We start from the raw sequence: 56,523 nt of genomic DNA on the forward strand, positions 1-56,523 counted from the left end.
GCGCCGGCAGACGAGCCAAATCCTGTCCCCCACACCACGCAAACGGCCCGCCAACGCAGGCCGTTTGCGTTTGCGGCCCTGCCCTCAAGCTCGACTCGACTTTTTGCTGCGATGGTCGCCCGGGCGTGCGTCGTCGGAACGATGCTCGAGGAGGAGAGCTTCGCCGTGCGCGTGGAAAGCACCACCGGGGCCTTCGTGGAGCCGGCGGTGCCGAAGTCGGCCTGATGGTGCAAAGCTTGCAAAGCTGAAGAGGCCAACCTCACCAAAGCGGTCGAAACGGCGCTGGCCTCGGCGGCTATAACGCGGCATTGCCCGACGCGTTTCGCGCATCGACGCTACCAGTTCATGTCCTGGCGGTGGGCCGCGTGTCCCAATGGGGCCCGCTCGCGGCGCCGACCGGTCATGAACCGGCGGTGACGTCCATGCGTTGTGTCTCAGCCGGGTGAGTTTGGAACAGCGAAGGAAACGGACATGACCACGCATCCCAGCACCAATCGCTTGTCCGCACAGGAGCTGCACGACATCGATGCCTACTGGCGTGCCGCCAACTACCTGACTGTCGGGCAGATCTATCTACTCGACAATCCGCTGCTTCGCGAGCCGCTTCGGCTGGCGCACGTCAAGCCCAGGCTGCTTGGGCATTGGGGAACCTCGCCGGGCCTTAGCTTCATATACGCGCATCTCAACCGCGCGATCAGACTTCGCGATGTCAACGTTATTTACATCTGCGGCCCCGGCCATGGCGGACCGGCCATGGTTGCAAACAGCTATCTCGAAGGCACCTATAGCGAGATCAATCCGGATATTTCCCTCGAAGAGGCCGGAATGAGGACGCTCTTCCGGCAGTTTTCCTTTCCGGGAGGCATCCCGAGCCATGCCGCTCCCGATGTGCCCGGGTCGATCCATGAAGGCGGCGAGCTCGGCTACGCGCTTTCGCATGCCTTTGGCGCGGCCTTCGACAACCCGGATCTTATCGTCGCCTGCGTCGTCGGCGACGGCGAGGCGGAAACCGGCCCGCTCGCCACATCCTGGCACTGCAACAAGTTCCTCAACCCGGCGCAGGACGGCGCGGTGCTGCCGATCCTCCATCTCAACGGCTATAAGATCGCCAGTCCCACCATTCTCGCCCGCATCTCTGACGAAGAATTGCGGGCGCTATTCGTCGGCTATGGCTACGAACCGCTGTTCGTCGAGGGTGACGATCCGCCCCTGATGCATGAGCGGATGGCCGTCGTACTCGACGATGCGCTGGACCGCATCCATGCAATTCAGCAGGCGGCGCGCAGCGGCGGAGAGACTGCCGACGGCCGGCCGAAATGGCCGATGATCATACTTAGAAGCCCGAAGGGCTGGACAGGCCCCAAGGAGGTCGACGGGCTGAAGACCGAAGGATTCTGGCGCGCGCATCAGGTTCCGCTCTCCGGTCTCGCCGAAAACCCTGCGCATCTGAAGATGCTCGAGGAGTGGCTGAGAAGTTATCGGCCCGAAGAGCTTTTCGATGCCGAGGGCGCGCCAGTGGCCATGATCCGCGCCACTGCCCCGCAAGGCGGCAGACGTATGAGCGCCAATCCGCATGCCAATGGCGGCCTGCTGCGCCGCTCCCTCCAACTGCCAAGCCTGCAAGAGCATGCCGTCTCTGTCCAGCAGCCCGGCGGCGTGAAAGCAGAGTCGACCCGTGTGATGGGCGGTTTCCTGCGCGACGTCATGGCATTGAACCAAAGCGCCAAAAACTTCCGCATTGTCGGTCCCGACGAGACGGCTTCGAACCGGCTGCAGGACGTCTTCGAGGTGACCGAGCGCGCCTGGATGGAAAAGATTCTGCCCGAAGATGTGCATCTCGGCCGCGAAGGCAGGGTTCTGGAAATCCTGTCCGAGCATACCTGTCAGGGCTGGCTGGAAGGCTATCTGCTTACCGGCCGGCACGGCCTGTTCTCCTGCTACGAGGCCTTCACGCACATTGTCGATTCCATGTTCAACCAGCATGCGAAATGGCTGGATGCCTGCGGCAAGCTGCCGTGGCGGCGGCCGATTGCGTCCTTGAACTATTTGTTGTCGAGCCATGTCTGGCAGCAGGAGCACAATGGCTTCAGCCATCAGGATCCGGGCTTCATCGATGTCGCCTTGAACAAGAAGGCTGACATCGTGCGCGTCTATCTGCCGGCGGATGCCAACAGCCTGCTTTGCGTGACGGATCATGTGCTTCGGACATGGAACCGCATCAACGTGATCGTCGCCGGCAAAGCCAATTCCTGGCAGTGGCTGTCGATCACCGAGGCGAAAGTCCACTGCAAGGCCGGTATCGGCATATGGGAGTGGGCGTCGACCGACGGCGGGGCAGAGCCGGATGTGGTGATGGCCTGCGCCGGCGACGTGCCGACGCTTGAGACGCTGGCCGCGGTCCAAATTCTGAAACGCCACGTTCCCGGCCTCAAGGTGCGGGTGGTCAACATAGTCGACCTGATGACTTTGCAGCCCAAGGAACACCACCCGCACGGCCTGTCGGATCGTGAATTCGACGCATTTTTCACGGCCGATAAGCCAGTCATCTTCGCGTATCACGGCTATCCATGGACCATCCATCGCCTGACTTACCGGCGGACCAACCACGACAACATCCACGTGCGCGGCTACAATGAGGAAGGGACGACGACGACGCCCTTCGACATGACCGTCCTCAATGGCCTCGATCGCTATCATCTCGTCTTGGGCGTGCTCGACCGCATTCCCGACCCGGCCGGCGCGCATATCCGGCTGAAGCAGGCGATGGAAGGCAAGCTGATCGAGCACCGGGCCTATATCCGCGAGCATGGGCAGGACATGCCCGAGGTCCTCGGCTGGAAATGGGAGCAGTAGTCGATGCCGAATCGCCAGGCCAAATGGACGAGCGCACGATTGGCCGGGACCGGCCGACCATGACCGATGCCATTCTCGTCCTCAACGGCGGCTCCTCAAGTCTGAAGTTCGCCGTGTTTCGGCAGCGAGACGAGCTTCACCTGCTGGTGCGCGGCAGCGTGTCGTCGATCGGACATCATCCACGATTGCATGTCGCGCCCTCAGAATTGTCACGCGAAATCGACAGGAGCCTGGGGGACGAACCGATCGGGATAGCAAAAGCGTTCGAGGCCATAGCTTCCTATCTCGAGGATCACGCTCTTTTGCGCCGGATCGGCACGGTCGGGCACCGCATCGTCCATGGCGGGCAAGAACTTACCCAAGCGACCTTGCTCGACGAGCGCACGCTCGACGCGCTGCATAGGCTTGAGCCGCTCGCGCCGATCCATCAGGCGATCAACCTGGAGATCGTCCAACTGGCCGGTCGGCTTTTGCCCGAAGCCAAGCAGGTCGGCTGCTTCGATACGGCCTTTCACACGGCGCGGCCGGAGCTTGCCAGGCTCTATGGCTTGCCGCGAGAGATGTCGGAACAGGGCATCGTTTCCTACGGCTTCCACGGGCTCTCCTACAGGCACATCGCAGCGAAGCTCCGCGAGCGCTACGGCGACGCTGCCGGTGGCCGAACGATTGCCGCCCATCTCGGCAGCGGCGCGAGCCTGTGTGCGATGAAGGCAGGAGTAAGCCTCGCCACGACCATGGGTTTTTCGACGCTTGACGGCCTCGTCATGAGCACCCGTTGCGGCGCCATCGATCCTGGCGTGATCCTGCACCTTCTGCAGGAGCGCAAGCTGTCGGCCGACCGAGTGACCGAATTGCTCTACGAGCAGTCCGGCCTGCTGGGCGTATCCGGCATTTCCGGAGACATGCAGGCGCTGCTTGGGTCGAAAGACCCGGCGGCGGCGCGCGCCGTCGCGCTCTTCGTCTATCGCGCCGGACGTGAGATCGGATCGCTCGCGGCCGCGCTTGGAGGCCTCGACACGCTCGTGTTCACCGCCGGCATCGGCGAAAATGCATGGCAGATCCGGCAAGAGATCTGCGAGGCTGCTGCCTGGCTTGGTGTCGTGGTCGACCACGGTTTAAATCGCAGCGGCGAAGCGCTGGTCAGCGCGCGAGAGTCCAGCGTCGATGTTCTTGTCATTCCGGCCGACGAGGAACGTGCCGTGGCCACGCAGCTCCTCGACCTCGACACGGTCTGATCTGCCCGCGGCAGGATCGCAGGGATTAGCTCGGTAACTTGGCGCAGAGCTTCCGCTGAACCAGGACGAGCGTCGGGCGATCGGGCGTCGCGCGGGCCGTTTTCGTTCGCCTCACTTTCCCTTCAAGCTCGACTCGGCGATGGTCAGCCCGGCGCCTCGCGCCCTATATCCGGCCGCGCGGCCAAATGCATAAGGAGCGGAAGATGCGGCAGGCACTGATCGTATGGGGCGGCTGGGAAGGGCATGAACCCGAAGCCGGGGCGCGAGTCGTCAAAGCGATGCTTGAGGAGGAAGGCTTTGCCGTGCGCTTGGAAAATACGACCGCGGTGTTCGCCGACCCGGCGATCGCCGACCTCAGCCTGATCGTGCCGATCTACACCATGTCCAAGCTCGCCAAGGCCGAAGAGGCGAACCTCACCAAAGCGGTCGAAAACGGCGTCGGCCTCGGCGGCTATCACGGCGGCATGGGCGACGCGTTTCGCGAATCGACGGACTACCAGTTCATGTGCGGCGGCCAGTGGGTCGCCCATCCCGGCAACATCATCGACTATCGTGTAAATATCGTGCGGCGCGACGACCCGATCGTGGCAGGCATCGACGATTTCCAATACCGCTCCGAGCAATATTACATGCATGTCGATCCATCGAACGACGTGCTGGCGACCACCACCTTCTCGGGCGAGCACGCGCCGTGGATCGCCGGCGTTGTCATGCCCGTGATTTGGAAGCGCCGGCACGGCAAAGGGCGGGTGTTCTATTCGTCGCTCGGCCACGCGGCCAAGGAATTCGAGGTGCCGCAGATGCGCACCATCCTGCGCCGCGGACTTGTGTGGGCGGCGCGCTGAACGCGCCCGTCGGTGCGGGCTGACGCCGGTGGCGGCCGGATTTCCCGAACCGAAAGCATCACCGACCCGCTCCTATGATCATAACAGATCATATGAATGAGTGATTTACATAAGACGTAAGCTTTCATACAACTGCCGGCAGCAACTTGCTCTATCGGGAGAGGATTGCGTGGAAAATATCGTTCCTTCGGACGCAACCGGGTGGATGCCTTCGGTCGACCAGGGCGGCGCAAGCGTGCACAACGCCGTCGTCAGCGTGCTGGGCAGCCGCATCCTGGGCGGCGACTATGCTCCCGGTGCAGCCTTGCCGCGCGAGGAGGAGCTCTGCGCCATGCTGGGCGTCAGCCGCACCTCGGTTCGGGAAGCGGTCAAGGTGCTGTCGGCCAAAGGTCTTGTCGAGGCCAGGCGGCGGGCGGGCGTGCGCGTGCTGCCGCGCGACAGCTGGCGCCTGCTCGACCCGGTGGTGCTCGGCTGGCACCCTTCCATCCAGGATGACGAGGAGCTGGTTTCCGGCCTGCTCGAGGCGCGCCGCATCTTCGAGCCGGCGGCGGCCGAGCTTGCGGCAAGGCGCGCCAGCGCCGCCGATCTCGCCGAAATCGAACGCGCGGTCGTCGGCATGCGCGACAATATCCCGGGCGACCTCAACGCGGTCTGCCAGGCGGACCTTGCCTTCCACAAGGGCGTCATCGCCGCCAGCCATAATGTCGTGCTCAAGGGGCTGGTCGGCATGCTGGAAGCTGCCCTGCGCGCCACCTTCCTGGTCACCAATCCGTTGATGGAGGCGCAATCGCGCGCGCTGTCGGCGCATGTCGCGGTGCTGGAGGCGATCCGCGTCCGCGATACCGCCGGCGCCCGCGGCGCCATGAACAGGCTGCTTGACATCGCCGCCGACGATCTTCACGCCAGAGGGTGACGTTTCCGGCTTGACGCCATTTTTTATCATATGATATTTCAATTTCATATGATCTAATTGGCGTCATGGGAGGAGTTGCGCTTGAGGATCGTGGCCATCACCACGCGCGTCGTGAACGCGGATATGCGCAACTGGGTGTTCGTGCGTGTCGAGACCGACCAGCCGGGCCTCTACGGTTGGGGCGAGGCGACGCTGGAATGGAAAACCCAGGCCGTCGTCGGCGCCGTCAATGACCTCGCGCCGCTTCTGGTCGGCCGCGACCCGCGCGACATCGAGCAGGCGGTGCGCATCCTCAAAAAGCACTCGTTCTGGCGGCTCGGCGTCATCGGCATGTCGGCGGTTTCCGGCATCGAGCTGGCGCTCTGGGACATTTTTGGCAAATGGCTCGATCAGCCGGTCTGGCGCTTGCTCGGCGGCAAGGTGCGCGACCGGGTCAAGGTCTACACGCATCTCGGCCTCGGCGACATGCGCGCCGTCTACGAAACGTTGGAGACCGAGCCGTTGGTGCGGCGCGCCTCCGAAGTGGTTGCCACGGGCTATCGCGCGCTGAAGGCCGTCTTCATCCCCTACAGCCACTATCATGCGCCGCTCGTCGAGGTCGACAAGGTCGGCCGCCTAATGGAGGCGCTGCGCAAGACAGTCGGTCCCGAAGTCGAGATCATGGTCGATTTCCACGGCCGTCCCGCCTCGGCCTCCACCGCGCTCGCCTATATCGACGCGCTTGCGCCCTACCGACCGATGTTCGTCGAAGAGCCGCTGCCGCCGGGTGAGACCGGCGCGCTGGCGCAGCTCGTCGCCAAATCGCGCGTGCCGATCGCCACCGGCGAGCGGCTGATCGATCGTCCCGAATTCGACGACCTTTTCCGGGCAAGGGCGGTCGACATCGTGCAGCCGGACATCTGCCACTGCGGCGGCCTGCTCGAGGCGAAGAAAATCGCCGCCATGGCCGAGGCGGTCTCGGTGGGTGTGGCGCCGCACAATCCGCTCGGTCCGATCGCCGGCGCGGCGGCGCTGCATTTCGCGGTCTCCACGCCCAATCACCTGATCCAGGAAGAGATGGTCGGTGCCGTGCCCTGGTATTTCGAGGTGGTGAAGGGGCCGATCCGCATGATCGACGGCTGCTGGCAGGTGCCGGATGCGCCCGGGCTCGGCGTCGAGGTCGACGAAGCGGTCGCCGACCGGCATCCCTACAGGCCGGAGCTCATGCACACCACCAATGCCGTCCTTGCCGACGGCACCATCGTGGACTGGTGACCATGGCCGGGCGACTGAAGGACAAGGTGGTGATTGTCACCGGCGCCGGGCGCGGCATCGGCGAGGCGACGGCGCGCGCGATGGCCGCCGAGGGTGCGGCCATCGTCGTGGCCGAAAAGGATGCGCTCAGCGGAAAGAGCGTTGCCGCGTCGCTGGTCGAAGCCGGCGCTCGGGCGCTGTTCGTGGAGACCGACGTCGCCGATATCGCATCCTGCAAAGCGATGGCCGAGCAAGCGCTTGCCACCTTCGGCCGCATCGACGTGCTGGTCGCCAATGCCGGCATCAACGTTTTCCACGAGCCGCTGGAAACCACGGAAGAGGAATGGCGGCGCTGCTTTGCCGTCGATCTCGACGGGGTGTGGTATTCGGCGCGCGCCGTGCTGCCGGCGATGCGGGCTCAGACGCAGGGTTCGATCGTGGCGATCGCTTCCTGCCATTCTTTCGCGATCATCCCCTCGACCTTCCCCTATCCGGTTGCCAAGCACGGACTGCTCGGCCTGGTTCGATCGCTCGGCATCCAATACGCGGCCGAGGGCGTCCGCGTGAACGCGATCGCACCCGGCTACATCGAGACGCAGATCGCGGTCGACTACTGGAACACCTTTCCTGATCCGCAGGCGGAGCGCCAGCGCACCTACGACCTGCACCCGCCGCGCCGCATCGGCCGGCCGGAGGAGGTGGCGATGACCGCCGTCTTCCTCGGCTCCGACGAGGCCCCGTTCATCAACGCGGCCTGCATCGTCATCGATGGCGGGCGCTCGGTTCTCTATCACGAATGAGGTTTCGCACCGGCGGCCGGTCGCCGGAAACGTCTTCAAGCAAAAAGGACTCCCGCCGGCCGGGATCGATGGAGGAGGAAACCATGAAACGCATGATCAGGACGTGGCTTGCTGTGGCCGCGACCGCAGCCGTCGCGCTGACGGTCCACGGCGCCGGCGCGCAGGACAAGATGAAGTTCGGCTATATCAACAAGATGGGCGACCATCCCTGGTTCGTCCGCGAGGTGAAGGGCGCCAAGGACAAGGCCGCCGAGCTCGGCGTCGACCTGCTTGTCCAGGACGTTCAGTTCGACGCCAACCTCGCCGTCACCACCTTCGACACCTATGTCGGCGACGGCGTCAAGGGCATCGCCGTGGTGGTGCCGGACCGCTCGCTCGGCCCGGTCGTCGCCGACAAAGCAAAGGCCGCCAAGATCGGCCTGATTGCTGTCGACGACGACATCGCCTTCGCCGACGGCACGCCGGTCGCCTATGTCGGCATGAACGCGCTCAACATCGGCAAGCAGGTCGGCGGCGAGATTGCCCGCATCGTCAAGGCCGAAGGCTGGGACAAGGACCTCTCCAAGGTCCGCGTCGGCTCGATCGAGGACCAGATGGCCGACACCTGCATGCGCCGCAACAAGGGCGCGGAGGAAGCGTTGGTCGCGGCGATCCCGGAGATCAAGTCGCGCATCGTCTCGATTCCCTACGACAATACGATGGTCAACTCGATCGATGTCGTGTCGACGACGCTGACGGCCAATCCGGACGCCGAGAAGTGGATCTTCTACTCCTGCAATGACGACGGCGTGCTCGGCGGCGTGCGCGCCACAGAGAATGCCGGCATGAAGCCGGAGAACGTCATCGGCATCGGCATCGACGGCTCCCGCTCCTGCGAGGCCTTCGGTTCCGGCAAGCCGACGGGCTTCCGCGGCACCATGTGGCTGGACAGCGCCAAGCACGGCGCCGCCGCCATCCAGGCGCTCTACGACCAAGCCACCGGCAAGGAGATGCAGAAGGACTATTTCCAGGACGCCACGCTGATCAGCGGCGAGAACTTCGCCAAGTTCAAGGACACTCTCGGTTGCAAGTCCTAGGCTCCCTTTCGGGCTCGGGGCGGATGGCCTTTGGGCAGGCGGCTTCAAAGGGAGCCTCCCGCCCATGACCGTCCCCGTCGTTTCCGTCGAAGGCGTCAGCAAGCGCTTCGGCGCCGTGCAGGCGCTGCGCGACGTGTCGGTCGCTTTCAACGCCGGCGAGATCACCGCGCTGATCGGCGAGAACGGCGCCGGCAAGTCGACGCTGATGCGCGTGCTGGAGGGCGAGCATCGGCCGGATAGCGGCCGGGTTCTGGTCGACGGGCAGCCGGTGCAGCTCAGCTCGCCGCGCGCCGCACACGGCTCGGGCATCCGCGTCATCCATCAGGAGCCGGAGATCATCCCGGAGCTTACGGTGGCGGAAAACATCTTCATCGGGGACATCAAGGCGCGGGGCGGGATTTTTCTCGACCGCGCTGATCTCGAAAGGCGCAGTCTCGACCTATTGCGCACCTTTGGCGTGGTCGACGTGCTTTCCCCCGGGCAGCGCTGCCATGGCCTGAGCCCGGCGCTGAGGCAGCTGATCGAAATCATGCGCGCGCTGCGGCCGGGCGCGCGGCTGCTCGCCTTCGACGAGCCGACCTCGTCTTTGACGGAGGACGAGGCGCAACGGCTGTTCCGCGTCATCCGGCGCCTGAAGGCCGACGGCGTCGCGGTGATCTACATCTCGCACCGGCTGCGCGAGATCATCGAGCTTGCCGATCGGTGCGTGGTGATGCGCGACGGCAGCCGCGTCGCCGACGAACCAATCGCGGCGCTCGACGAGCAGCGCATGGTGCGGCTGATGGTCGGCAGGCCGGTAAGCGACCTGTTCAACCGAAAAGTGCGCGCGCTCGGGCCGGTCCGGCTGGCGCTCGAAGGCGTCACGACACGCCGCGTCGACGGGATCAGCTTCGAGGTCAGGGCAGGCGAGATCGTCGGCCTGGGCGGATTGGTCGGCGCGGGACGGACGGAAGTCGCGCGCGCCGTCGTCGGCCTCGATCCACTGCTCTCCGGGCGGATGGCCGTCGGCGGCCGGCCTTACAGGCCGCGCGAGCCGGCGGATGCGGTTGCCGCCGGAATCGGGCTGGTGCCGGAGGACCGCAAGCAGGAGGCCCTGCTTTTGATGCAGGCGGTGCGCGACAATGTCAGCCTCGTGGTACCCGACAAGGTGTCGCGCTACGGCTTCTTCAGCCGCAGGCGCGAGCGCGCGCTGGTCGCCCGCCATGTCGCCGAGCTCCGGGTCAAGACACCGTCGATCGAGCAGGCCGTCGGGAAATTGTCCGGCGGCAACCAGCAGAAAGTCGTCTTCGCGCGCTGGCAGGCACGGGGGCCGGCGGTCCTGATCCTCGACGAGCCGACGCGCGGCATCGATGTCGGCGCCAAGGCGGAGATCTACAGGCTCATCGAAAGCCTGGCCGACCAGGGCCTCGCCATCCTGCTCATCTCCTCGGAGATGCCAGAGCTGCTCGGCCTTGCCGACCGCGTCCTGGTCATGCAGAGCGGCCGCATCAGTGGCGAGCTGCCGTGGCAAGAGGCGAGCGAGGAGGCGGTGCTGGCACTGGCCATGCGCTCGGACAAGAAAGCAATCGAAAGGAGGGTGTCGTGACCGATACCGCGACCGCCGGACGCGAGCGCGCGCCGGCCAGCCTGTTTGGCCGCATCGGCGCGCAAAACATCAGCCTGCTGATCGCTCTGGTCGTGCTGCTGGCGATCTTTGGCGTGTTGAGGCCGGACGTCTTCTTCACGCCGCGCAACCTGATCAACATAGGCCTCGCGGTCACCATTCTCGGCATCCTGGCAATGGCGCAGACCGTCGTCATCGTATCGGGCGGGCTCGACATCTCGGTCGGGTCGATCGTCGGCCTGAGCACGATGGTGCTGGCCGTCGCCGCCCAGGAAACCGGCTCGATCCCCGCCGGCATGCTCGCCGGCCTGCTCGCCGGATTGCTGGCAGGCGCAGTCAACGGGCTGATCATCGTCTACGGGCCGGTCAATGCGGTGATCGCGACGCTTGGCACGATGTCGGCCTTCCGCGGCCTCGCCTATCTGATGAACAACGGCAATTCCATACCGATCACCGGCGACAGCCTGCGCGCGCTGGGCATCGGCGCGCTGTTCGGGCTGCCCTTCGCCATCTGGCTGCTGATCGCGGCGATGGCGGCTTTCATCGTTTTCACCCGTGAGACGGTCGTCGGCCGCAACATCTACGCGCTCGGCGGCAATCCGACGGTGGCGCGGCTCGCCGGCATCCCGATCCGCCGCTACCAGATCTCGATCTATGCGATGAGCGGCTTCGCCGCGGCGGTGGCGGGTCTGGTGCTCGCCAGCCGCACCATGTCCGGACAGCCCGCCTCCGGCAGCCAGGGGCTGGAGCTCGAGGCTATCACCGCCGCGATCCTCGGCGGCTGCGCGCTGCAGGGCGGCAAGGGCACGATCATCGGCGCGATGTTAGGTGTGTTGATCATCGGCGTCCTTAACAACGGCATGATCCTGACCTCCGTGCCGACCTTCTACCAGCTGCTCGCCAAGGGCGCGCTTTTAATCCTGGCCGTCATCGTGCAAGAGCGCCAGCGGGCCCGGTCGGGAGAATAGCCCCGCGCGGGGTTAGACGCTTTCGAGATAGGTCTCGATCTCGAAGTCGCTGACATTGAGCGCGAAGGTGTTCAACTCCTGGCGTTTGCAGGCGATGAAAGCGTCGCGCAGCACGGCCGGGAAGATTTCGGCGACGCGCTTGCCGGTCTCGAAGGCGGCGATCGCCGAGGCCCAGTCAGGCGGCAGCTTGGCAAGCGTGAGGCCCTGTCCCTCGCCGCCGGTCGGCTCGCCGGGCGACAGCTGCCGCTCGATGCCCATCAGCGCGGCACCCAGGATCGCCGCCAGCACCAGATAGGGATTGGCGTCGGCGCCGGAAACGCGATGCTCGATGCGGCGCGCGGCAGACGGGCCGCCTGGAATGCGAATCGCCACCATGCGGTTTTCGTAGCCCCAGGCGACAGCCGTCGGCGCATAGGACCGTGGCCGCAGCCGGCGATAAGAATTGAAATGCGGCGCGAACACCAGCGTGCTTTCGGCCATGGCCGCGAGCAGGCCGCCGACGGCGTGGCGCATGGTGTCGGAGCCCTGGTCGGTGCCGTCGTCGAAGATGTTGCGGCCGTCCTTGTCGAGCACGCTGAAATGAACATGGAAACCATTGCCGGCGCGCTCGCCATAGGGCTTGGCCATGAAGCAGGCGGCAAAGCCGTGCTTGCGCGCGATGCCCTTGACCGTGCGCTTGAAAAGCACGGCGTCGTCCGCGGCGCGCAAGGCATCCGGAACGTGGTTGAGGTTGATCTCGAACTGGCCGACGCCGTTCTCGGCGATCGCCGTATCGACCGGAATGCCCTGCATGCGGCAGGCTTCGTAGATGTCGTGGATGAAGCCTTCGAAATCGTCGATTTCGTCGATCGAAAGCGCCGCATCGGAATCGAGACGCCGGCCGGTGACCGGCGAGACAGGACCGACCGGACGCTGCGATGTCGGATCGACGAGGTAGAATTCAAGCTCGGTCGCGGTAACCGGCGTCAGACCAAGCGCTGCGTAGCGGTCGAGGATGCGGGCGAGCGCGCGGCGCGGATCGCCGAGATAGGGTGCGCCGGCCTCGTCGGCGAGCCACAGGGGCAAAAGCGCCGTCGGATGCGCCGTCCAGTTGACGGGCAGGATGCCGCGTCCGGTCCAATGGCAAAGCCCGTCGGCGTCACCGGTCGAGAAAACCTGGGCGTTGCCTTCGATGTCCTCTCCCCAGATGTCGAGCCCGATCAGCGAATAAGGCATGCGCAGCTTGCCTTCGAGCGCCTTGCGCGCCTGCTCGACCGGGATGCGCTTGCCGCGCATGATGCCGTTCAGGTCGCACACCGCGGCCCGCAGGCTCTGGATGTCGCTTCTGCTTTCAAGCCAGTTCAAAACGTCCGCAATTGCATCGCCCAATTTCCAGCCCCTGTTCTTTCGGAGGTGCTGCAGCCGTTCCGGCTACGATATCCATTCTACAGCTTGTGAGTTTATGAAGGTCGCCGCGGATGGTTCCAGGCGATGTTCCTTCATTTTTTCAATTCACTAGCTGGGATATCGGGCGGCATTTTGGGTCCATAGCTGCGATCTGCGATCGCAACATAGCTGGCCGCTAGGGGAAAGCCAAGGGGGCATTTGCGCGGTCAACGGTGAGCTGGCTGCCGGTATCGTGATGGCCGAGGGCAATCCCTCGATCTACGCTGAGGCATTAGTGCCGCAATTCAGGAAACTTGATCTGTTTGAGAATGTGCGTCGCGCCCTCGTCGATGTCGCGCACGATGGCCGCGCGGGCTCGTTCGCCGTCCTGGACCTCGATCGCCGCCACGACCTCTTCATGATAGTCAATGCCGAGAATGCCGGCGAGGTCGTCCTCGAAGCCGATGCGCAGGTTGCGGAGGAAGGGGCCCACCTGCATCCACACGGTCTCGATCAGGAAGATCATCTGCTCGTTGCCGCAGTGGCGGTATATCGAGAATTTGAAGTCGTGATTCTTGCGCAGGTAGTCGTCGATGTCGCCGCTGCGGGCGGCCTGGGTGAGTTCGGCGCAATGACGGCGGATGGCGCGCAGGTTGTTGCCGTTGATGAGGCCGGTGGCGAGCTCAGTGGCCGTGCCTTCCAGGACCGTGCGCACGTCGGTGAGCTGCTGGAAACGGTCCGCCGAAATCATCGGCACCTCGACGCTGCCGTTCGGCATCGGGCTCAACGCCCTGAGCGCCTGCAGCCGCATGAAGGCGCTGCGCACCGGCATGTCGCTGGTGCCGAGCTCCTTGGCGAGCTTGCGCGAGGTCAGCTTCTGGCCGGGCTGGAGCTGACCCGACATCAGCGCCCGCACCAGTTCCAGATAGACTTTCTCATGCAGCGGTACTGTGTCGAGGGCAGTCAGTCCGAATTGTGTTTTGTCGGCCATTGGCTATGCGCTACTTCGTCCGTCCCTGAAATCTGGTTTAGCCGCTCTGTCTGCAACCACGACACTTGGCCGGCGGCCCTCGATCGCACGATAGACGGTTAACGCGCGGCGCCGCAAGTGAGGCAGGGGCGGCCTCCCTGCCTGACCCGAACGCCGCCCCTGGGCATGCGCGCCGTGGAGCGATTCCAGTTAGCTGGGGACGCACTATCCGATGCGCGCGTCGATGATCTCGACGAAGCGCGCGAAGAGGCCGGCCTGCGACTTGATCTTGAGCTTGCGATAGATGTTGCGGCGATGGACCTTCACGGTCCCTGGGACGATCCTGAGCGCCCTGGCGATCGATTCCGTCGAGTGACCTTGGAGCACTAGGTCGACGACCTGTTTCTCGCGCGAGGTCAGCGACAGACTTCGCCAGATATGGGCGCGATCCAGCTCATTGGTCACCGCCGCGGCTTCGCCCGGCGGCGCAACCGTGGTCTCTTCGGCAGGCAAGGCTGGCCAGCGCTGTCGGCAGAAGCCGACCACCGCGGGAGCCATGTCGCGCAACAGCCTAGCGTCGGCTGTTCCGAACGGCCCCGAGGCGCGCAGCCGCATCAGCGACAGCACCAGCGCATCCTTGCCGGCCAGCGGAACGAAGAAGCCGACCTCCTCGGCGAGCCGGGTCTGGCTGTAGTACGAGCGGTAGTACTCGCTGGCATAGAAGCGGTCCGGCGCCAACTCGCGCATGCGCCAGAAGCCTTCCCTGCGCTCGACCGCGGCGTGATGGAAGGGGTCGAGCAGATAGGGCCCTTCCTGATAGAGCGCGACGAAGATGTGGCTTTCGGCCGGCGAGAAGGTCTCGAACAGAAGCGGCGGCCGCGCAGCACCCCGATAGCCGAAGACGACGCAGTGATCGAAGCGGACATGCCCGCGCAGCCAGCCGACGATCGCCTTGCCGAAATGATCGCCGGTCTCGCGCGCCGCGGCAATCACGGCGCCGAGCGCGTTGTAGTCGTCGCTGCGGGAGGCGCTCAATTCATACCCCTCGAAATGCTAAAATCAATTAAATATACCACCCGCGAGGTATATACTAGGCGCCATTGGCTCTGCTAGCTTTGCAAAGATTGCCTCACGCTGTCGCTGGAGCCCGTGGCTTGACTGCAGTGCCCGATATCGAGTTTCGCGCGGTCACCAAGCGCTACGGCGCCGTCACGGCGGTCAGCGGCATCGACCTTGCCATCCCGCCCGCGGCCTTCGTCGCCCTGCTCGGACCATCCGGCTGCGGCAAGACGACATGCCTGCGTATGATCGGCGGCTTCGAGCAGCCGAGCGAGGGGCAGGTGCTGATCCGCGGCCGCGACATGGCCGGAACGCCGCCTTACCGGCGTCCGGTCAACATGGTGTTCCAGCAGTACGCGCTGTTTCCGCATCTCGATGTCGAGGAGAACATCTCCTACGGACTGCGCCAGGCAAGGCCGCGTCTGTCATCGCGCGAGATCAGCCTGAAGGCAGGCGAGGCGTTGGCCATGGTGCAGCTTGCGGGCTACGGACGCCGCAAGATTCACGAGCTTTCCGGCGGCCAGCAGCAGCGCGTCGCGCTCGCCCGGGCGCTGGTCAACAAGCCTGCGGTTCTGCTGCTCGACGAGCCGCTGGCGGCGCTCGACAAGAAGCTGCGCACAGACATGCAGATCGAGCTGCAGAACCTGCAGCGCGAAATCGGCATCACGTTCGTTCTGGTCACCCACGACCAGGAGGAGGCGCTGTCGATGAGCGACTTCGTGTGCGTCATGAATGGCGGCCGCGTGGTGCAAATCGGCCAGCCGAGCGAGATCTATGACGAGCCGGCCGATCTGTTCGTCGCCGATTTCGTCGGCAAGACGAATCTGCTCAGCGGCAAGGTGGCCGGGCTCTCCGGCGACCTCGTCGACGTGGCGCTCGCCGACGGCACGGTGATTTCGGCGCGCAAGCGGGTACCGCTCAGCCGGGGCGAGGCCGTATCCGTCAGCCTTCGGCCGGAATCGCTCAGCCTCTCGGCGCCCGGAGGCGGCGGACTCAAGGGCATTGTCCGGAACCGCATCTTTCTTGGCTCGACCGCGGAATACGCGATCGAAGTGCAGGGCATTGGATCATTGCTTACCAAGGCCGATCACGTGACTGGCCGGGGCAACCTTTTCAAGCCGGGCGAACCCGTCGCCATCGGCTTCGCCGCCGGAGCGCCGCTGGCGTTTCCGCGCCCTAAGAACAACGGGACCAACCAGAGGGAAGACCAACATGTCAAAATCCTATCGTGACGGACTGCCGATAAGCCCCGAAAAATTCGTCGACCAATTGATGCGCCTGAAGCGCGGATCGATCAGCCGGCGCGACTTCCTTGGCCTCACCGGTCTTGGCGTCGCGACCGCGGTGATGGCGCGCGAGCTCGGCATCAGGCCGACACCGGCCTTTGCTGCCGAGAACCTCGGCGACCGCATGTCTATCGCCACCTGGCCGAACTATCACGACCCGCAGACCTTCGAGAACTTCAAGGCCGAGACGGGCGTGGCCGTCGAGGTCAACGTCTTCGGTTCGAACGAAGAGATGCTGGCCAAGCTGCAGGCCGGCGGCTCGGGCTGGAGCCTGTTCGTGCCGACCAACTACACCATCTCGACCTATAAGAAGCTCGGCATCATCGAGCCGCTGGACATGGCCAAGCTCGGCAATTTCGACGGCAGCAAGGAAGATGCCCGCTTCACCGCGGAAGGCACGATCGACGGCACGATCTACGCCGTGCCGAAGAACTGGGGCACGACCGGCTTTGCCGTCAACACCAAGAAGCTCGCCAAGCCGATGTCGAGCTGGAAGGAATTCTGGGATACTGCCATGGCGGAAGGCGATGGCCGCACCATGGTGCACGACTACCAGCTGACCACGATCGGCAATGCGCTGAAATATCACGGCTACTCGTTCAACTCGCTGAAGCAGGACGAGCTCGCCAAGGCCGAGGAACTGCTGCTCAAGGTCAAGCCGCATCTGTTCGCGGTGTCGAGCGACTATCAGCCGTCGATGCGCTCGGGCGACGCCTGGATGACGATGTGCTGGACCAATGACGGCGCGCAGCTTCATCGCGATATTCCTGAGATCGCCTATGTGCTCGGCAAGGAGGGCGGCGAGATCTGGACCGACTTCTACGCCATCCCGAAGGACGCGCCGAACAAGCCGGCCGGCTATGCGCTGCTCAACTACCTGATGAACCCGAAGGTCGCCATCAAGGAGCATCTGGCCAATGGCGCGCCCTCGACCGACGCGCGGGTCAACGCGCTGCTGCCGAAGGAGGTGCTCGAGAACCCGATTCTCTATCCGGCCGCCGAGCTTCTGAAGCCGCTCGAGTTCGGCGCCGCCGCGACGCTGACCGATCCGGGCCGCGCCGAGCTGATGGCGCGCTTCAAGGCCGCGTGAATCAGGGCACCAACTCCGGTCAAGTTCTTACCGCCGGCGGGCAGAGGCCCGCCGGCGCCGAAGCGGCTTTTTCAATGCGCGGCAGGTTCCTTCGCAAAAATCTTCTGACGGCCCTGCTGCTCGCTCCGGCGACGCTGTGGCTCGTCGTGTTCCTGGTCTTGCCGTTCGTCGCCATCGCCGTCTTCAGCGTCGGTGAGCGGGCACCCGAGGGCGGCTACCAGGCAGCGTTCACCTTCGCTCAATATGCCAACCTGCCGGCACGGGCGACCGCCTTCTGGAACACGATGGTGCTGGCGCCGGTCGGCGCGCTGGCCTGCCTCCTCGTCGGCTATCCTGTCGCCTACTACCTGGCGCTGCGCGCGCCGCAGCGCTGGCGGCTGATCCTGCTCGCGCTGATCGTCATCCCGTTCTGGACCAGCCTTCTGATGCGCACCTATGCCTGGATGTACATCCTTGGCGGGCGCGGCATTCCCGCCCTGCTCGCCTATATAGGCATCGAGGATCTCAGGCTGATCAACACGCCTGGCGCGGTGCTGCTCGGCATCGTCTATGGCTATCTGCCGCTGATGATCCTGCCGATTTATGTCAGCCTCGAGCGGCTCGACCGGCGGCTGCTCGAGGCTTCCGCCGATCTGGGTGCTACGCCGCTATCGACCTTCCTCGGCGTCACGCTCCGGCTGTCGTTGCCGGGCGTGATGACCGGATTTTCGCTGGTGATGATCCTGCTGCTCGGCGAGTATCTGATCCCCACGCTGCTTGGCGGCGGCAAGGTGTTCTTCATCGGCAACGCCTTGGTCGACCTCTTCTTGCAGTCACGCAACTGGCCGTTCGGATCGGCGATTGCCATCACGCTGGTGCTGGTCTCGGTCGTGGTGCTGATCATCGCCAACCGCATCTCGACCCGGCTTTCCGGCGCCCGCCGCGTGGACCTGATCTGATGCGCGCCTTCGTCGTTGCCGTCTTTGCGTTCCTCTATCTGCCGATCGCGCTGGTCGTGCTGTTCTCCTTCAATGCCGGCCACCACGCCAGCGAGTTCACCGGCTTCTCCGAGCAATGGTACGGCAAGGCGCTGTCGAACCCGTTCCTGGTCGAGGCGCTGAAGAACAGCCTGTTCATCGCCACCACCAGCGCGCTGCTCGCGGCTTTCTGCGGCACTGCCGCGGCGCTCGGGCTGCAGCGTGTCGGCGCGCGGACAAGGGGCGTGTTCGACGCATTGCTGGGTGCCGCGATCGTTGTGCCGGGTGTGGTCATCGGCATTTCGACGCTGGTAGCCCTGGTGCAGCTCTTCGCCGTCGTCAATCCGTTCCTCGCTTCGGTTTGGCCGACCGACCAGCCGCCGCGCCTGGCGCTCGGCTACGGCTCGATCATCGCCGCGCACGGCCTGTTCTCGATGGCGCTGGTGACGATGATCGTCGGCACGCGGCTCAGCAGCCTTGACCGCAACCTGGTCGAGGCCTCGAGCGATCTCTATGCGACACCGTTGACGACGTTCCGCTCGATCGTGCTGCCGCAAATCATGCCGGCGGTGATTGCCGGTTTCCTGCTCGCCTTCACCTTCTCCTTCGACGACTTCATCATCGCCTTCTTCGTCGCCGGCGCGCAGACGACTTTGCCGATCTATGTCTTTGCTTCGATCCGACGCGGCGTGACGCCGGAGATCAACGCCATCGCGACGATCGTGCTCGCCGCCTCGGTGCTGCTCGTCCTGCTCGCGCAATGGCAGCTCGGCCGACGAAAACCATCGCCTTGAAAGACAGATCCATGATTTTGAAAGATCGCATCGCCGTGGTGACGGGCGCCGGGTCGGGCATCGGGCGCGCCGGCGCCATGATCATGGCGCGGGAAGGGGCTGTCGTGGTGATCGCCGACCGGGATCCGGCGGCAGGCGAGGCCACGGCGGCCGCTATCCGCGCAGCCGGCGGCCGCGCCGAAGCGGTTGCGACTGATGTCGGCAACGACACGGCGGTCGAGGACCTCATAGCGGGAACGCTCGGCAAGCACGGCCGGATCGATATCCTGCACAGCCATGCCGGCATCCAGGTCGGCGGCACGCTGACGGAAGTCAGCACCGACGGCATGGACGCGTCGTGGCGGATCAATGTGCGGGCGCAGTTCCTCGCGGCGAAGACCGTCATGCCGGCGATGATCGCGCAGGGCGGCGGCGTCATCCTCAACACTGCGTCCAATTCCGGCGTCTTCTACGATCGCGAGATGATCGCCTATGCCACGTCCAAACATGCGGTGGTGGCGATGACCAGGCAGATGTCGCTCGACTACGCCAAGCACAATGTGCGCATCAACGCGCTCTGTCCGGGCTGGGTCGACACGCCGTTCAACGAGCCGTTCATCACCCAGATGGGCGGGCGCAACGCAATTGAAAACTATGTCCGTACCAAGATCCCGATGGGGCGCTGGGCGAGCGCGGAGGAGATCGCCGAAGCAATCCTGTTCCTGGTCTCCGACCGCTCGTCCTTCATGACCGGCCAGGCGCTGGTCGTCGACGGCGGCGAAAGCATCGGCTGAGGCGCGCTTGGCGAGCGATCTACCGGTCGACGGGATTTCCAAATGCCGGATCGCGGCGTCGCGAGTAGGTGTCGATACGCGGCAGATCGTCGGAAAATTCCAGCCAGGGCAGACGCAGCCGCCAATAGGCGTGGGCTTGTGGCCGAAACCGCTCCGGATGGTCGAAGAAGCCGATGGTGACATAAAGCTCGTCGTTCAGACCCTCGTCGCGATAGGCGATCGAGGTGCCGCATTTCTCGCAGAAGCTGCGGACGATGCCCTGGGTCTTCGAGAATTCCCTGGGCTGGCCGCGGGTCAAGCGGAACTGGTCCGGCCGGTAACCGATCCAGATGGTCAGCGGGCTTCCGATCGCCCGGCGGCAGTCGTCATCATGGTCGAAGCAGATCCAGAACGGATCGCCCTGCATCTCGGCCGCGATCGCCCCGCAAAAACATGCCCCCGTTTCGATCCTGCATTCCATCTCATCGCTCCTGATCGTGCTGAATTCCGTCGGCCGCGCTGTGCGCTGGTGGCGTGCTCAGTGGGAACATCAAAACCGGCAGCGAGTTCCTTTGGCCGTGCAACGCGCGGAGTGGTCCCAGCGGGTGGGCTTGCGCCCGAAGCAACGATCGGTCAAACCATAGGCCAGGTTCCGTGAAGAGGTTTGCCGTGCAAATGGAAAAAAGCCGCTCCGGCTCTCGGCTGTTTTCAATTTCGGCCGCAATAAATCGTCTTTCAGCGGGGCATCACTAGTCATGCGCTGTTGCCGGCACGAGAATCTGCAACGCGCGGAGGAGACCAAGGTCGGTTCGCATGTCGTTCGTGACGGCTGGACCGAGGGGGTATGCGGAGCGCTCGATCCGGCCTGTTGGCCGGCCATCAGGCGGGCGTCCGTCGTTCAGATCACGTAGCTTACTCAGCGCTCAAACCGAAACGGACGTGCCCGCCGAAGCGACTTCTCCTTCGTACGGACATGACCGATGCCTGACAAACCGAATTCCTCATTTCCCAGCGCCGATCCGCAAAGCTGGCTGACCACGCATGGAATAAGCGAGATCGAGTGCCTGGTGCCCGATGTCAACGGTGTGCTGCGCGGCAAGGCCTTGCCGGCGGCCAAGTTCCTGAAGTCGCTCGAGGACCGTGCGCTCTACCTGCCCAGCAGCGCTTTCCTGGTCGCGATCGACGGCCGCTATTCCGGCTCCATCGATGAAGGGTTCGCCTATCAGGACCCCGACATGCGCATGGTGCCCGACCTGTCGACGCTCAGCGTTGCGCCGGGCGGCGGAGACGGCAAGGCCTATGTCTTTGCCGATACGTTTCACATGGACGGCCGGCCGTGGATGGCTTCGCCGCGCCATGTGCTGAGGGCCGTGCTCGATCTTTACCGCCGGCGCGGCTGGCACGCCGTGATGGCGCCGGAGCTCGAATTCTACCTTACGGCGCCCAATCCCGATCCGGACCGGCCGCTGACCGCGCCGGTCGGGCGCAACGGACGGCCGGAAAGCGTGCAGCATCCCTATGACATGCAGGCGCTGGAGGAGTTCGAAGCGGTGACGCGTCGCCTCTATGAGCACGCCGCGGCGGCCGGCCTGCCGCTCGACACGCTGATCCACGAATCCGGCACGGCGCAGCTCGAGATCAACTTCCTCCATGGCGACCCGCTGGCGCTGGCCGACAAGGTGCTGTTGTTCAAGCGCATGGCCAGGCAGGCGGCGCAGGCGAGCGGTATGCACGCCACCTTCATGGCGAAGCCGATCGCGACGCAGGCCGGCAGCTCGATGCATCTTCACATGTCCATCGTCGACGAGCGCGGCGAGCCCCTGTTTGCCGGCAAAGACGGCGAGGACACAGAAATGTTCGCGCACTTCATCGGGGGCCTGCAGAAATACGTGCCTGAAATCATGCCGCTGTTTGCACCGAACGTGAACTCGTATCGCCGCATCCGGCCGGGCCACAGCGCGCCGGCCAATATTGAATGGTCGCATGATAACCGCTCCTGCGGCTTGCGGGTGCCAATGGGCGGGCGCGCCGCGCGGCGGGTGGAGAACCGGCTGCCCGGCGCCGACGCCAATCCCTACCTCGCCATGGCCGGCTCGCTCATCGCCGGATATCTCGGCGTCGAGGAGAAGCTGGCCCGCTCGCCGGAGGCCTTCGGCAACGCCTATCGCAGCCAGAGCACGCTGCCCAAGACCATGGAGGAAGCGCTCGACCGTTTCGCCGCCTGCGAGCCGGTGCGGGTGCTGCTCGGGGAGGATTTCTTCCAAACCTATCTGCGCGTGAAAAGCGTAGAGCTCGACCTGTTCCAGACCGTGGTGACGTCGTGGGAACGCGACCATCTGCTGCTCAAGGTGTGACCATGGCTTCGACGGGTTTCAATTCCGGTCTTGATATCGGCAAATCCTATTATGTGGCGACTGCCAATGCGGCGCCGGACCATCCGGCGCTTACCGGCGATGCAGAAGCCGACCTGGTGGTCGTCGGTGGCGGCTGCACCGGGCTTTCGGCGGCGCTCCATGCGGCCGAACGCGGCCTTAAAGTGGTGCTGCTCGAAGGCGGCAAGATCGGCTGGGGTGCCTCTGGGCGCAATGGCGGCCAGATAATCCCCGGTCTGCGCAAGGGCGCCAAGGAGTTGGTCAGGGCGTTCGGGCCGGAGCGGGCGAAGGCGCTGTTCGACCTCGCCTTCGAGGCGCGAGGCTTGGTGCTCGACATTATCGAGCGCCACGGCATCGAGTGCGACTTGCGGCTGACCGGCCATCTGGTCGGCGCGGTCAACGGCTCCGACATGCGCGAATTCGAGGAGGAGGCCGAGTGCCTCGCCAAGGTGATGGACTTCCCGCATGTCGAGATCCTGTCGGCGGCGGAGGCGCGGCGCATGGTCGATACGCCTTATCTCGGTGCATCCTTCGAGACGCTCGGCGGACACATGCATCCGCTGAACTACACGCTGGGGCTCGCCGGGGCCGCTTCTGCCGCTGGCGTCACCATCCACGAGAACTCGGTCGCCGTCCGGCTGGAGCGCGAGCCCGCTATCCGGGTGTTCACCGACAAGGGTTCGGTCCGTGCCAGGCATGTGGTGCTGGCCGGCGATGCGCTGCTCAACGGGCTCGAGCCGCGCGTCAACAGCCGCATCATGCCGATCGGCAATTACATCGTCGCTACCGAGCCGTTGGGCGCGCGCAACGTCATCCCGTCCAACGCTGCGGTTTCGGACACGCTTTTCGTGGTCAATTACTACCGCATGTCCGCGGATGGCCGCCTGCTGTTCGGCGGCGGCGAGCGCTATACGCCTTCGCCGCCGGCCGACATTGCCGGCTTCGTGCGGCCGCATATGGAAAAGACCTTTCCGCAGCTTAGGGGGTGCCGGATCGACCATGCCTGGGGCGGGCTCGTGTCTGTGACGACGTCGCGCCTGCCGCATGTCGGGCATTATGGCGAGGTCTATTTCGCGCATGGCTATTCCGGCAAGGGAGTCATCCTGTCGACGCTGTCGGGCAAGCTGCTCGCGGAAGCGATCACCGGCGATGCCTCGCGGCTCGACCTGTTCTCGACGCTGACGCCGTTGCCGTTCCCCGGCGGCACGGCGCTGCGCGGGCCGCTCTATGTGCTCGGCATGCTGTGGTATGCGATGCGCGATCGCCTCAGGCATTGAGCGCCGACTTTCCCGTCGGTGCCGGCGACGAATCCGGCGCGGAACTGCACGTCTTCGGCCGAAAATCAAATCGTCGGCTCGCTAGGTGTCGCGGTTGGTCAGCGCGATGTGGCAGCAGCCGGAGCCGTGGCCCGGCGTCCAGGTCACGTTGGCGAAGCGCACGCCGGTTGCTTCGAACAGTCCGCGGTCGAAGGCGCCGGCGATGCGGCAGAGCGTGGCAAGCTTTTCGTCGCTGACGCCGGCCTCGACCCACGCATCCTTCAGCGGGCAGCGCTTCACCTTGAAAGCGATGCGGTCCGGCCCGCGCTCGACGTCGGTCGGATACATGCGCCCGCCATCCGGGCTGACGCAAAGAAACGCCTCACCGATCGCCAGCGCATCATTGGGGCCGAAACCGGCGAAAGCGGCCGCTGCGACTTCCTGGCCGCGCTTTTCGATAGTGCGGATCATTAAAGCTTCGGCCTTCTCGGCGCCAAGTTCGGCGGTCAGCTCATCGAGGAAGAGGCGATAGAGATCGCCCCTGTTGCGAAAGGCGGAGTCGAGCTCGCGCGACAGTTTTTCGGCAATGGCTGCGTCGGAGTCGGTCATGGTGTTTTGATCCTATTCAGCCTCGGGGTTGCCGCCACCAGCGCCTTGCCGACCGCCGATTGCGGGCTGGCGATGACGGTGCGGGCGTCGCCCCTCTCGGCGACCCGGCCGGCATCGAGGAGAACGATGCGATGCGCGACGGCGCGGATTACGCCGAGATCATGCGAAATGAAGAGATAGGCGATCTGTTCCTGTCTTTGCAGGTCGAGCAGCAAGTCCAGGATCTGTCCGCGCACCGAAACGTCGAGCGCCGAGACCGCCTCGTCGAGGACGATCAGCGACGGTCGGGCGGCGATGGCGCGGGCGATCGCTACCCGCTGGCGCTGGCCGCCGGAAATCTCGTGGATCGCGCGCGCGGCAAGGCCGGCATCGAGGCCGACACGCTCCAAGAGAGCTGCGATGCGGCGCGGGCGCTCCGAGCGCGAGGCGATGCCGTGGATGCGCAATGGGTCGTCCAGCGCACGCGCCACGGTGGAGCGCGGGTTAAAGGCGGCGAGCGGATCCTGGAAGACCATCTGGAGGCGGGCACGGCGGGCGCGCAACGCGGCGCCCGACAAGATAAGCAAGTCCGCGCCCTCAAATTGGATGCGCCCGGCGTCGGGCTCTAGCAGGCGCAGTACCAGCCGCGCAATCGTCGACTTGCCGCTGCCGGACGGGCCGGCGACGGCCAGCGTTTCGGCCGGGCCGATCTCAAACGAGACATCGTCGACCGCCGCAAAAGGTTTGCCGCCGTGGCGATAGCGCTTGGAGAGATTGGAGACGGCGAGCACGGTCATGCCGAGGCGCCTTGCCGGACAAGAAGCGGCTTGGCGTCGAGGCCGAGATGGGCATCGAGCAGCGTGCGCGTATAGGCATGGCGCGGCGCGTTGAGGATCTGGTCCGTGTCGCCCAATTCGACCAACTCGCCATGACGCAGCACCGCGATGCGTTCGGCGAGCGTGGCGGCGAGCGCGATGTCGTGGCTGATGAAGGCGAGCGTCAGGCCGTCCTCGTTGACCAACCCGCGGATCAGGGAAACGATCTCGGCCTGGACGATGGTGTCGAGCGCGCTGGTCGCCTCGTCGGCAATCAGCAGTTTCGGGGCGGCGGCGATGGCCGCTGCGATTGCAACGCGCTGCTTCTGGCCGCCGGACAGCTGGTGCGGATAGGCGCGCAAGACGGCTTCGGAGTCGGGCAGGCGGACGCGCTCGAGCAGGGTTTTGGCTTTGGCATAGGCCTCGCGCCAGTTGAGGTTGAGATGCGTGCGTGCGACCTCGGCGATTTGCTTGCCGACCGGCATCACCGGGTCGAGGCTGAAGGAGGAGTCCTGGAAGACGAAGCCGATGTCGCGGCCACCAATGGGCTGAAAATGCGGAGGCTGGCGATCCTGCGCACCCCCCTCTATCCCGCCGGACGACTGGACGGAGGGGGGTGTGAGGGAATTAGACGATCGAGGTTTCTGCCACTCGATCGAACCTCCAACCTCGGCCGCTTCCGCCAACAATCCCGCAACCGCCAGCGCCAGCGTGCTCTTGCCCGAGCCGCTCTCACCGATGATCGCAAGGCGTTCCCCGGCTTCCACATCAAGGCTGATGCCCTTCAGCGCCGTTACCTCGACGCCCTCGCGCCGATACCGCACCGTCAGATCGCGGATCGAAAGCAGCGCAGTCACGAAAGGCTCCTGCGTACCGCGGTGCTTTCCACCACGCCCTCGCCGGCGAGGTAAACGCCGAGAACGGTCAGCACCAGCGCGATACCGGGAACGATCGACAGCAAAGGCGCGGTGCGCAAGACAGTGCGGCCTTCGGCGATCATGCCGCCCCAGGTGACGCGGTTGGGATCACCGAGGCCGAGAAAGGAAAGCGCTGCTTCGGTGAGGATGGCGGCCGCGACGATCACCGAGGAAAGCGCCAGCACCGGCGGCAGCGCATTGGGCAGCACCTCGCGAAAGGCAATCTCGAGCGGATGCATGCCGATGACGCGAGCGCCGGCGACATAGTCGCGCTCGCGGATCGACAGCACTTCCGCGCGCGCCACCCGCGCCGGCCCGGTCCAGGCGCCGAGCGCGATGGCCGCGATCACCACACCAAGCGAGGGGCCGACGATGCTGACGAACGCCAGCGCCAGCAAAAAACTAGGCACGGTCTGGAAGGCGTCGGTGATGCGCATCAGCACCTCGTCGATCAAGCCGCCGGCGAAACCGGCCAGCGTGCCCACCACCGCGCCGACCAGAAGCGCAGCTGCGGCCGCCGCTAGTCCAACCGCCAGCGAGGTGCGCGCGCCGTGGAAAAGTTCGGCCAGCACGTCGCGGCCGAGCCGGTCGGTGCCGAGCGGCAGCGACCAATTTTGCAACGGCGGCAGCAAGGCCGGGCCGGCGATCGCTTGCGGGTCGCCCGGAAAGAGCAGCGGCGCTGCCAGCGCGATCGCGACGAGCAAGGCGAGGATGAGTGCGCCGGCGATCGCTTCCGGCGTCTGGAAAAAGCGATGCAGCCTCTTCATGCGACCGCCTCGCCGGCACCGACGCGCGGATCGAGGAAGGCGTAGGCGAGATCGACCAGGAGGTTGATGACGATAACGAGCACGGCACTCACCAAAATGATGCCGAGCAGCAGCGGCGTGTCGCGTCCGGCGACGGCTTCCTGCGCCAGCCGGCCGAGGCCGGGGACGGCAAAGACGCTTTCGATGACAACGCTGCCGCCCAGCATCTGCGCCGATTGCAAGCCGAGCATGGTGACCAGCGGCAGCAGCGCGTTGCGGGCGACATGCGCAAGCACGATGCGCCGGCGCGGCAAGCCCCTGGCACGGGCGGCAAGCACGAAATCCTGCCGCCAGGCTTCCGCCATGCCGGCGCGCATCATGCGCAGATAGAGCGCGAGATAGATGAAGCCGAGCGCCGAGACCGGCAGCACAAGATGGGCGGCGATGTCGCGGGCCCGCGCCACCCCGGTCTTGGCCGATGCGACGGTCTCGATGCCGCCGATCGGCAGCCAGCGCAGGTCGACGGCAAAGACGACGATCAGCACAAGGCCGAGCCAAAAGCCCGGCACGGCGTAGAGCGCCAGCGAGCCGATCGACAGGAAGCGATCGCGAAAGCTGCCGGGACGCGCACCGGCATAGATGCCGAGCGCCGAGCCGAGGCCGAAGGAGAGCGCGGTGGCGCTGCCCATCAGGATGAGCGTGGTCGGCAGGCGTTCGAGGATGACGTCGCGGATCGGCCGCGAGAAGGTGACAGACTGGCCAAGGTCGAGGTGCAAGAGCGCCCAGAGATAGTTGGCGAGCCGGGTCAGCTCCGACTGGTCGAGGCCCCAGCGGTGGCGCAGCAATTCGATCATGCCGGCATCGCCGCCGGTCGAGACGATATAGGCGTCGACCGCGTCGCCGGGGGCAGCTTCGAGCAGCAGGAAGCTGCCGATGACGACGATCAGCAGCACGAAGACGCTGCCGACGAGACGGCGGCGCAGGAGGGTGAGGGCTCGGGTCATGGCGACGCCATATCAGGGCCAACCCTTGGATGCCGCGTCCGGCAGGACAGAGGGGCGCGCGACGGAACTCTCATTCTCAAAGCTCAGCACCCAGGCAGGCAATCCGCAAGTGCGGATCAACCCGCCAAAAAGGTGTCCGCCCAGTTCGATACCGCCCAGCGCGGGTTGTTGGCGATGTTGCCGACAGTGTCGCGGGCGACGGAAATGAAGCTCCACTCGGCGACGTTGATCAGCGGCAGGTCGGCCGCCACCATTTTCTGGAATTCCTTGTAGAGCCCGGTGCGGGCGGATGTGTCGAGCGTCTCTGACGCTTTGGCGATCAGCGCATCCAGGTCGGCGTTCTTGTAGCCACCCTGGTTGGAGAAGGGCACGCCGTCGGGGATGCCGCTCTGCACCAGGATGGTGGTCGAGATCGCCGGGTCGCCTCGGAACACCGGCGGGCCGACGGCGAGGTCGAAGGCATGGTCGGTATAGACCGCCTTCATATGGGCGGCCGAGTCGTTATTGACGATTTGGGCGTCGATGCCGATTACGGCCAGCGCCTGGCGCAGGTAATCGCCGAACTGCTTGGTCTCATTGAAGTAGGGCGCCGGCAGCAGCTTCAGTGCAAAGCGCTTGCCGTCGTCGGCCCGTTTGTAGCCGGCCTCGTCGAGCAGCTCGTTGGCCTTGGCGACGTCGAAGGGGTAGATCGGGACGTCGGCAGTGTAGAATTGCGGATCGTTCTTCGGCACCGGACCGGTTGCGGTCGCGGCGTAGCCGAGGAAAATTGTCTTGACGACGAAATCCTTGTCGATGGCATGCGCGATCGCCTGCCGCACTTTCAGGTCCGCCAGTTCCTTGCGGCGATGGTTGATCTCGACGACGAGCTGGTAGGTCAGCCCCTCATAGCCCTTGGTGATGACCTTCAGGCCCGGCACCTTTGAGATGCGGTCGAGGTCGGCGAGCGGCACGGCGGAGAAGGCGGCGAGCTGGATTTCTTCCGCCTCGAGCGCCGCAGCCGCAGAGGTTCGGTCGGGCAGCACCTGGTAGACGATCTCGTCGAGATAGGGCTCGTCCTTGTCCCAATAGGCATCGTTCCGCGCAAGCCGATAGTACTGGCCGGCCTTATATTCGGCGAATTTGAACGGACCGGTGCCGACCGGAGCGTTGTTGGCCGGGTTGTCCTCGATCTTGCCCACCTCATAGACGTGCTTCGGCACGACGCTGCTCAATGCCGGCAGCGCGTTGCGGATCAGCTGGAACGGCGTCGGCTTGGCGAATTTGAACACGGCCGTCAGCTTGTCGGGCGTGTCGACGGCTTCAAGGTCCTTGAACACCGTGCGGCCGAGATTCTGCAGAGGCTTCCAGACCTGCAGCGCGGAGAAGGCGACGTCGGCGGAGGTGAAGGGCTTGCCGTCATGCCATTTGACGCCGTCGCGCAACTTGAAGGTCACCGACCGGCCGTCGGCCGCGCCTTCCCAGGAAAGCGCAAGGCGCGGCTGAAGCCCGTCCTTGCTGTCGAAGGAGGCCTCGGCCAGCGTCTCGACCACCTTGCTGGAGATGAAGAAGACGCCGTTGGAAGCGACAATAGCCGGATTGAGGTTGCGCGGCTCGGAGTCGGCGGCCACGATCAACCTGCCACCCTTCTTCGGCGTCTGCGCCCGGCCGATGGCCGGCAACGCGGTCGAGGCCAGAAGCAGTGCCGAGCCGGCCAGCAGGCCGCGGCGTGAAATCGGCAATCCGGACATCCTCAAGCTCCCCTCTTCACCCGCGACCGGCGCGGGCAACCTCAAAATCAGCGGGATTATGGCCCTTGGGAAAGGTTTCGCCAGAGACGGATTTGGCGCATGCTGGCTTGGCTCTGAAATTTTCGTCCGCTGGACCAGTTATATTCGGTCTGCGGTCGCGACTATCTGGTAGGACCAGACTAAGCCGTACGCGGCCTCAAGCCAAGTAGGAGAGGGCGGGATCAGGCGGATGCTGTCAACGCTGGCTGGAGCAGAACGGTCAAGATGGTGCAGATTTGGCCGCAAACGGCAGTTTCAGGATGTTTGACTGCTTGAGCGGCCGAGGAAATCAGGGAGGGAATGATGAACATCGCTCCGGGCAAAACCGAGGCCAGCGGCATCCCGTTCGACCAGGCCCGGGTGGACCGGCTGATGGAGGAGGCCGGCATCGATGTGCTTTTCGCCACCTCCAAGCACAACACGCAATATCTGCTCGGCGGCTACAAGTTCATCTTTTTCGCGGCGATGGACGCCATCGGCCATAGCCGCTACCTGCCGATCGTCCTCTATGAAAAAGGCGGGCCGGAGCATGCGGCCTATATCGGCAACAAGATGGAAGGCGGCGAGCACGAGAACCATCCGTTCTGGACACCGACATTGCATGCGGCCTGCTGGGGCACGCTCGACGCCGCCAATCTTGCCGTCGAGCATCTGCAGAAGATCGGCAAGGGTGCTGCCCGCATCGGCATCGAGCCTGCTTTCCTGCCCTCGGACGCTTACTCGCTGATCCGCAAGGCCTTGCCGGATGCAAAGCTGATCGATGCCACCGGCATGCTGGAGCGCATGCGCGCCGTCAAGACCGAGGCCGAACTGGAGAAGCTGCGCATCGCCTCGGAACTGATCACCGATTCGATGCTGGCGACGATCGCCTGGGCGCGCGAGGGCACGACCAAGACCGACATCATCGAGCAGTTACGGCGCGAGGAGACCAATCGCGGCGCGCATTTCGAATATTGTCTGCTGACACTGGGTGCCAGCCACAACCGTGCCGCCTCGAGCCAGGCGTGGAAGCAGGGCGAGGTGCTGTCGATCGATTCCGGCGGCAACTACCACGGCTATATCGGCGACCTCTGCCGCATGGGTATTCTTGGCGAGCCGGATGCCGAGCTCGAGGATCTGCTGTCCGAAGTCGAGTCGGTGCAGCAGGCCGCGTTCTCCAAGGTCAAAGCCGGCACGCTCGGCGGCGACATGATTGCGCATGCCGAGAGCGTGCTGAAAGCCTCGAAGGTCGCGGCCTTCACGGATTTCTTCGCTCACGGCATGGGGCTGATCACGCATGAAGCGCCGTTTTTGATGACCAACCATCCGGTCACCTATGAAGGCACCTATGCGGCCAAGCCGCTGGAAAAGAACATGGTGCTTTCGGTCGAGACCACCATGCTCCACCCGACGCGCGGCTTCATCAAGCTCGAGGATACCGTGGCGGTGACCGACACAGGCTATGAGATGTTCGGCGATCGCGGGCGTGGGTGGAACAGGGGTGGGGTGGCCTAGAGCGCGCTCGGGAAACCAATCACTCCGAATGACCGAGTTCAAACCTCGGGGCGGCTTCTGCGGATTGATGGGAAACAAGCTTCGTCGTGCGCGCCCGCCGTCCTGGGTGTATCTTGCTGACTTGAGTTGTGGCCCGGCGCCTCCTACCAGACCGATTACGTCGGGCCGGTAGCAGGAGGAAGTTATGGCAGACGTAACATCAAGAAATCAGAACTCCGAGCTCATTCGGCGGGGTTACGCCGCCTTCAACTCCGGAGACATGGACACGCTTGCGCAAATCATCGACGAGAAATGCACGTGGCACAGCCCGGGAAGGAATCCGATCGCCGGGGACTACAAAGGCCGTGAGGCGACTTTTGCCCAGTTCGGCCGTTATGGCGGGCAAACCCTTGGCACCTTCAGGGCGAATCTTCTGCATGTCATGGAAAGTGAGGACGGACGTGTAGTCGGCGTCCATCGCAATACCGGGGAACGCAACGGCAAACAGCTTGATGTGCTCTGTTGCATCGTCTTCGACATCAGGGCCGGCAAGGTAGTCGATGGCCGGGAACACTTCTACGACCTCTACGCCTGGGATGCATTCTGGGCTTAGCCTGGAGGTGCTATTCGCGGCAACTCGCACGAGACTGTTCGCGATGCCTCCGAACACCTGTTCGGTGTAGCCGCCGTACATACCTGGAGAGGTGATTGCGAAGCAAACCGGTGGCGAATAACGCCCGCAAGCGATTTGCCATCAATTGCTTGCCTCTCGCGGCAGCAGCTTGAAATCCGGCAGGTCACGCAGCGCCAGCTCCGGGCCGGCCGGCGAATAGACGACGAAAAGCTGCATCGGCTGATCGCCCGTGTTGAGCGTCGAGTGGAAGCGGCTTTCCGGCACATAGATGGTGCAGCCGGGACCGACCTTGGCGACCACCGGATTGCCCTTCTCGTCCTCTACCATCTGTTCGCCATGGCCGGAAATCACGAAGATGATCTCCTCCGCGCCCGGGTGGTTGTGGCGGGTGTGCCCCTTGCCGGGCGGCAGGTCGACGACGCCGCCGGAGAAGCGCTCCGCGCCGTTCACCTCCGGCGCGACCGTGAGCGCCAGCTTGCCCCAGTCGAAGCCGAAGGCGCTGACCTCCTTCGGATAAACGAACACCTTGCTCTTGTCGGCCATTGCCTCATCCCTTGCTAGTTGCTGGCATTTTCGCTTTGCCGATTGCCGCTGCCTTGAAATCCGCCGTCTGCCTGGCGATCGCCGCCTCGGCCGGCAGCCGTTCCATCGAGCTTGCGCCGTAGAAGCCGTGCAATCCTTCGCAGCGCTCGAGGATGTAGCGCGCGTCATCCGGCATGGAGATCGGCCCGCCATGGCAAAGCAGGATGACGTCCTTGCGCACCGAGCGCGCGGCGTCGGCAATGGCATCGATCTCCTCGACGCAGGCATCCAGCGACTTCGCCGAGGTCGCGCCGATCGAGCCGCCTGTGGTCACGCCCATATGGGCTACGACCACGTCGGCGCCCGCCTTGGTCATGGCGCGCGCCTCGTCGGAGTTGAAGACGTAAGGCGTGGTGAGCAGGTCGAGCTTGTGCGCCTCGGCGATCATGTCGACCTCGAGGCCAAAACCCATGCCGGTCTCCTCGAAACTCTGCCGCATGGTGCCGTCGAAGAGGCCGATGGTCGGAAAATTCTGCACGCCGGAAAAGCCCATCGTCTTCAGTTCGGCGAGAAACAGCGGCATGATGACGAAGGGGTCGGTTCCGTTGACGCCGGCCAGCACCGGCGTCTTCTTTACCACCGGCAGCACCTCATAGGCCATTTCCTTGACGATCTCGTTGGCATTGCCATAGGCGAGCAGGCCGGCGGCCGAGCCGCGCCCGGCCATGCGGTAACGGCCGGAATTGTAGATGATGATGAGATCGATGCCGCCGGCTTCCTCGGCCTTGGCCGACAGGCCGGTACCGGCACCGCCGCCGACGATCGGAACGCCATCGGCGATCATCTTGCGGAACCTTTCCAGTATGGTTTTGCGCGGGATGGCGGCCATGTTTGTCGGATCTCACTTCTTGGCGATGTCGAGGAAAGCCTCGGCCGCGGCCTTGGCGAATGCAGGATCGTTGATGTGCAGCGGCAGGCGCGTCACGATACGGTTCCCGGTCGGCTTGATGGTGTGCTCGATGGCCTCGAACAGCGCCGCATCGGCTTGCGGATCGAAGAAGGCGCCGCCTTCGACATCGAGCGCCGACACGCCTTTTTCCGGGATCAGGAAGCGCACCGGGCCGTCGCAACGGGCGAGGCGGCCGCCGATCCATTCGCCGATCCGGCGGCTCTCCTCGGCGGTAGTGCGCATCAGCGTGACATTCGGATTATGCTCATAGAACAGCCGCCCGCGATATTTGTCGGGGATAGTCGGCGGCGCCCAGAAGTTCACCATGTCGAGCGCGCCGACCGAGCCGACATAGGGCAGTTTCGTGCGAGCAATGGCGCCGAAGCGATCCTCCGTCGCCGGCAGCACGCCGTCGAACAGCAAATCGCAGACCTCGGTTGTGGTGATATCAAGGACGCCGGCGAGCAGGCCGCTATCGGCAAGCTTCTCCATCGAGCGGCCACCTGTGCCGGTCGCATGGAAGACCATGCAGTCATAGTCGGCGCGCAAGCGCTCGACGATTGCCGTGACACAGGGCGTGGTGACGCCAAACATGGTCAAGCCGAGCGCCGGCTTGCCGGCAGTTGACGGGGCCGGCCTCGCCGCCATGCCGGCGATCGCCTGGGCGGCGTTGTGCAGGACGACGCGCGACAGACGATTGAGGCCGGCCATGTCGGTTACCGACGGCATCATGACGATGTCGGAGACATCGACGTAAGGCTCGGTATCGCCGGAGGCCAGCGTCGAGACCATGATCTTCGGTAGGCCGAGCGGTAGGGCGCGCATGCCGGCGGTGACAATCGATGTGCCGCCGCCGCCGCCAATGCCGATCACGCCGGCGACGTCGTCGCGCGATTGGATGAAGCGGATAAAGGCGACACCCATGCCGGCAACGGCGAGTCCGCGGTCGTCAGTGCCGAGCACGGCGCCGGCTCCATCGGGATGATGCGCGGCGACCTCGCTGGCCGCGACATCCACCGGGACGGTCGCGCCGCGTGTGCCGATATCGACGCGGACGACCGAGCCGCCGCCGGCGGCGACGGCGTCGGCCAGGAAGGCAAGCTCCTCACCCTTGGTGTCGGCGGTGCCGACCACATAGATACGCTTCATTCGCCTTTCCCCGTCGTCTCCTCGGTTAGCCGGCCTGCTCGGCGGTGCGGCCTGCCGCTTCGGGCCCGGCGCTTGGTCCGGCCATTGCAATTTTTTGAGACGCGCGTATCGTATTGATATGGATGTCTCACGTCAACAAGCCGCTTCCGATGACGCCGAGCAGCTGAGAGCCGGGAAGGGGGCCCGCGCCCGTACCAGGCGGCTGATGCTGGAAACGGCGACGCGGCTGATGCAGTCCGGCGCGACGCCTTCGGTCAGCGAGGTTGCAGAGGCTGCGGAAGTGTCGCGCGCGACCGCCTATCGCTACTTTCCGAGCCAGGCCGCGCTGGTGCAGGCGGTCGTCGACGAGGGGCTCGGACCGATCCTGACCTGGAAATCGAATTCGAAAGATCCGGAACAGCGGGTCGCCGAACTCTTCGCCTCCGCCATGCCGCGCATCGAGGCTTTCGAGGCGACGTTCAAGGCGGCGCTCAAGCTTTCGCTCGACCAGTGGGCGAGACAGCAGGCTGGCACGCTAGGCGCCGAACCGGCTTTCAAGCGCGGCCATCGGATCGACCTCCTGAAGGACGCGATCGCTCCGCTCAAGGGTCAGCTCAAGCCGCGCCAGTTCAAGCGTCTTGCCCAGGCGCTGTCGATGATGTTCGGTGTCGAGGTGCTGATCGTGCTGAAGGATATGTGGCGGCTGGACAGCCGTGACATGATGGCGGTCGCCGAGTGGGCGGCGGGCGCGCTGGTGCGCGCGGCGGTGGCGGAATCAGGAGCGAAGGCGACTGGAGGTTCGGCATCAGCTGAAATAGACATGTCCTGAATCTGGTTCGACCAGATTGGAGAGGATACCAACAACAATGACTGCAATACATCGCTGGAGACAAGGTCTCCGCATATCAAGGAGTACGAAAAATTATAGAAAACAGAGGGATATCGCGTTGAGCGGCTTGTGGAGCCGTTTTGGACTGCACAAGAAAGAACTTGACGTCCCTCTTGAATTGGTAATACCAGATCAGGACGCGTAAAGCGGAGCGAAGGTGAAGGTTGCGATCGATTTTTCGGGCCGGGCGAGGAGGCCCAAACCGGAAAATGCCGTCACAGGAGGAACTGCCAGGGCCGACCGCTATGCCGGCCCGCATGACAAGGTAGAAGGCGCACAAGGGAGGAAAACTATGCGCAAGATAGTGACCAGCGTGATCGCTGGTATCGGGCTGGCGCTTGCCTGCGGGACATCCGTCCGCGCGCAAGACAAGGAACTCACCATCTTTTGGGCGGAATGGGATCCGGCGAACTATCTGCAGGAACTCGTCAACGACTACACGGCCGAGACGGGCGTGAAAGTCACGGTGCAGACCACGCCCTGGCCTGATTTCCAGACCAAGGCCTTCACCGAGTTCAACGCGCATGGCGACGCCTACGACATGGTGGTCGGCGACTCGCAATGGCTGGGCGCCGGCTCGACGCAGGGCCACTATGTGGATCTGACCGACTTCTTCAACAAGCATAAGCTTGGCGATGTGATGGCGCCCGCCACCATCAAATATTATGCCGAGTACCCGGGCGGTTCCGGCAAGTACTGGGCGATCCCGCTGGAAGGCGATGCGATCGGCTGGTCTTACCGCAAGGACTGGTTCGAGGACCCGAAGGAGAAGGAAGCCTTCAAGGCGAAGTACGGCTACGACCTCGATGTTCCGAAGACCTATGCGCAGCTGCGCGACATCGCCGAGTTCTTCCATCGTCCGGACCAGAAGCGCTACGGCGTCGCGATCTACACCGACAACTCGTATGACGCGATGGCGATGGGCGTCGAAAGCGCGATCTTCAGCTATGGCGGCGATCTCGGCGACTACGCGACCTACAAGGTCGACGGCATCACCAATTCCAAGGAGGCCGTCGCCGGCCTCGAAATGTACAAGGAACTCTACAAGTTCACGCCTCCCGGCTGGGGCAAGACGTTCTTCGTGGAGGACAACCAAGCCATCACTGGCGGGCTCGCCGCGATGAGCATGAACTTCTTCGCCTTCTTCCCGCCGCTGGTGAACAAAGCCACCAACCCCTATGCCGACGTGACCGGCTTCTTCGCCAACCCGGCCGGTCCGGACGGCAAGCGCTTCGCCGCTCTCGGCGGCCAGGGCATCTCCGTCGTCTCGTACTCGAAGAACAAGGACGAGGCGATGAAATTCCTTGAGTGGTTCATCAAGGACGAGACCCAGAAGAAGTGGGCCGAGCTCGGCGGCTATACCTGCAGCCAGGCCGTGCTGAAGTCGGAGGCCTTCCAGAACGCTACGCCGTATAACAAGGCCTTCTACGACACGATGTTCATGGTCAAGGACTTCTGGGCAACGCCTGAATATGCCGAAGTGCTCGATCAGCTGAACCAGAATATCTATCCGTTCGTGGTCGGCGGCAAGGGCACCGCCCAGGAAGCGCTCGACAAGACCGCCGCCGACTGGAAGGCGACGTTCACCAAATACAACCGCTACAAGTAGGCGTCACAGTCAGAATGCCGGAGGAGGGTTTCCCCTCCGGCATTCCTGTTTTCAGGGAGAACGACCGTTGGCTTCGGTAGCCCTTACCAATCTTGATCCAGCATCCAGGGCCGCCGCGCGAGGCTGGTCGGATCTGACCATCCGCAACATGTTCATCATCCCGACGCTGGTTTTCCTGATCGTCTTCAACATTTTTCCGCTGATCTATTCGCTCGGCTATTCCTTCACCAACTTCGCCGCGAACCGCAGCGAGCCCTGGCAGTTCGTCGGCCTGCAGAATTACCGCGAGCTGCTCAGCGACGATCACATCTGGTCGAACTTCGTCATCACCGCGAAATATGTGATCGTGTCGGTGGCCGGGCAGATGATCGTAGGCTTCGGCCTCGCGCTTCTGCTCAACCGCAGCTTTCCGATGAAGGGCCTGATCACGACCTTGCTGTTGCTGCCGATGATGATGTCGGCGGCGGTCGTTGGCCTGTTCTGGCAGCTGCTCTACAGCCCGTCCTGGGGCCCGATCAACTACGTCTTCGGCCTCGGCGACTTCGCCTGGCTCTCCAATCCCGACAGCGCCCTCTACGCGGTCGCGATCACCGACATCTGGATGTGGTCGCCCTTCGTCATGCTGCTGTCGCTCGCCGGCCTGTCGGCGGTGCCGCAGCACCTCTACGAAGCCGCCGCGATCGACCGCGCCAGCTGGTGGTACACCTTCACCCGCATCACGTTGCCGCTGGTCTCGCCGATCCTTTTGATCGCGCTGATCTTCCGCACCATGGAAGCCTTCAAGACCTTCGACATCGCCTACACGATGACGACTCAGCCGACCGCCGAGCTGATCGCGATCCGGCTCTACAAGCAGGCCTTCCAGCAGTGGGACACCGGCAAATCCTGCGCGCTCGCCTACATCGTGCTGATCATGGTGCTGGCCATCACCAACCTCTACGTGAAGTATCTCAACAAGGTGAAGGAGCGCTGAGATGGCCGCTGTCCGCACTTCTTCCGAGGTCGCGCTCAACCGTGTCGCCATCGCCGCGGTGCTGATCGCCACGCTGGTCTTCCTCGCACCGATCTATTGGATCGCCTCGACGGCATTCAAGCCGAAGGAGCTCGCCGTCAGCGTGCCGCCAACCGTGCTGTTCGAGCCCGAGGTGACGCCGTTCGTGCGGCTCTTCACCAAGCGCGTGCAGATGCAGAAGACCGTCGACCCGCAAGTCTACGAAGCCGCGCCCTGGTGGGAAAAGCGCATCTACGACGGCGGCGAGCGGGTACTGAAGGTCGGCAAGGACGTGCAGCTTTCGCAATATCCCGACCGGTTCATGAACAGCCTGATCGTGGCGGTGGTCAGCACCGTTCTCGCCGTCGGCATGGGAACCTTCACCGCCTACGGCTTCTCGCGTTTCAAGATTACCGGCGAGGCGGACCTTCTGTTCTTCATCCTCTCGACGCGCATGCTGCCGCCGGTGGTCGTCGCCATCCCGATGTTCCTGATGTACCGGGCAGTTGGCCTCAACGACTCCCATATCGGCCTGATCATCCTCTACGTCGCCTTCAATCTGTCCTTCTCGGTCTGGCTGATGAAGGGCTTCATGGATGAGATCCCGAAAGAGTATGAGGAGGCAGCACTTGTCGACGGCTATACGCGCATGCAGGCCTTCTTCAAGATCGTTCTGCCCGAGGCCGCAACCGGCATCGCCGCCACCGCCGTGTTCTGCTTCATCACCGCCTGGAACGAGTACGCTTTCGCGTTGATCATGACCAACCGGCGCGCCCAGACGGCGCCGCCCTTCATCCCATCGCAGATCGGCTCCGGCCTGCCGGACTGGACCACGATCGCGGCGGGCACGTTCCTGTTCCTGCTGCCGGTTGCGATCTTCACCTTCCTGCTGCGCAACCACCTGCTTCGCGGCGTGACTTTCGGAGCGATCCGCAAATGAGTTTTCGCGCCGTCAACGAGAAGTACTTTTTGCCGGCATCGCAGATCCTCATGGTGCTCGGCATCGTCGCGCTCTGCCAGCCATGGAGCCTCAGCCTGCATTCCTATGGGGTGACGATCATCCTGATCGGGCTGATCGGCTTCAACATCACGTCGAAAATCGCACCGGAGCAGAGAGAGGAAACCGGCGCCGTGACGCATGAGGGGGCCGGGCAGTGACGCAGATCGAACTTCGCGGCATCGAGAAATTCTTTGGTGCGGTCCAGGTCATCCATAATCTGAACCTCGCCATCGCCGACAACGAGTTCATCGTGCTGCTTGGACAGTCGGGCTGCGGCAAGACGACGACGCTGCGCGCGATTGCCGGGCTCGAGACGATCGATCAGGGCGACATCCTGATCGACGGCAAGGCGGTGCAGCATCTGAAAGCTGCAGACCGCGACATCGCCATGGTGTTCCAGTCCTTCTCGCTCTATCCGCATATGACGGTGTTCGAGAACATCGCCTTTCCGTTGCGGGCCACGCGGATGAGCAGCAGTGAAGTCGACACCTCGGTGCGCGAGATCGCAAGGGTGTTGCGGATCACCGACCTGCTCGACAAGCGGCCGTCTGCGCTTTCGGGCGGAGACATGCAACGCGTGGCGATCGGCCGCGCGCTGGTGCGGCGGCCGAAGGCGATGCTGATGGATGAGCCGATCGGCGCGCTGGACGCCAAGCTGCGCGAGGAAATGCGGGCCGAGATCAAGCGGCTGCACATCAAGCAGGGATCGACCACGATTTATGTCACCCACGACCAGATCGAGGCGATGAGTCTGGCCGACCGCATCGTCATCATGCACGAGGGCTTCATCCAGCAGGTCGGCACGCCGGACGAGGTCTACTCGCATCCGGCAAACCTGTTCGTGGCGCAATTCGTCGGCAGCCCGGTGATGAACATCGCCGAGGCGAGCGTCGCCGATCAGGCCGGCGCCGCCTCCGTCACCGTCGGCGGTGCGCCGACGGGTTTCGAGTTCCCGCGCGAGCTCCTCTCCAGGCTCAACGGGCATTCCAATGGTGGCTTGACGCTCGGCATCCGTCCGGAAGGCGTGCTCGTCCGGCATGATGCCGCTCCCGGCTACGTGCCGGTCGAAGCGCAGATCATCGAGCCGCTCGGCTCCTTCGACATTGTCGACCTCAAGGTCGGCTCCAAGATGCTGCGCGCCCGCACCAAGGCCGGCTACGTGTCGGGTCCGGGCGAGAAGGTTCATGCCCGCATCGACCCCGAGCAGGCGCATTTCTTCGACACGGCAAGCGGCAAGTCGCTGGGAGTAAGGCTGTAATGGCCCATATCGAACTGAAGAACATCACCAAGAAGTTCGGCGGCCATACCGCGCTGACGGGTCTCAACCTCAATATCGCCGATGGCGAGTTCTTCGTGCTTTTGGGCGAAACCGGCGCCGGCAAGACGACGACGCTCCGGATGATCGCCGGCCTCGAGAAACCGACCGCGGGCCAGGTCTTCATCGACGGCGTCGACGTCGCCGACTGGAGCGCGGCCGAGCGCGACGTGGCCTTGGTGCTGCAGCAATATTCGCTCTATCCGCGCTACACGGTGCGGCAGAATCTCGAGTTTCCGCTGAGGCCAAAGATCCGCCGGCTGCCGGATGCCGAGATCAAGGACCGCGTCGCGCGCGCCGCCCGCACGCTGCGCATCGAGCACCTGCTCGACCGCAAGACCGACCGGCTCTCCGGTGGCGAGATGCAGCGCGTCTCGATCGGCCGCGCGATCGTGCGCAAACCACGCGTGTTCCTGATGGACGAGCCGCTGTCGGCGCTCGACGCCAAGCTACGCGAGGCGCTGCGCACGGAGTTGAAGAACCTGCAGATGCAGCTCGGTGCCACCTTCCTGTTCGTCACCCACGACCAGATCGAAGCGATGTCGATGGGCGACAAGGTCGGCGTGCTGAACCATGGCCGCATCGTTCAGACCGGCACGCCGCAGGAGATCTACAACAATCCGCGCGATACCTATGTCGCAAGCTTCGTCGGCTCGCCGCCGATGAACCTCATCGACGGCAAGCTGGTCGACGACCGCGCGGTGATGGCGCCGATGAGTTTCGAATTGCCGGTTGGCGGGGGCGCCAGGGCTTCTTGGGGGCTAAAGACGAGCGGCGCGAGCGACGGTCGCCCGCTCGTCTTCGGCATCCGTCCGGAGGACGTCTATCTGGAAGGCGGCGCGCCGGTCGAGGCTAAGGTCCACGACATCGAGAACCACGGCGTCGAGAAGATCGTGACGCTGAGGGTCGGCGACACGATGCTGAGAGCCACCGTGCCGGCGAGAACCGCCGTCGAGATCGAGCAGCCGGTCCGCTTTGCCTGGAACGCGGACAAGGTGGTGCTGTTCGATAAGGGCACCGGCGTCAGCTTGCGGCACGCCGGATAGCGGGCGGACCGGCCGAATGCTGTCGGCTTGCACTTACTTCGGCAGATAGGTCTCGTAGGGCGTGTCGTTGATCAGCAGGATCACGCATTCGGTGTCGGACAGGCAGGCATCGTCATGCATCTCGTTGGCTTTCTGGGTCCAGTAGGAGCCCGGCGGCAGCTCGACCCTGGTCGCCTCGCCGCCTTGGATCTGCCAATGCGCCCAGAGCCCCTTGATGACCACGGCGCGATAGTCGGCGGTGTGCGCGTGGACCGGCGCGCGCCAGTTGCCGGGAACTTTGAGCAGCGTGCCGGCCGCGCCCTCGGCTCGCGAGCCCCATAGCGGGCCGAGGCGCTGCGGCTGGTCCGGCGCTTCAACGACATAAGGGATCTTGTCGGCCGGCAGATAGCTGTCTTCAAGGCCGAATGCCTGCCCAGGAGAGATGGTGAGCGCGGCGAGCGCAAGTGCTGCGAGTTGGTTAGCCATGAGCGGTTCCTCCTGTGGCCAGCTTAGGCGCTTCCTGTCGGTGGAGAATGATGCGTCGTCCAAAAGACTTGGCAATTCCTCCAGCCTGGTAGCGACCTGAACGCCGGCTGTCAGGATTGCTCGCCGCCGCCGCCGTTGCGCAGATGGCTCGGCGCGACACCCATCACCCGCTTGAAGGCGCGGCTGAAGGAAGCTTCCGAATCGTAGCCCAGTTTCGCCGCCACCACCGACACCCGCATCCCGTCGCGGGCGAGCCATTGCCGCGCCTGATGCATGCGCACGCGCAGCACATATTTGGCCGGCGTCTCGCCGACCACGGTGGCGAAGCGCTGCGCGAAGGCGGAGCGAGACGCGCCCATCAATCGGGCCAGGCCCCCGACCGTCCAATCGCGGTCGGGCTGCAGATGAATAGCGGCGAGCACCTTGCCGACGTCAGGATTGCGCACCGCGGCGATCCATCCGGTCGCGTCGCCGCAGCCGTTCTCTACCCAGGAGCGGATGATTGTGGCGGCGAGCACGTCAGCCAGGCGGGCGAGAATGCCGCCGGAGCCGACACGGTCCATCGTCACCTCGCCGGCCATCGCATCGAGCAGATGCTGGATGCCGGGCGCGTTCGCCATCAGCTTATGCGCCTGCATCAGGTCGGGCATCATGTCGAGCAGCGGATGCGAGCCGTCGAGATTGAAATGCATGCTGCCGCAAAACAGCAAGGTCTTGCAGCCGTCGCAGCCGTTGGAGACGTCATAGATGTTCTGGCAGACCGGCTCGATCGTGTAGCGGCCGATCGGCACGGGCGGAACGCCCGGCGCGCTCGCCAGCACATGCTCGTCGCCACGCGGGATTAAGAGCGCGTCGCCGACCGAGAGCTCGATCCATTCCTTGGCCGGTGAGAACAGCCAGCAGCCCTGTTGGCCGATGAAATGGAACCGCGCCGCCCTCTGCGCGGGGAAGGAAACGGCCCACGGTTCGCCCAGCACGCAGCGGCCATAGTCGACGCCGTCGAGCCGCAATCCGCGCAGCATGTCGGTCAGCGGATCGCCGGACGCCGGGGATGTGGTTATGGACGAATTGTAATTCATTTCGGCGTTTCTAGCATGGAAACTCCAGCCCGTCACTCCCTATGTTGCACTGCAGCGTCGCGCGCCGGGCCTGTAACGGGTGGATCCCGAACTGGCGGTCTTGCAAATGGCGCCGCAAAACAGAACGGAGATTTTCCCATGACCGAACCCGCCACAGGCGTCATCGACGCCGCCGTTCTCGATAGAACCGAAGCCGAGGAGCGAAGCGAGCCGGTATGGGGCGCGGTGGTCTCGCTGGCGCTCGGCGTGTTTGGCTTGGTGACCGCCGAATTTCTGCCCGCCAGCCTGCTGACGCGGCTGGCGCAGGATCTCGGCGTCAGCGAAGGCGCCGCCGGCCAGGCCGTGACGGCGACGGCCGTCGTCGGCGCGATCGCAGCACCCACGATGGCCATCGTCACCAAGCGGCTGGACCGCAGGCTGGTCATGTGGCTGCTCACCGTGCTTCTGATCGTCTCCAACTTGCTTGCCGCCTTCGCCTCCTCGCTCACGATGCTGCTTCTGGCCCGCGTGGTGCTGGGCGTCGCGCTCGGCGGCTTCTGGTCGATGTCGGCCGCCATGGCGATGCGGCTGGTGCCGATGCGGCTGATGCCGCGCGCCATGTCGATCATCCTGACTGGCGTATCGGTGGCGACCGTCACCGCGGCGCCGGTCGGCGCCTATGTCGGCGACATCTGGGGCTGGCGTACGGCCTTCATGATCGCGGCGGTCGTCGGCGCGCTGACGCTGCTCGTACAGCTTGCCACCATCCCCAGCCTGCCGCCGACGGCCGTGGCGAGCTTTCGCACGCTGATCGAGGTACTGAAGCGGCGGACGATCCGCATCGCCCTGCTGGTCGTGCTGCTCGTCGCCTCGGGACAGTTTGCCGGCTTCACCTATGTGCGGCCATTCCTGGAGACGGTGCCGGTCATGCCGATCGAGACCATCTCGCTGGTGCTGCTCGCCTATGGCATCGGCGGCTTCTTCGGCAATTTCGCCGGCGCCTTCCTGGCCGAGCGCAATCTGAAGTTTGCGGTCGGATTGGCGCCGCTGCTGATCGCGCTGTCGGCGCTTGCCATGCTCACCATCGGCGCTTCACCGGTGATTGCAGCGATCGCAGTTGCAGCATGGGGCTTTGCCTTCGGCGCGGTGCCGGTCGGGCTGCAGACTTGGCTGGTGCGCGCCGCTCCCGACCAGGCCGAGAGCGCCGGCGGCCTGATGGTCGCGACGTTCCAGGTGGCGATCGCGCTGGGCGCAGTCTTCGGCGGCCTGCTGGTCGACCATGCCGGCGTCGCCAGCGCATTCGGCTACGGTGCCATGGCAACGCTGCTCGCGGCGCTGGTGACTTTCGCCGTCGGGCCGAAACAGGTTGATTAACCTTGGGCCGACAAGCCAGCCGGTACGGCCGGCTTGTCGGCAGAGCGATGCAGTCTGGACTAAGCCGAGCGGCCGTCGAACTCGAATACCTCGATGGCGGCGTGATCGATGCCGTCGAGGCAATTGATGTTGATGTAGGCGCTGCGCTCGCTGCCTTGACTGACATCCTCGGCGAAGGGATGGATGCCGCAAGTCCGGCAGAAGCGATGCGCGATCAAGCCCTTGCCGAAGGTGTATTTGCCGAGGTCGTCGCCCCAGGCAACCAGGCGCATGCTGGCGTGCGGCACGGCCCAAAGCAGCGCCCCCTTGCGCGCGCAGATCGAGCAGTTGCAGCGCACGGCGCCGCCGAGCTCGCCTGCGACCTCGAAAGCCACCTTGCCGCAGTGGCAACTGCCTTTGTACAGCATCAGTCTCTTTCCTATCGCTGGCAGGTGCAAAGGCACCCTTGCCGGGTTATCCATCCGCTAGCCAAATCGGCTGCCTTAAAAGACGTTGCATCCTTGCGGAGTCCGACATCGACATGCAATCCGTGCGCGACCGTCTCGAAATCGTCCTGTCACGTCTTGCCAATCGCGCGGCTGACGAAAAGGTCTACGTCAAGCTATATACCCAAGCGGCGCTCGCCGCAGCGGATGCAGCCGACGCGCGGCAAAGAGCCGGCGTCTGCCTCGGGCCGCTCGATGGCGTCGTCGTGTCGATCAAGGATCTGTTCGATGTCGCCGGCGAGCCGACCCGGGCAGGCTCGCTGATGCTCGCCGGTGCTCAGCCCGCCGCGCAGGACGCGGCGATCGTACGCCGGCTGCGCCAGGCGGGCGCGGTGATCCTCGGCAAGACCAACATGACCGAATTCGCCTTCACCGCGATCGGCGACAACCTGCACTACGGCACACCGGGCAATGCGGCGGATGCCAGCCTGATCCCGGGCGGTTCTTCATCCGGCGCCGGCGTTGCGGTAGGCGAAGGCAGCAGCCAGATCTCGATCGGCTCGGACACGGGCGGCTCGGTGCGCATTCCGGCCTCGCTCAACGGCGTCGTCGGCTTCAAGCCGACGGCCCGGCGCGTGTCCTTGGACGGCGCGTTTCCCTTGTCGGCGACACTGGATTCGATCGGTCCGCTCGCCCGCAGCGTCGCTGATTGCGCGGTTGCCGACGCGATCATGGCGGGGGAGGAGCCGGTTCCCCTCCAGCCGATCCCGCTCGCCGGTCTGCGCATCGGCGTTCCGCGCGGCCGGCTGTTCGACGACACGCTAGCCGAGGTCGCCGCGGCCTTTGAGGCCTGCACCGGCCAAATGGAGCGGGCAGGCGCACGCGTCGCCGATCTGTCGATCGATGACCTTATCGGCGGGATGCGCGCGGCGACCGTGCGCGCCTCGATCGCGTCGATGGAGGGTGCGGAGGTGCATGCCGACTGGCTGGCGACCGGCGCCTCGGTGCCCGTGGACCCACATGTCAGCGGGCCTTTGTCGCGCGCGCTGACGGTTCCCGCTTCCGCCTATATCAGGACAATCCGCCGCCGGGCGGAACTGGTCGCGGCCATGGCGGAACGGCTGCAAGCGGTCGACGCGCTTGCTCTGCCGACCGTGCCGATGGTCGCGCCGTCGATCGCGGCGATGGCCGGCGACGAAGCGCTACGCGGCAGGACGGAAGGCTTGCTCCTGCGCAACACGCAGGTCGCCAACCACTTCGATCTCTGTGCAATCTCGCTGCCGATGCCGGGCACGAAGCTGCCGGCTGGGCTGATGCTGGTGGCGAGGCATGGGCACGACCGACGTCTGCTCGGAATTGCTGCCGCGGTGGAGGCTTTGCTGAGCGGTTGAGGTGGTGCAGCGGCGCAATCAGTCGGCAGGAAAGCGCCGACGGTAACGCTCGATCACTTCCGGATTCCGCAGGTTGACCGGCAGCTTGTCGGCAAGCACCAGCAAGGCCTCGTTCGCCGCGCCGACGCCCATGCGCATCATCGATTCCTCGGTGATGCCGGCCATATGCGGAGTGATGATGACGTTGTCGAAGCTGAAATAGGGGTGGCTCGGCGGCAGCGGCTGGGTCGCAAAGACGTCGAGCGCCGCACCGCCGATGCGGCCTCTTCGCAGCGCTTCGATCAGCGCCTCGTCATCGACCACCGGCCCGCGCGAGACATTGATCAACAGCGCATTGGGCTTCATGCGGGCGATGCGCTCGCGGCTGATCAGGCCGCGCGTCTCCTCGGTCAGCGGGCAGCAGAGCACGATGATCTCGCTCTGCTCGACCAGCGCGTCTATCGACAGGAAGCCGACGCGCTCGGGCGCCGGGCGCAGGCTACGCGTCGTCGCCACGACATTGAGGTCGAAGCCGTGCGCGGCGATGTGGCCGACGGCCTGGCCGACGGCGCCGAGGCCGACGATGCCGATCGTCTTGCCGGCGAGCTCGCTGGTCGAATTGGCATGCTCGCGCCCGGCGAGCCAGCCCCTGGCGCGCAGGTCGCGATCCATCATGCGGAAGCGCCTGAGCAGCGCCAGCGCCGTGAACATTACATGTTCGGCCACCGAGCGGGCATTGACGGCCGGCACGTTCGCCACCAGCACGCCGGCGGCGGTGGCCGCCTCGACCGGGATCATGTCCAGTCCCGCGCCATGGCGGATTGCGGCGCGCAACAGGGACGCGCCTGCGAACAGCTCCGGCGGCAGCGGCGCTCGGACGATGACGATGTCTGCGTCTTTCGCCTCGGCAGCCAGTGTTTTTGCATCGAGCGCGGAGGCGACGACCAGCCGGCCGGCTCCCGCCAGCATGCTTGTCGCGCGCGGATGTAGCGGATGCGTCGACAGGATCTTGCGCATGAAGCTCAGGCCCTTTCGAGCGCCGCGCTTTTCGGCTCGGTCCAGCGACCTCCGATGATCCCCTTCCAGTAGCTCTCGGCGCCTTGCAGGTGCGCACTCATCAGCGCCTGGGCGAGGTTGCCGTCGCGGCGCAACAGCGCCTCGTAGATCTGGATGTGTTCGGCATGCGAGCGCATGCTGCGCTCCAGATCGTTGAAATAGATCGGCAGGCGCTGCTCGCCCATCAGGTAGTAGACGCTGCAGATGTTGTGAAAGACGCCGTTCTTGGTCGCTCGCACGATCTCGAGGTGGAACTCGCGGTCTTCCTTGGCGAGGCCTTCGCCGGCGGCGATGCGCTCCTCGGAAGCCTTCAGGATCTCGCGCAGCCGCTCGAAATTCTCCTCGGTGGCGCGTGAGCAGGCAAGCTCGGCCGCCTTGATCTCGTGGATCTTGCGCAGCTCGACGGTCTCGTAGATCTGCACCGGATCGAGCGGCAGGCCCGCGCGGGCGAAAAGCGCTAACGCTTCCACGCTTGCCTGTTTGGTATCGATATAGATGCCGGACTTGGCGCGGCGCTCGACGATGCGCATCGCTTCGAGGATGGCAAGCGCCTCGCGGATCTGGCCGCGGCTGACGGCGAAATGCTCCGCCAGCTCGCGCTCCGACGGCGTGCGGCCCGACTCCTTGTCCGAGTTGGAGAACAGATAGGCGGCGAGTTCCGCAAGAAGGTTCTTTTCTTTCATCGTCAAATGCGTAGCGCGTGGGCCTCCAGGAATCGCTCCGAAACGGTGAAACCCAATCCGGGCTTTTCAGGGATCGCTATCATACCGTCCTTTGCTTCGACAGTCTCCTCGACGAGATCGTGGATCATCGGATTGGCGCCCAGCGAATACTCGACGATGAAGGTCGCGGGGGAAGCCGCGCAGACATGCAGTCCGGCGAAGAAGCAGGGCGCGCCGGCCCACAGATGCGGCGCGAAGCGCAGGTTAAAGGCGCTGGCGATGGTGCCGATCTTCATCGCCTCGCTGATGCCGCCGCAGAAGGCGGGATCAGGCTGGAAGATGTCGGCCGATTTCAACACGGCCAGGTCGCGGAAGGCGTAGCGCGTCGCCTCGCTCTCGCCGGTGGCGATCGGGGTCGAACCGGACGCGCGCACCTCGGCCATACCGGACTTGTCGTCGGCGATCACCGGCTCCTCGAACCAGGCCAGATCGAGATCGGCGGTGAGGCTGATGAAGCGCTTGGCCTCGGCGACGGTGTAGGTGCCGTGCGCGTCCACCATAAGTTCGACATCGGGACCGATCGCTTCCCTGGCGGCGCGGACGCGCGCGGCCGAGATATGCGGCGTGCCGTCCATGGCGCCGATGCGCATCTTCAGCGCCTTGAAGCCGCCTTTGGCGATATAGGATTTGAGCTGGTCGCCGATGGTATCGGCTGGCGCCCAGCCGCCCGAGGCATAGGCCTGCATGCGCTCGACCTTGCGGCCGCCGAGCAGCCGCCAGACCGGCTGCCCCAGCGACTTGCCGAGGATGTCCCAAAGCGCGATGTCGACGGCGCTGATCGCCGCCACGCTCATGCCGCGCCGCGCCAGCTGGGGCATGGCATGGCCGGCATGGGCCGCCGTGTGGTGTCGCACGCCGTTGTAGAGCATCTCCCAGATGATGCCGATATCGGCCGGATCACGGCCGATGAGCTGCGGCGCAATTTCGTGGTTCAGCATGTGGACCAGCGCGCCATAGCTGCCGGCGCTGCCGGCGGCGTTCTTGCCCTCGCCCCAGCCGACCAGGCCGTCGTCGGTCTCGACGCGCAGGATGGCGGCGTCGAACGTCGTCACCTGACCGAAGTCGCTGCGATGCTGCTTTGCGACTTCGATCGGTATGCGAACCCACCAGGCCTGGACGCTTTTTATACGCATCTTGATCCCCGGACCCGCCGCCCGGCCAGGACGGTAGGGCTAAGCTCCAATCGGACCCTCTACTTGATCAGCGGCAGCAGCGTTTCGGCGGTGATGCGCATCTGATCGGTGTAGAACTTCTCGGTGAGCACGCTGGAGCCGTGATCCTGGATGAATTTGAGCTGCTCGGGCGAGATGTCGACCGGGTTGCGCTCCACCATCTCCGGATAAGGGGCGGCCGGCGTGCGGTCGACCGGCGCGACGAACTCGTTGGTCAGCGCGCCGTCATAGCCGATCTCCTTCAGCGTGCCGACGATCTTCGGCCAGTCGATCTGGCCGAGACCCGCGGCAAAGCGGTTGTTGTCGGCGACATGGAAGTCGTAGAGGCGCTTGCCGACCTGGCGGATGGCGTCATAGACGTTAAATTCCTCCATATGGATGTGGTATGCGTCGAGGCAGACGCCGCATTCCGGGCTCACCGCATCCGCGAGCGCGAGCGCCTGGGCACCACGATTGAAGAGGTAGGTCTCGAAACGGTTGAGCGGCTCGACGGCGATCTTGACGCCGACCTTCTTGGCATGCGCGAAGCATTCGCGCGTGGCGTCCACCACCCAGCCCCACTCTTCCGCCTCGGTGCCGTCGGGCACCACCCTGCCGACGGTGGCGGGAACCAGCGTGATGATCTCGCCGTCAAGCTCGCTCACCATGGTCAGCACGTCCTTGACATATTGTACCGATCGCTCGCGCTGGCCCTGGTTCTTGGCGGCAAGGTTGCGTTCGCCCAGCATCAGCGTCACCGAACCCCAGCAACGTATGCCGTGCTCCTTCAGGAGCGCGCGCGTTTCCTTGGTCTTGTACTGCTCGGGCTCGCCGGAAATCTCGATCGACTCATAGCCGAACTTCTTGATGCGCTTCAGCGTCACCTCCAGCGGCTCCGCCCGCATCCAGTTGTGCGTCGAAAGGTGCATGGTCTATCCTTCCCAGAATTCGCCTGTCACGTTTTTCGCGGCGTTCTCCACCGAGCCCGTCGCATGATCTCCTCCCCACGGCGTTCCAGTGTTTTTTCTCGAAACTGGTTCGACCAATTGGGCCTGACAGAAGCTCTACAGCAAATTCACAGTAACGGCAAGGAGACCGCCTATTGGGCTCAACTTATCAGTCAATGCTTTGATTTGAATAGATTAAGATGCCTTTCGGCAATCGTGCGGCTCGCATTCCAACTGTTTCTGGCCGCTTGACCAAACAGCCGTATTTGGTAATACCAGAATGCCGCTGCTTGTCGGCGCCGAGACGAACGGTCGAAGAGGCTGGCCCTCGCTTCAATCGGCGCTATGCTTGGTCCATGAAAACGAGAGAGGGAGGATGCCGATGCCGACGACGATGAAGGGGCCCGGCCTGTTTCTGGCGCAGTTCGCGGGCGACGCCGCGCCGTTCAATTCGCTGGCCTCGATCACCAAATGGGCGGCCGGGCTCGGCTACAAAGGCGTACAGATCCCGACCTGGGACGGACGCCTGTTCGACCTGAAAAAGGCGGCGTCGTCGAAAACCTATTGCGACGAGGTGAAGGGCATCTGCACTGAAGCCGGCGTCGAGATTACCGAGCTGTCGACGCACCTGCAGGGGCAATTGGTGGCGGTGCATCCAGCTTACGACGCGCAGTTCGACGGGTTTGCGCCGCCAGAGGTGCACAACAATCCGAAGGCTCGGCAGAAATGGGCGGTCGAGCAGATGGAATTCGGCGCCAAGGCATCGAAGAATCTCGGCCTCAAGGCGTCGGTGAGCTTCAGCGGCGCGCTCGCTTTCCCATACCTCTATCCGTGGCCGCAGCGGCCGCCTGGGCTGATCGAGGAGGCGTTTGCCGAGCTGGGCAAGCGCTGGAAGCCGATCCTCGACGTCTATGATGAGAACGGCGTCGATATCGGCTACGAGATCCATCCAGGCGAGGACGTATTCGACGGCGCGACCTTCGAGATGTTCCTCGACGCGGTAGGCGGCCACAAGCGCTGCAACATCAATTACGACCCGTCGCACTTTTTGTTGCAGCAGCTCGACTATCTCGAGTTCATCGACATCTACCACGAGCGGATCAAGGCCTTCCACGTCAAGGATGCCGAGTTCAACCCGACGGGGCGGCAAGGCGTCTATTCGGGCTATCAGGGCTGGGTGAACCGTGCCGGGCGTTTCCGTTCACTCGGCGACGGGCAGGTCGATTTCAGCGGCATTTTCTCCAAGCTCACCCAGTACAACTACGATTCCTGGGCGGTGCTGGAATGGGAATGCTGCCTCAAGCATCCCGAGGACGGCGCGGCCGAAGGCGCACCCTTCATCCAGCATCATATCATCCGGGTCACCGAAAGGGCCTTTGATGATTTCGCCGGCGGCACCAGCGACAAGAAGCTGCTGCGCGCGATGATGGGGATTTAGCACCTTTATCCTCCCCTCGAGGGGAGAGTGGCCCAAAGGGCCGGGCTGGGTCGGTTTATGCCGAGATCCACGCCCGGCGACCCCACCCGATCCGCTGTGCGGATCGACCTCCCCTCAAGGGGGAGCTAACCAACATGAGGGAGAACGAAAGCATGGTCGGCGCATCGAAATCGGAAACGGGAGGCGGCCCGATCCGCTACGGCATGGTCGGCGGCGGGCAGGGCGCTTTCATCGGCGCGGTGCACCGGATTGCGGCGCGCATGGACAGCGACTTCGTGCTGGTGGCCGGCGCGCTGTCGTCGGACCCGGCGCGCGCGAAGGCCTCGGCCGAAGAACTCGGGCTCGATCCGTCACGCAGCTACGGCTCCTATGCCGAGATGGCCAAGGCCGAAGCCAAACGCCCGGACGGCATCGAGGCAGTGGCGATCGTCACGCCCAACAATGTGCATGTGCCGGCGGCCAAAGCCTTCCTGGAGGCGGGTATCCACGTCATCTGCGACAAGCCGCTCGCGACCTCGCTCGCCGAGGCGAAGAAGCTTGCCGCACTGGTCGAGAAGGCTGGAAAGGTGTTCGTGCTCACCCACAACTACACAGCCTATCCGATGGTGCGGCAGGCGCGCGAGATGGTGGCCAAGGGCATGCTCGGCGACATCCGCATCGTGCAGTCGGAATATCCGCAGGACTGGCTGACCGAAGACCTAGCCGCGACCGGTCAGAAGCAGGCCTCATGGCGCTCCGACCCCAAGCAGGCCGGCGCCGGCGGCGCGCTCGGCGACATTGGCACGCACGCCTATAACCTCGCCCGCTTCGTCTCGGGGCTCGAGCTGGATTCCCTTTCGGCCGACCTCGACGCTTTCGTGCCGGGACGCCAGCTCGACGACAACGTCAATGTGCTGTTGCGCTTCAAGCCGGTCGGCAACAAGCATCCGGCCAAGGGCATGATCTGGGCGAGCCAGGTGGCGCCCGGCCACGAGAACGGGCTGAAGCTGCGCATCTACGGCTCGAAGGGCGGGCTCGAATGGGTGCAGGCCGACCCGAACTATCTCTGGTACACGCCCTTCGGCCAGCCGAAGCAGTTGCTGACCCGCGCCGGCGCCGGCGCGATGCCGGTAGCGGCGCGCGTCAGCCGCGTGCCCTCCGGCCATCCGGAGGGCTATCTCGAAGGCTTCGCCAATATCTACCAGGAGGCGGCCCGCGCCATCCGCGCGGCGCGCAAGAAAGGCGGCAAGCTTGCCAAGGATGTCGCTTTCCCGACGATCGCGGACGGCGTCGAAGGCATGGCCTTCATCGAGGCGTGCGTGAAGTCGTCGAAGAAGAACGGGGCGTGGACGAGGCTATAGAGGCGGGCTCGGCGACGGCGCGGGCCGGATGAGGGGAGTGCGGCCTGCTAGCGCAAGTGGTTGGCCGCAGAGGAGGGGTGTCGATGAAAATCGGCATGTGCATGTTCTTGTGGACGACGAGCGTCTCGAAAAAGCACGAGGCGCTGCTGAAGGACATCAAGGCAACCGGCTTCGACGGCGTCGAGATACCGGTCTTCGCGGGCGAACCGGATGACTACCAGAGGCTCGGCGAGATGCTCGATCGCATCGGACTGGAGCGCACCGCGGTCTCGGCCATGGGCGATCCGGCGATGAACCTGATCTCGCCCGATGCCGCGACGCGCAAGGCAGGCATCAACTACATGAAATGGGCGATCGACTGCAGCGCCGCGCTCGGCGCTGACAGGCTGAGCGGGCCGCTGCATTCTACGCTTGGCGCCTTTTCCGGCAGCGGGCCGACGGCGGCCGAGAGGAAGCGCTCGGTCACCTCGCAGCGGGCCATTGGCGATCATGCCGGCAAGAGGGGCGTCACCATCGGGCTTGAGGCGCTGAACCGCTTCGAGTGCTATCTGGTCAACACGATGGACGACCTGTCCGAGCATGTCGACGCGATCGACCGGCCGCACATCAAGGCGATGTACGACACTTTTCACGCCAATATCGAGGAGGCCGACCCGATCGGCGCCTATACGCGCAATCGTCGGAACATCGTCCACATCCATATTTCCGAAAACGACCGCGGCGTGCCGGGGCGCGGCAACATCCCGTGGAAGGAAACTTTCGCGGCGATCCGCAAGAGCGCCTATGACGATTGGCTGACCATCGAGTCCTTCGGCCGGTCACTGAAGGATCTGGCGGCTGCGACCAAGGTGTGGCGGGATTTTGCCGAAAGCCCTGAGGCGGTGTATCGCGAAGGGTACAGGCATATCAGGGATGGGTGGAAGGCTGCCGCTTAACGCCCTCTCCATTCGTCATCCACGGGCGGAGCGGGAGCGAAGCGGACGCCGAGACCCGAGGATCCATTCCGTGACGTCGACGCTCCGCCACGATGCAATTCTGCACCGGCTGCATTCTACGGCTTAGGGAACGGAATTACTGTGTTCATGCGAAGGCTGTTTTGTCTCGAATGATGGCATTGAGGACGACCAGGAGCTTCCTTGCAACGGCGATGATGGCCAGTTCTTGGACCCTGAGCGGGCTGCGAGGTTTGTGCGGCATCGAGACGATCGGTCTTGGCGCGCCGTCTTGTCGACTTCGCATAGTGGTGGGTGTGTGCCGGGTTGTGCGGCGAGAACGGCACGCCGGACTTGGCCAGCGCATGGCGCAACAACCGCTCATGGACGCCAGTCGCCTCCGACTAGCCTTCGACGTCGTCATCAAGGGCGACAACCCCTGAGGTCGTCATCCACGGGCGGGTCGGGCCTCCCTATCCGACCTCGATAACCGCTTTGATCAACCCGGATTTTTCGTGCGCCCAGCGCGCTAGATCGCGCGGCGTATCGGCAAGGGTCGTGCGGTGGGTGACGAGTTTCTCCAGCGGCACGGCGCCGTTGCGGATCGAGGCGGCGACATGGTCGAAGTCTGCTCTGAGCGCATTGCGGCTGCCGACCAGCGTCATCTCGCGCTTGTGAAACTCGGGATCGGAGAAGGTGATGTCGTCCTTGACGACGCTGACCAGCACCAGCGCTCCGCCATGCGCGACATGGGTGAAGGCGGACTGAACCGACTGCGTGTTGCCGGTGGCGTCGAACACAAGGTCGAAGCCTTCGCCGCGGGACGCCTGCCGCACCAGATCGGCAGCCGGCGCTTTCGAGCCGTCGAGTGCGGCAAAGCCGAGCTCGCTTTCGGCGAAATCGAGCCGTTCGGTGCTCATGTCGAGCAGGCTGACATCGAGGCCGGCGATGCGGGCGAACAGTGCCGTGCCAAGGCCGATCGGACCGGCGCCGATGACCAGCGTGCGCTGGCCGGGCGCACTCAGCGAGCGCCGCACGGCGTGTGCGCCGATGGCCAGGAATTCGACGGCGGCGGCATCGGCCAGCGATAGGCCATTTGCTGGATAAAGGTTTTGCGCCGGCACCAGGATCTCGTCGCACATGGCGCCGTCGCGATGGACGCCAAGCACCTCGATCTGCACGCAGCAGTTCGGCTTGCCGTGCCGGCAGGCAACGCATTTGCCGCAGGCGAGATAGGGGTTGATGATCACCGGCTCGCCGATGGCAAGCTCGACGCCTTCACCTCGCTCGACGACCGTGCCCGAGACCTCGTGGCCCATGATGCGCGGATAGGCGAGGAACGGGTGCTTGCCTTCGAAGATGTGATAGTCGGTGCCGCAGATGCCGACATGGCTGACTGCGATGCGCGCCCAGCCGGGCGGCGGCGCGCCGGGTTCGGCGCGGTCTTCGAGAACAAGGTCGCCAGGCGAGCGGCAGACGACGGCTTTCATGCGCTGATCCAGTGTTAGAAGGGACGTCGGCCCCGCTCGATCGGGGCCGGCGCGTCATTTCAGGAACGATTATTTGCCGCGACGGCGCAGGCCGTCGAAGTAGACGATGACGATGATCAGCAGGCCGGTGATGACGCGCTGCCAGAAGGTGTTGACGTTGAGCAGGTTGGCGCCGTTGTTGATCGTTGAAAGAATGAAGGACCCGATCAGCGGTCCATGCACCGAGCCGATGGCGCCGAACAGCGAGGTGCCGCCGATCACCGACGAGGCGATGGCCTGCAGCTCATAAGTGTCGCCCTGGGTCGGGTTGCCGATGCCGATGCGCGAGGCAAGCAGCACACCCACGAAAGCCGCGAGCAGGCCGGACAGGATATAGGCCATGAAGATGGTGCGCGGCACGTTCACGCCGGAAAGGCGCGCGGCCTCCGCATTGGAGCCGACCGAGAACAAATAGCGGCCCCAGCGCGTGTGGTGCAGGAACACATAGGACGGTATGGCGACCAGGATCACCATCCAGAACAGGTAGGGGATACCGAGCAGCGAGCCGCGCGAGAAGGCCTGGAAAGAGTCGCTGTTGATCGAGATCGAATTGCCGTTGGTCATCAAGAGACCGATGCCGCGCAGCGAGGTCATCGTGGCCAGGGTGATGATGAAGGGCGGCAGGCCCATCTTGACGATGCCGAAGCCGTGGAACAGGCCGATGGCGACGCCGGCGAGCAAGGTAATGAGCACAGCCGCCCAGATCGGCCAGCCGGCATTGATCAGAAGCGCCACGATGACGGTGGTGAAGCCGACCACGGCACCGACCGAGAGATCGATGCCGCCGGTGATGATGACGAAGGTCTGGCCGACCGCGAGGATGGCGATCAGCGAACCCTGACGCAAAAGATTGGTGATGTTGAGCGTCGTGGCGAAGGAGGGTGTGGCGACCGCCAGCACGATCCACATCAAAAGCAACAAGCCGAGCAGCGTCAGCCCGAACAGGGCGTTGTAGTTGCGCTTCGGCTTTTCGGCGGGGATCGCCTCGGTGCTCATTTTCGTCCTCCCGTCTTTTCTTGTTTCTCGGCCAGCGCTTGGCCCAAAATGTCCTCATGGCTGGCGGTGCGGAAGCCATGCGTGGCGACCAGCTTGCCGCGGCGGAACACATGCAGCGTGTCGGCGAGCTCGTAGACTTCCGGCAGGTAGGACGAGATCAGGATGATGCCGGCGCCCTTGGACAGAAGCGTCGAGAACAGCCGGTAAATCTCGGCCTTGGTACCGACATCGACGCCGACCGTCGGCTCGTCGAAGATGAACAGCTTGGCGCCATGCGCCAGCCATTTGCCGATGACGATCTTCTGCTGATTGCCGCCCGACAGGCTGGAGGCCAGCGCATGGCGCGTCGGCGTCTTGATCCTGAGATCGGCTATCTGGCGATCGGCCTCGGCCTTCTCGCGCGAGCCTGAGATCAGAAGATTGCTCGAGATGCGCTTGTAGATCGGCAGGTTGAGATTCGTGCCGACCGGCAGGTTGAGGCAGAGGCCTTGGTCGCGGCGGCTTTCGGGGGCGAGGGCCATGCCGAGCCTTATCGCGTCATGCTCGGAGTTGACTTGCACCTCCTTGCCTTGCCACAGGATCTGACCGGCCGACTTCCTGTGGCGGCCGTAAAGCGTGGTGACGAACTCGCTGCGGCCGGCTCCGATCAAGCCGTAAAGTCCGACGATCTCGCCCGCGCGGACAGTCACCGAGACGTTCTCGAAACCCTTGCCGGACAGATTCCGCGTCTCGACGATCGTCGCGCCCGGCGTGAAATGCTCCTTGTGGTAGATCTGCTCGATCGAGCGATTGATCATCAGTTTGACCAGTTCCGGCTCGCTGGTCTCGGCTATGTTGCGGGTGCCGACGAGGGTGCCGTCGCGCAGCACCGAAACGCGATCGGCAAGCTCGAACACCTCCTC

The 56,523-nt window shown here is 64.5% G+C and carries 54 protein-coding genes (1 of these 54 only partly in view); 31 read left to right on the top strand and 23 right to left on the bottom strand.

All coding sequences use genetic code 11. The features are described from left to right. The 10 genes from CK215_RS31645 to CK215_RS23960 form a co-directional block, all read left to right on the top strand. On the top strand, nt 1-225 hold a 225-nt coding region (locus CK215_RS31645; protein ID WP_210201687.1), incomplete at its 5' end, for a hypothetical protein. Nucleotides 226-471: 246 nt separating this feature from the next. Next, nucleotides 472-2,853 (top strand): phosphoketolase family protein, encoded by a 2,382-nt coding sequence (locus tag CK215_RS23920; protein ID WP_095832398.1) that lies wholly within the window; start codon nt 472-474, stop codon nt 2,851-2,853. A gap of 59 nt (nt 2,854-2,912) precedes the next feature. Continuing rightward, complete coding sequence (locus CK215_RS23925) at nt 2,913-4,088, top strand: acetate/propionate family kinase (protein ID WP_095832449.1); 1,176 nt, start codon at nt 2,913-2,915, stop codon at nt 4,086-4,088. Nucleotides 4,089-4,291: 203 nt separating this feature from the next. Next, nucleotides 4,292-4,933: a ThuA domain-containing protein gene (locus CK215_RS23930; RefSeq protein ID WP_095832450.1), complete on the top strand. Its 642-nt coding sequence runs from the start codon at nt 4,292-4,294 to the stop codon at nt 4,931-4,933. A 169-nt stretch (nt 4,934-5,102) separates the two neighbouring features. Beyond that, nucleotides 5,103-5,846 carry a FadR/GntR family transcriptional regulator gene (locus CK215_RS23935; RefSeq protein ID WP_082953630.1) on the top strand — a complete coding sequence of 248 codons (744 nt, stop codon included), beginning with the start codon at nt 5,103-5,105 and terminating at the stop codon, nt 5,844-5,846. A gap of 90 nt (nt 5,847-5,936) precedes the next feature. Beyond that, on the top strand, nt 5,937-7,100 hold the full coding sequence (gene dgoD, locus CK215_RS23940; RefSeq protein ID WP_245418783.1) for a galactonate dehydratase: 1,164 nt from the start codon (nt 5,937-5,939) through the stop codon (nt 7,098-7,100). A 2-nt stretch (nt 7,101-7,102) separates the two neighbouring features. Beyond that, a complete protein-coding gene (locus tag CK215_RS23945) occupies nt 7,103-7,879 on the top strand; it encodes an SDR family oxidoreductase (protein WP_095783589.1) in 777 nt (258 codons plus the stop codon). Between the two features lie 83 nt (nt 7,880-7,962). Next, complete coding sequence (locus CK215_RS23950; protein WP_245418780.1) at nt 7,963-8,955, top strand: substrate-binding domain-containing protein; 993 nt, start codon at nt 7,963-7,965, stop codon at nt 8,953-8,955. A gap of 64 nt (nt 8,956-9,019) precedes the next feature. Beyond that, the gene (locus CK215_RS23955; protein ID WP_095832400.1) at nt 9,020-10,540 is read left to right on the top strand and encodes a sugar ABC transporter ATP-binding protein; all 1,521 of its coding nucleotides are present in this window, start codon (nt 9,020-9,022) and stop codon (nt 10,538-10,540) included. Beyond that, nucleotides 10,537-11,526 carry an ABC transporter permease gene (locus CK215_RS23960; RefSeq protein WP_095832401.1) on the top strand — a complete coding sequence of 330 codons (990 nt, stop codon included), beginning with the start codon at nt 10,537-10,539 and terminating at the stop codon, nt 11,524-11,526. Before CK215_RS23955 ends, CK215_RS23960 begins: the two co-directional genes overlap by 4 nt. Nucleotides 11,527-11,538: 12 nt before the next feature. Here the strand turns inward: CK215_RS23960 and CK215_RS23965 are convergent, their stop codons facing one another. From CK215_RS23965 to CK215_RS23975, 3 genes are all read right to left on the bottom strand, one after another. Continuing rightward, entirely contained in the window at nt 11,539-12,894 is a 1,356-nt protein-coding gene (locus CK215_RS23965) for a glutamine synthetase family protein (RefSeq protein ID WP_095832402.1), read from the bottom strand. Between the two features lie 289 nt (nt 12,895-13,183). Continuing rightward, complete coding sequence (locus CK215_RS23970) at nt 13,184-13,882, bottom strand: GntR family transcriptional regulator (RefSeq protein WP_066990043.1); 699 nt, start codon at nt 13,880-13,882, stop codon at nt 13,184-13,186. A 204-nt stretch (nt 13,883-14,086) separates the two neighbouring features. Next, complete coding sequence (locus CK215_RS23975; RefSeq protein ID WP_095826835.1) at nt 14,087-14,896, bottom strand: LuxR C-terminal-related transcriptional regulator; 810 nt, start codon at nt 14,894-14,896, stop codon at nt 14,087-14,089. A 119-nt stretch (nt 14,897-15,015) separates the two neighbouring features. On the opposite strand from CK215_RS23975, the gene CK215_RS23980 reads away from it, so the two are divergent. From CK215_RS23980 to CK215_RS24000, 5 genes are all read left to right on the top strand, one after another. Further along, entirely contained in the window at nt 15,016-16,152 is a 1,137-nt protein-coding gene (locus tag CK215_RS23980) for an ABC transporter ATP-binding protein (protein WP_095832403.1), read from the top strand. After that, nucleotides 16,133-17,296, top strand: a complete 1,164-nt coding sequence (locus tag CK215_RS23985) for a spermidine/putrescine ABC transporter substrate-binding protein (protein WP_095832404.1) — start codon at nt 16,133-16,135, stop codon at nt 17,294-17,296. Before CK215_RS23980 ends, CK215_RS23985 begins: the two co-directional genes overlap by 20 nt. A 74-nt stretch (nt 17,297-17,370) precedes the next feature. Beyond that, entirely contained in the window at nt 17,371-18,234 is an 864-nt protein-coding gene (locus CK215_RS23990; protein ID WP_066990457.1) for an ABC transporter permease, read from the top strand. Then, nucleotides 18,234-19,046: an ABC transporter permease gene (locus tag CK215_RS23995; RefSeq protein WP_066990030.1), complete on the top strand. Its 813-nt coding sequence runs from the start codon at nt 18,234-18,236 to the stop codon at nt 19,044-19,046. The genes CK215_RS23990 and CK215_RS23995 overlap by 1 nt, the downstream gene beginning before the upstream one ends. Nucleotides 19,047-19,057: 11 nt before the next feature. Further along, entirely contained in the window at nt 19,058-19,819 is a 762-nt protein-coding gene (locus tag CK215_RS24000) for a glucose 1-dehydrogenase (RefSeq protein ID WP_066990027.1), read from the top strand. A 19-nt stretch (nt 19,820-19,838) separates the two neighbouring features. On the opposite strand, the gene CK215_RS24005 is transcribed toward CK215_RS24000, so the two are convergent. Continuing rightward, nucleotides 19,839-20,279, bottom strand: coding sequence for a GFA family protein (locus tag CK215_RS24005; RefSeq protein WP_066990025.1), 441 nt, complete (start codon nt 20,277-20,279; stop codon nt 19,839-19,841). Nucleotides 20,280-20,778: 499 nt separating this feature from the next. On the opposite strand from CK215_RS24005, the gene CK215_RS24010 reads away from it, so the two are divergent. Continuing rightward, nucleotides 20,779-22,152 carry a glutamine synthetase family protein gene (locus CK215_RS24010; protein ID WP_095832405.1) on the top strand — a complete coding sequence of 458 codons (1,374 nt, stop codon included), beginning with the start codon at nt 20,779-20,781 and terminating at the stop codon, nt 22,150-22,152. 2 nt (nt 22,153-22,154) lie between these two features. Continuing rightward, a complete protein-coding gene (locus CK215_RS24015; protein ID WP_066990019.1) occupies nt 22,155-23,447 on the top strand; it encodes an FAD-binding oxidoreductase in 1,293 nt (430 codons plus the stop codon). A gap of 81 nt (nt 23,448-23,528) precedes the next feature. Here CK215_RS24015 and CK215_RS24020 read toward each other — a convergent pair whose 3' ends face one another. From CK215_RS24020 to CK215_RS24045, 6 genes are all read right to left on the bottom strand, one after another. Continuing rightward, on the bottom strand, nt 23,529-24,035 hold the full coding sequence (locus CK215_RS24020) for an L-2-amino-thiazoline-4-carboxylic acid hydrolase (protein ID WP_095832406.1): 507 nt from the start codon (nt 24,033-24,035) through the stop codon (nt 23,529-23,531). Continuing rightward, nucleotides 24,032-24,811, bottom strand: a complete 780-nt coding sequence (locus CK215_RS24025) for an ATP-binding cassette domain-containing protein (protein WP_095832407.1) — start codon at nt 24,809-24,811, stop codon at nt 24,032-24,034. Before CK215_RS24025 ends, CK215_RS24020 begins: the two co-directional genes overlap by 4 nt. Then, nucleotides 24,808-25,686: an ABC transporter ATP-binding protein gene (locus tag CK215_RS24030; RefSeq protein ID WP_095832408.1), complete on the bottom strand. Its 879-nt coding sequence runs from the start codon at nt 25,684-25,686 to the stop codon at nt 24,808-24,810. Before CK215_RS24030 ends, CK215_RS24025 begins: the two co-directional genes overlap by 4 nt. Then, nucleotides 25,683-26,513 carry an ABC transporter permease gene (locus CK215_RS24035; RefSeq protein WP_095783581.1) on the bottom strand — a complete coding sequence of 277 codons (831 nt, stop codon included), beginning with the start codon at nt 26,511-26,513 and terminating at the stop codon, nt 25,683-25,685. The genes CK215_RS24030 and CK215_RS24035 overlap by 4 nt, the downstream gene beginning before the upstream one ends. Continuing rightward, complete coding sequence (locus CK215_RS24040; protein ID WP_095832409.1) at nt 26,510-27,496, bottom strand: ABC transporter permease; 987 nt, start codon at nt 27,494-27,496, stop codon at nt 26,510-26,512. The genes CK215_RS24035 and CK215_RS24040 overlap by 4 nt, the downstream gene beginning before the upstream one ends. A gap of 116 nt (nt 27,497-27,612) precedes the next feature. Continuing rightward, nucleotides 27,613-29,223, bottom strand: a complete 1,611-nt coding sequence (locus CK215_RS24045) for an ABC transporter substrate-binding protein (RefSeq protein ID WP_066990000.1) — start codon at nt 29,221-29,223, stop codon at nt 27,613-27,615. A gap of 342 nt (nt 29,224-29,565) precedes the next feature. Here CK215_RS24045 and CK215_RS24050 point away from each other — a divergent pair, with 342 nt between their 5' ends. Further along, a complete protein-coding gene (locus CK215_RS24050; RefSeq protein ID WP_095832452.1) occupies nt 29,566-30,756 on the top strand; it encodes a Xaa-Pro peptidase family protein in 1,191 nt (396 codons plus the stop codon). Between the two features lie 184 nt (nt 30,757-30,940). Continuing rightward, on the top strand, nt 30,941-31,348 hold the full coding sequence (locus CK215_RS24055; protein ID WP_067318995.1) for a nuclear transport factor 2 family protein: 408 nt from the start codon (nt 30,941-30,943) through the stop codon (nt 31,346-31,348). 141 nt (nt 31,349-31,489) lie between these two features. Here CK215_RS24055 and CK215_RS24060 read toward each other — a convergent pair whose 3' ends face one another. From CK215_RS24060 to CK215_RS24070, 3 genes are read right to left on the bottom strand one after another with little or no spacing between them, the layout of a single operon-like run. Next, nucleotides 31,490-31,912 carry a cupin domain-containing protein gene (locus tag CK215_RS24060; protein WP_095780071.1) on the bottom strand — a complete coding sequence of 141 codons (423 nt, stop codon included), beginning with the start codon at nt 31,910-31,912 and terminating at the stop codon, nt 31,490-31,492. 4 nt (nt 31,913-31,916) lie between these two features. Then, nucleotides 31,917-32,780, bottom strand: a complete 864-nt coding sequence (locus CK215_RS24065) for a phosphoenolpyruvate hydrolase family protein (protein ID WP_095832410.1) — start codon at nt 32,778-32,780, stop codon at nt 31,917-31,919. 12 nt (nt 32,781-32,792) lie between these two features. Next, nucleotides 32,793-33,989 carry a Tm-1-like ATP-binding domain-containing protein gene (locus tag CK215_RS24070; protein ID WP_095832411.1) on the bottom strand — a complete coding sequence of 399 codons (1,197 nt, stop codon included), beginning with the start codon at nt 33,987-33,989 and terminating at the stop codon, nt 32,793-32,795. A gap of 118 nt (nt 33,990-34,107) precedes the next feature. Between CK215_RS24070 and CK215_RS24075 the strand changes: the two genes are divergently transcribed. The 7 genes from CK215_RS24075 to CK215_RS24105 all read left to right on the top strand — a co-directional run bounded on the left by CK215_RS24075 (nt 34,108) and on the right by CK215_RS24105 (nt 40,818). Further along, entirely contained in the window at nt 34,108-34,797 is a 690-nt protein-coding gene (locus CK215_RS24075; RefSeq protein WP_095832412.1) for a TetR/AcrR family transcriptional regulator, read from the top strand. A gap of 352 nt (nt 34,798-35,149) precedes the next feature. Next, entirely contained in the window at nt 35,150-36,466 is a 1,317-nt protein-coding gene (locus CK215_RS24080; protein ID WP_066989980.1) for an extracellular solute-binding protein, read from the top strand. A 67-nt stretch (nt 36,467-36,533) separates the two neighbouring features. After that, nucleotides 36,534-37,439 (top strand): sugar ABC transporter permease, encoded by a 906-nt coding sequence (locus tag CK215_RS24085; protein ID WP_095780122.1) that lies wholly within the window; start codon nt 36,534-36,536, stop codon nt 37,437-37,439. Nucleotide 37,440: 1 nt separating this feature from the next. Beyond that, nucleotides 37,441-38,397, top strand: a complete 957-nt coding sequence (locus CK215_RS24090) for a carbohydrate ABC transporter permease (protein WP_095832413.1) — start codon at nt 37,441-37,443, stop codon at nt 38,395-38,397. Then, complete coding sequence (locus tag CK215_RS24095) at nt 38,394-38,615, top strand: hypothetical protein (RefSeq protein WP_095832414.1); 222 nt, start codon at nt 38,394-38,396, stop codon at nt 38,613-38,615. The genes CK215_RS24090 and CK215_RS24095 overlap by 4 nt, the downstream gene beginning before the upstream one ends. Further along, nucleotides 38,612-39,715: an ABC transporter ATP-binding protein gene (locus tag CK215_RS24100; RefSeq protein ID WP_095832415.1), complete on the top strand. Its 1,104-nt coding sequence runs from the start codon at nt 38,612-38,614 to the stop codon at nt 39,713-39,715. The genes CK215_RS24095 and CK215_RS24100 overlap by 4 nt, the downstream gene beginning before the upstream one ends. After that, nucleotides 39,715-40,818, top strand: a complete 1,104-nt coding sequence (locus CK215_RS24105) for an ABC transporter ATP-binding protein (protein ID WP_095832416.1) — start codon at nt 39,715-39,717, stop codon at nt 40,816-40,818. The genes CK215_RS24100 and CK215_RS24105 overlap by 1 nt, the downstream gene beginning before the upstream one ends. Before the next feature lie 33 nt (nt 40,819-40,851). On the opposite strand, the gene CK215_RS24110 is transcribed toward CK215_RS24105, so the two are convergent. Both CK215_RS24110 and CK215_RS24115 read right to left on the bottom strand, forming a co-directional pair. Further along, the gene (locus CK215_RS24110) at nt 40,852-41,283 is read right to left on the bottom strand and encodes a DUF4437 domain-containing protein (RefSeq protein WP_095832453.1); all 432 of its coding nucleotides are present in this window, start codon (nt 41,281-41,283) and stop codon (nt 40,852-40,854) included. 110 nt (nt 41,284-41,393) lie between these two features. After that, nucleotides 41,394-42,362: an AraC family transcriptional regulator gene (locus CK215_RS24115; RefSeq protein WP_095832417.1), complete on the bottom strand. Its 969-nt coding sequence runs from the start codon at nt 42,360-42,362 to the stop codon at nt 41,394-41,396. Nucleotides 42,363-42,500: 138 nt separating this feature from the next. On the opposite strand from CK215_RS24115, the gene CK215_RS24120 reads away from it, so the two are divergent. Continuing rightward, nucleotides 42,501-43,715, top strand: coding sequence for an MFS transporter (locus CK215_RS24120; RefSeq protein ID WP_095832418.1), 1,215 nt, complete (start codon nt 42,501-42,503; stop codon nt 43,713-43,715). 59 nt (nt 43,716-43,774) lie between these two features. Here the strand turns inward: CK215_RS24120 and CK215_RS24125 are convergent, their stop codons facing one another. Further along, on the bottom strand, nt 43,775-44,122 hold the full coding sequence (locus tag CK215_RS24125; protein ID WP_067318968.1) for a GFA family protein: 348 nt from the start codon (nt 44,120-44,122) through the stop codon (nt 43,775-43,777). A 113-nt stretch (nt 44,123-44,235) separates the two neighbouring features. Between CK215_RS24125 and CK215_RS24130 the strand changes: the two genes are divergently transcribed. Beyond that, nucleotides 44,236-45,531, top strand: a complete 1,296-nt coding sequence (locus tag CK215_RS24130; RefSeq protein ID WP_095832419.1) for an amidase — start codon at nt 44,236-44,238, stop codon at nt 45,529-45,531. An 18-nt stretch (nt 45,532-45,549) separates the two neighbouring features. On the opposite strand, the gene CK215_RS24135 is transcribed toward CK215_RS24130, so the two are convergent. From CK215_RS24135 to CK215_RS24150, 4 genes are read right to left on the bottom strand one after another with little or no spacing between them, the layout of a single operon-like run. Further along, nucleotides 45,550-46,527 (bottom strand): hydroxyacid dehydrogenase, encoded by a 978-nt coding sequence (locus CK215_RS24135; protein ID WP_095832420.1) that lies wholly within the window; start codon nt 46,525-46,527, stop codon nt 45,550-45,552. A 5-nt stretch (nt 46,528-46,532) separates the two neighbouring features. Next, nucleotides 46,533-47,249, bottom strand: a complete 717-nt coding sequence (locus CK215_RS24140) for a FadR/GntR family transcriptional regulator (protein ID WP_095832421.1) — start codon at nt 47,247-47,249, stop codon at nt 46,533-46,535. Between the two features lie 2 nt (nt 47,250-47,251). Beyond that, nucleotides 47,252-48,421, bottom strand: coding sequence for a mandelate racemase/muconate lactonizing enzyme family protein (locus CK215_RS24145; protein WP_095832422.1), 1,170 nt, complete (start codon nt 48,419-48,421; stop codon nt 47,252-47,254). 59 nt (nt 48,422-48,480) lie between these two features. Beyond that, nucleotides 48,481-49,368 carry a sugar phosphate isomerase/epimerase gene (locus tag CK215_RS24150; protein ID WP_095832423.1) on the bottom strand — a complete coding sequence of 296 codons (888 nt, stop codon included), beginning with the start codon at nt 49,366-49,368 and terminating at the stop codon, nt 48,481-48,483. Between the two features lie 400 nt (nt 49,369-49,768). Here CK215_RS24150 and CK215_RS24155 point away from each other — a divergent pair, with 400 nt between their 5' ends. The 3 genes from CK215_RS24155 (at nt 49,769) to CK215_RS24165 (ending at nt 53,099) form a co-directional block, all read left to right on the top strand. Further along, entirely contained in the window at nt 49,769-50,824 is a 1,056-nt protein-coding gene (locus tag CK215_RS24155; RefSeq protein ID WP_095832454.1) for a sugar phosphate isomerase/epimerase, read from the top strand. A 152-nt stretch (nt 50,825-50,976) separates the two neighbouring features. Beyond that, nucleotides 50,977-52,164: a Gfo/Idh/MocA family oxidoreductase gene (locus CK215_RS24160; protein WP_095832455.1), complete on the top strand. Its 1,188-nt coding sequence runs from the start codon at nt 50,977-50,979 to the stop codon at nt 52,162-52,164. 83 nt (nt 52,165-52,247) lie between these two features. Then, nucleotides 52,248-53,099, top strand: coding sequence for a sugar phosphate isomerase/epimerase (locus CK215_RS24165; RefSeq protein WP_095832424.1), 852 nt, complete (start codon nt 52,248-52,250; stop codon nt 53,097-53,099). 470 nt (nt 53,100-53,569) lie between these two features. On the opposite strand, the gene CK215_RS24175 is transcribed toward CK215_RS24165, so the two are convergent. The 3 genes from CK215_RS24175 to CK215_RS24185 form a co-directional block, all read right to left on the bottom strand. Continuing rightward, nucleotides 53,570-54,586: a zinc-binding alcohol dehydrogenase family protein gene (locus CK215_RS24175; RefSeq protein WP_095832425.1), complete on the bottom strand. Its 1,017-nt coding sequence runs from the start codon at nt 54,584-54,586 to the stop codon at nt 53,570-53,572. A 69-nt stretch (nt 54,587-54,655) separates the two neighbouring features. Next, on the bottom strand, nt 54,656-55,621 hold the full coding sequence (locus CK215_RS24180; RefSeq protein ID WP_095832426.1) for an ABC transporter permease: 966 nt from the start codon (nt 55,619-55,621) through the stop codon (nt 54,656-54,658). Beyond that, nucleotides 55,618-56,523, bottom strand: the 3' portion of a protein-coding gene (locus CK215_RS24185; RefSeq protein WP_067004134.1) for a sugar ABC transporter ATP-binding protein. It continues 648 nt past the right edge of the window; only the last 906 of its 1,554 coding nucleotides appear in the window; its start codon lies off the right edge, out of view — the gene reads right to left on this strand; the stop codon is at nt 55,618-55,620. The genes CK215_RS24180 and CK215_RS24185 overlap by 4 nt, the downstream gene beginning before the upstream one ends.

Source organism: Mesorhizobium sp. WSM3864 (assembly GCF_002294955.1).
In the GTDB taxonomy this organism is placed as follows: Bacteria; Pseudomonadota; Alphaproteobacteria; order Rhizobiales; family Rhizobiaceae; genus Mesorhizobium.

What these genes read in the sequence shown, in the direction of transcription:
- CK215_RS24015 (WP_066990019.1), top strand. Translation starts at nt 22,155, where the DNA reads ATGGCTTCGACGGGTTTCAATTCCGGTCTTGATATCGGCAAATCCTAT.
- CK215_RS24035 (WP_095783581.1), bottom strand. Translation starts at nt 26,513, where the DNA reads ATGAAGAGGCTGCATCGCTTTTTCCAGACGCCGGAAGCGATCGCCGGC.
- CK215_RS23925 (WP_095832449.1), top strand. Translation starts at nt 2,913, where the DNA reads ATGACCGATGCCATTCTCGTCCTCAACGGCGGCTCCTCAAGTCTGAAG.
- CK215_RS24070 (WP_095832411.1), bottom strand. Translation starts at nt 33,989, where the DNA reads ATGAAGCGTATCTATGTGGTCGGCACCGCCGACACCAAGGGTGAGGAG.
- CK215_RS23950 (WP_245418780.1), top strand. Translation starts at nt 7,963, where the DNA reads ATGAAACGCATGATCAGGACGTGGCTTGCTGTGGCCGCGACCGCAGCC.
- CK215_RS24075 (WP_095832412.1), top strand. Translation starts at nt 34,108, where the DNA reads ATGGATGTCTCACGTCAACAAGCCGCTTCCGATGACGCCGAGCAGCTG.
- CK215_RS24060 (WP_095780071.1), bottom strand. Translation starts at nt 31,912, where the DNA reads ATGGCCGACAAGAGCAAGGTGTTCGTTTATCCGAAGGAGGTCAGCGCC.
- CK215_RS24010 (WP_095832405.1), top strand. Translation starts at nt 20,779, where the DNA reads ATGCCTGACAAACCGAATTCCTCATTTCCCAGCGCCGATCCGCAAAGC.
- CK215_RS24175 (WP_095832425.1), bottom strand. Translation starts at nt 54,586, where the DNA reads ATGAAAGCCGTCGTCTGCCGCTCGCCTGGCGACCTTGTTCTCGAAGAC.
- CK215_RS24135 (WP_095832420.1), bottom strand. Translation starts at nt 46,527, where the DNA reads ATGCGCAAGATCCTGTCGACGCATCCGCTACATCCGCGCGCGACAAGC.
- CK215_RS24045 (WP_066990000.1), bottom strand. Translation starts at nt 29,223, where the DNA reads ATGTCCGGATTGCCGATTTCACGCCGCGGCCTGCTGGCCGGCTCGGCA.
- CK215_RS24105 (WP_095832416.1), top strand. Translation starts at nt 39,715, where the DNA reads ATGGCCCATATCGAACTGAAGAACATCACCAAGAAGTTCGGCGGCCAT.
- CK215_RS23990 (WP_066990457.1), top strand. Translation starts at nt 17,371, where the DNA reads ATGCGCGGCAGGTTCCTTCGCAAAAATCTTCTGACGGCCCTGCTGCTC.
- CK215_RS24065 (WP_095832410.1), bottom strand. Translation starts at nt 32,780, where the DNA reads ATGGCCGCCATCCCGCGCAAAACCATACTGGAAAGGTTCCGCAAGATG.
- CK215_RS24000 (WP_066990027.1), top strand. Translation starts at nt 19,058, where the DNA reads ATGATTTTGAAAGATCGCATCGCCGTGGTGACGGGCGCCGGGTCGGGC.
- CK215_RS24140 (WP_095832421.1), bottom strand. Translation starts at nt 47,249, where the DNA reads ATGAAAGAAAAGAACCTTCTTGCGGAACTCGCCGCCTATCTGTTCTCC.
- CK215_RS23920 (WP_095832398.1), top strand. Translation starts at nt 472, where the DNA reads ATGACCACGCATCCCAGCACCAATCGCTTGTCCGCACAGGAGCTGCAC.
- CK215_RS23955 (WP_095832400.1), top strand. Translation starts at nt 9,020, where the DNA reads ATGACCGTCCCCGTCGTTTCCGTCGAAGGCGTCAGCAAGCGCTTCGGC.
- CK215_RS24165 (WP_095832424.1), top strand. Translation starts at nt 52,248, where the DNA reads ATGAAAATCGGCATGTGCATGTTCTTGTGGACGACGAGCGTCTCGAAA.
- CK215_RS24180 (WP_095832426.1), bottom strand. Translation starts at nt 55,621, where the DNA reads ATGAGCACCGAGGCGATCCCCGCCGAAAAGCCGAAGCGCAACTACAAC.
- CK215_RS24095 (WP_095832414.1), top strand. Translation starts at nt 38,394, where the DNA reads ATGAGTTTTCGCGCCGTCAACGAGAAGTACTTTTTGCCGGCATCGCAG.
- CK215_RS24130 (WP_095832419.1), top strand. Translation starts at nt 44,236, where the DNA reads ATGCAATCCGTGCGCGACCGTCTCGAAATCGTCCTGTCACGTCTTGCC.
- CK215_RS24020 (WP_095832406.1), bottom strand. Translation starts at nt 24,035, where the DNA reads ATGACCGACTCCGACGCAGCCATTGCCGAAAAACTGTCGCGCGAGCTC.
- CK215_RS24050 (WP_095832452.1), top strand. Translation starts at nt 29,566, where the DNA reads ATGAACATCGCTCCGGGCAAAACCGAGGCCAGCGGCATCCCGTTCGAC.
- CK215_RS24145 (WP_095832422.1), bottom strand. Translation starts at nt 48,421, where the DNA reads ATGCGTATAAAAAGCGTCCAGGCCTGGTGGGTTCGCATACCGATCGAA.
- CK215_RS24025 (WP_095832407.1), bottom strand. Translation starts at nt 24,811, where the DNA reads ATGACCGTGCTCGCCGTCTCCAATCTCTCCAAGCGCTATCGCCACGGC.
- CK215_RS24155 (WP_095832454.1), top strand. Translation starts at nt 49,769, where the DNA reads ATGCCGACGACGATGAAGGGGCCCGGCCTGTTTCTGGCGCAGTTCGCG.
- CK215_RS24040 (WP_095832409.1), bottom strand. Translation starts at nt 27,496, where the DNA reads ATGACCCGAGCCCTCACCCTCCTGCGCCGCCGTCTCGTCGGCAGCGTC.
- CK215_RS23930 (WP_095832450.1), top strand. Translation starts at nt 4,292, where the DNA reads ATGCGGCAGGCACTGATCGTATGGGGCGGCTGGGAAGGGCATGAACCC.
- CK215_RS24090 (WP_095832413.1), top strand. Translation starts at nt 37,441, where the DNA reads ATGGCCGCTGTCCGCACTTCTTCCGAGGTCGCGCTCAACCGTGTCGCC.
- CK215_RS23985 (WP_095832404.1), top strand. Translation starts at nt 16,133, where the DNA reads ATGTCAAAATCCTATCGTGACGGACTGCCGATAAGCCCCGAAAAATTC.
- CK215_RS23945 (WP_095783589.1), top strand. Translation starts at nt 7,103, where the DNA reads ATGGCCGGGCGACTGAAGGACAAGGTGGTGATTGTCACCGGCGCCGGG.
- CK215_RS24120 (WP_095832418.1), top strand. Translation starts at nt 42,501, where the DNA reads ATGACCGAACCCGCCACAGGCGTCATCGACGCCGCCGTTCTCGATAGA.
- CK215_RS24110 (WP_095832453.1), bottom strand. Translation starts at nt 41,283, where the DNA reads ATGGCTAACCAACTCGCAGCACTTGCGCTCGCCGCGCTCACCATCTCT.
- CK215_RS24160 (WP_095832455.1), top strand. Translation starts at nt 50,977, where the DNA reads ATGGTCGGCGCATCGAAATCGGAAACGGGAGGCGGCCCGATCCGCTAC.
- CK215_RS24125 (WP_067318968.1), bottom strand. Translation starts at nt 44,122, where the DNA reads ATGCTGTACAAAGGCAGTTGCCACTGCGGCAAGGTGGCTTTCGAGGTC.
- CK215_RS24150 (WP_095832423.1), bottom strand. Translation starts at nt 49,368, where the DNA reads ATGCACCTTTCGACGCACAACTGGATGCGGGCGGAGCCGCTGGAGGTG.
- CK215_RS23970 (WP_066990043.1), bottom strand. Translation starts at nt 13,882, where the DNA reads ATGGCCGACAAAACACAATTCGGACTGACTGCCCTCGACACAGTACCG.
- CK215_RS24055 (WP_067318995.1), top strand. Translation starts at nt 30,941, where the DNA reads ATGGCAGACGTAACATCAAGAAATCAGAACTCCGAGCTCATTCGGCGG.
- CK215_RS24005 (WP_066990025.1), bottom strand. Translation starts at nt 20,279, where the DNA reads ATGGAATGCAGGATCGAAACGGGGGCATGTTTTTGCGGGGCGATCGCG.
- CK215_RS24115 (WP_095832417.1), bottom strand. Translation starts at nt 42,362, where the DNA reads ATGAATTACAATTCGTCCATAACCACATCCCCGGCGTCCGGCGATCCG.
- CK215_RS24080 (WP_066989980.1), top strand. Translation starts at nt 35,150, where the DNA reads ATGCGCAAGATAGTGACCAGCGTGATCGCTGGTATCGGGCTGGCGCTT.
- CK215_RS23995 (WP_066990030.1), top strand. Translation starts at nt 18,234, where the DNA reads ATGCGCGCCTTCGTCGTTGCCGTCTTTGCGTTCCTCTATCTGCCGATC.